This is a genomic window from Enterobacter sp. WCHEn045836, assembly GCF_003965585.1.
Lineage (GTDB): Bacteria > Pseudomonadota > Gammaproteobacteria > Enterobacterales > Enterobacteriaceae > Enterobacter > Enterobacter dissolvens.
The window spans coordinates 460,452-516,959 of sequence record NZ_RXPT01000001.1 but is presented as its reverse complement, the minus strand read 5'-3'; the positions used below and the strand labels follow the sequence as shown (position 1 = coordinate 516,959).

At 55.6% G+C, this 56,508-nt stretch carries 56 protein-coding genes (2 of these 56 running past the window's edge); 39 read left to right on the top strand and 17 right to left on the bottom strand.

The genetic code is table 11. The features are described 5' to 3' along the window. From pssA to trxC, 4 genes are all read right to left on the bottom strand, one after another. Window positions 1-1,268 carry the 5' portion of a CDP-diacylglycerol--serine O-phosphatidyltransferase gene (gene pssA, locus EKN38_RS02370; protein ID WP_043951680.1) on the bottom strand. Its footprint begins 88 nt before the window's first position, so only the first 1,268 of its 1,356 coding nucleotides appear in the window; the start codon lies at window positions 1,266-1,268; the stop codon falls past the left edge of the window. 110 nt (window positions 1,269-1,378) lie between these two features. Beyond that, window positions 1,379-4,042: a bifunctional acetate--CoA ligase family protein/GNAT family N-acetyltransferase gene (locus EKN38_RS02365; protein WP_014832933.1), complete on the bottom strand. Its 2,664-nt coding sequence runs from the start codon at window positions 4,040-4,042 to the stop codon at window positions 1,379-1,381. Window positions 4,043-4,077: 35 nt separating this feature from the next. Continuing rightward, window positions 4,078-4,776: a tRNA-uridine aminocarboxypropyltransferase gene (gene tapT, locus EKN38_RS02360; RefSeq protein ID WP_014832932.1), complete on the bottom strand. Its 699-nt coding sequence runs from the start codon at window positions 4,774-4,776 to the stop codon at window positions 4,078-4,080. Window positions 4,777-4,846: 70 nt separating this feature from the next. Further along, window positions 4,847-5,266, bottom strand: coding sequence for a thioredoxin TrxC (gene trxC / locus EKN38_RS02355; protein WP_013098330.1), 420 nt, complete (start codon window positions 5,264-5,266; stop codon window positions 4,847-4,849). A 204-nt stretch (window positions 5,267-5,470) separates the two neighbouring features. On the opposite strand from trxC, the gene EKN38_RS02350 reads away from it, so the two are divergent. Continuing rightward, window positions 5,471-6,556, top strand: coding sequence for a tRNA/rRNA methyltransferase (locus EKN38_RS02350; RefSeq protein WP_014832931.1), 1,086 nt, complete (start codon window positions 5,471-5,473; stop codon window positions 6,554-6,556). 38 nt (window positions 6,557-6,594) lie between these two features. Here the strand turns inward: EKN38_RS02350 and ung are convergent, their stop codons facing one another. Next, window positions 6,595-7,284 (bottom strand): uracil-DNA glycosylase, encoded by a 690-nt coding sequence (gene ung / locus EKN38_RS02345; protein ID WP_014832930.1) that lies wholly within the window; start codon window positions 7,282-7,284, stop codon window positions 6,595-6,597. 314 nt (window positions 7,285-7,598) lie between these two features. Here ung and grcA point away from each other — a divergent pair, with 314 nt between their 5' ends. After that, complete coding sequence (gene grcA / locus EKN38_RS02340) at window positions 7,599-7,982, top strand: autonomous glycyl radical cofactor GrcA (protein ID WP_013098327.1); 384 nt, start codon at window positions 7,599-7,601, stop codon at window positions 7,980-7,982. A gap of 53 nt (window positions 7,983-8,035) precedes the next feature. On the opposite strand, the gene srmB is transcribed toward grcA, so the two are convergent. Continuing rightward, window positions 8,036-9,364, bottom strand: coding sequence for an ATP-dependent RNA helicase SrmB (srmB, locus tag EKN38_RS02335; RefSeq protein ID WP_014832929.1), 1,329 nt, complete (start codon window positions 9,362-9,364; stop codon window positions 8,036-8,038). Between the two features lie 132 nt (window positions 9,365-9,496). Here srmB and trmN point away from each other — a divergent pair, with 132 nt between their 5' ends. Then, on the top strand, window positions 9,497-10,234 hold the full coding sequence (gene trmN / locus EKN38_RS02330; protein WP_014832928.1) for a tRNA(1)(Val) (adenine(37)-N(6))-methyltransferase TrmN: 738 nt from the start codon (window positions 9,497-9,499) through the stop codon (window positions 10,232-10,234). Here the strand turns inward: trmN and nadB are convergent. Next, on the bottom strand, window positions 10,219-11,838 hold the full coding sequence (gene nadB / locus EKN38_RS02325) for an L-aspartate oxidase (RefSeq protein ID WP_014832927.1): 1,620 nt from the start codon (window positions 11,836-11,838) through the stop codon (window positions 10,219-10,221). The two genes, trmN and nadB, sit on opposite strands and share 16 nt — an antisense overlap. A gap of 349 nt (window positions 11,839-12,187) precedes the next feature. Between nadB and rseD the strand changes: the two genes are divergently transcribed. From rseD to acpS, 12 genes are all read left to right on the top strand, one after another. Then, a complete protein-coding gene (gene rseD / locus EKN38_RS02315) occupies window positions 12,188-12,268 on the top strand; it encodes a rpoE leader peptide RseD (RefSeq protein ID WP_225738807.1) in 81 nt (26 codons plus the stop codon). Then, a complete protein-coding gene (rpoE, locus tag EKN38_RS02310) occupies window positions 12,265-12,840 on the top strand; it encodes an RNA polymerase sigma factor RpoE (protein ID WP_006176728.1) in 576 nt (191 codons plus the stop codon). Before rseD ends, rpoE begins: the two co-directional genes overlap by 4 nt. Before the next feature lie 31 nt (window positions 12,841-12,871). Continuing rightward, a complete protein-coding gene (rseA, locus tag EKN38_RS02305) occupies window positions 12,872-13,522 on the top strand; it encodes an anti-sigma-E factor RseA (RefSeq protein ID WP_014832926.1) in 651 nt (216 codons plus the stop codon). Next, entirely contained in the window at window positions 13,522-14,475 is a 954-nt protein-coding gene (gene rseB / locus EKN38_RS02300) for a sigma-E factor regulatory protein RseB (RefSeq protein ID WP_014832925.1), read from the top strand. Before rseA ends, rseB begins: the two co-directional genes overlap by 1 nt. Next, window positions 14,472-14,948, top strand: coding sequence for a SoxR-reducing system protein RseC (gene rseC, locus EKN38_RS02295; RefSeq protein WP_014832924.1), 477 nt, complete (start codon window positions 14,472-14,474; stop codon window positions 14,946-14,948). The genes rseB and rseC overlap by 4 nt, the downstream gene beginning before the upstream one ends. Window positions 14,949-15,133: 185 nt before the next feature. Then, a complete protein-coding gene (gene lepA / locus EKN38_RS02290; protein ID WP_013098320.1) occupies window positions 15,134-16,933 on the top strand; it encodes a translation elongation factor 4 in 1,800 nt (599 codons plus the stop codon). Window positions 16,934-16,948: 15 nt separating this feature from the next. Next, on the top strand, window positions 16,949-17,923 hold the full coding sequence (lepB, locus tag EKN38_RS02285) for a signal peptidase I (protein ID WP_014832923.1): 975 nt from the start codon (window positions 16,949-16,951) through the stop codon (window positions 17,921-17,923). 222 nt (window positions 17,924-18,145) lie between these two features. After that, window positions 18,146-18,826 carry a ribonuclease III gene (gene rnc / locus EKN38_RS02280; RefSeq protein WP_003860711.1) on the top strand — a complete coding sequence of 227 codons (681 nt, stop codon included), beginning with the start codon at window positions 18,146-18,148 and terminating at the stop codon, window positions 18,824-18,826. Next, window positions 18,823-19,728 carry a GTPase Era gene (era, locus tag EKN38_RS02275; protein WP_008502181.1) on the top strand — a complete coding sequence of 302 codons (906 nt, stop codon included), beginning with the start codon at window positions 18,823-18,825 and terminating at the stop codon, window positions 19,726-19,728. Before rnc ends, era begins: the two co-directional genes overlap by 4 nt. A 17-nt stretch (window positions 19,729-19,745) precedes the next feature. Then, on the top strand, window positions 19,746-20,453 hold the full coding sequence (recO, locus tag EKN38_RS02270) for a DNA repair protein RecO (protein WP_014832922.1): 708 nt from the start codon (window positions 19,746-19,748) through the stop codon (window positions 20,451-20,453). A 75-nt stretch (window positions 20,454-20,528) separates the two neighbouring features. After that, window positions 20,529-21,260, top strand: a complete 732-nt coding sequence (gene pdxJ, locus EKN38_RS02265; RefSeq protein ID WP_014832921.1) for a pyridoxine 5'-phosphate synthase — start codon at window positions 20,529-20,531, stop codon at window positions 21,258-21,260. Further along, window positions 21,260-21,640: a holo-ACP synthase gene (acpS, locus tag EKN38_RS02260; RefSeq protein WP_013098314.1), complete on the top strand. Its 381-nt coding sequence runs from the start codon at window positions 21,260-21,262 to the stop codon at window positions 21,638-21,640. Before pdxJ ends, acpS begins: the two co-directional genes overlap by 1 nt. On the opposite strand, the gene EKN38_RS02255 is transcribed toward acpS, so the two are convergent. After that, entirely contained in the window at window positions 21,637-21,897 is a 261-nt protein-coding gene (locus tag EKN38_RS02255) for a YfhL family 4Fe-4S dicluster ferredoxin (protein ID WP_008502177.1), read from the bottom strand. The two genes, acpS and EKN38_RS02255, sit on opposite strands and share 4 nt — an antisense overlap. 56 nt (window positions 21,898-21,953) lie before the next feature. After that, window positions 21,954-22,802, bottom strand: coding sequence for a MurR/RpiR family transcriptional regulator (locus EKN38_RS02250; protein ID WP_013098313.1), 849 nt, complete (start codon window positions 22,800-22,802; stop codon window positions 21,954-21,956). A 118-nt stretch (window positions 22,803-22,920) separates the two neighbouring features. On the opposite strand from EKN38_RS02250, the gene murQ reads away from it, so the two are divergent. Genes murQ through tadA form a run of 4 tightly spaced genes read left to right on the top strand, consistent with a single transcriptional unit; the run spans window position 22,921 to window position 26,392 of the window. Further along, the gene (gene murQ / locus EKN38_RS02245; RefSeq protein ID WP_014832920.1) at window positions 22,921-23,814 is read left to right on the top strand and encodes an N-acetylmuramic acid 6-phosphate etherase; all 894 of its coding nucleotides are present in this window, start codon (window positions 22,921-22,923) and stop codon (window positions 23,812-23,814) included. 13 nt (window positions 23,815-23,827) lie between these two features. Further along, window positions 23,828-25,189 carry a PTS transporter subunit EIIC gene (locus EKN38_RS02240; protein WP_014832919.1) on the top strand — a complete coding sequence of 454 codons (1,362 nt, stop codon included), beginning with the start codon at window positions 23,828-23,830 and terminating at the stop codon, window positions 25,187-25,189. A gap of 3 nt (window positions 25,190-25,192) precedes the next feature. Next, the gene (gene yfhb / locus EKN38_RS02235; RefSeq protein ID WP_014832918.1) at window positions 25,193-25,828 is read left to right on the top strand and encodes a phosphatidylglycerophosphatase C; all 636 of its coding nucleotides are present in this window, start codon (window positions 25,193-25,195) and stop codon (window positions 25,826-25,828) included. A 24-nt stretch (window positions 25,829-25,852) separates the two neighbouring features. Beyond that, entirely contained in the window at window positions 25,853-26,392 is a 540-nt protein-coding gene (tadA, locus tag EKN38_RS02230; RefSeq protein ID WP_014832917.1) for a tRNA adenosine(34) deaminase TadA, read from the top strand. Here the strand turns inward: tadA and mltF are convergent. Next, window positions 26,280-27,830: a membrane-bound lytic murein transglycosylase MltF gene (gene mltF, locus EKN38_RS02225; protein WP_014832916.1), complete on the bottom strand. Its 1,551-nt coding sequence runs from the start codon at window positions 27,828-27,830 to the stop codon at window positions 26,280-26,282. The genes tadA and mltF overlap by 113 nt on opposite strands. 267 nt (window positions 27,831-28,097) lie before the next feature. Between mltF and purL the strand changes: the two genes are divergently transcribed. The 5 genes from purL (at window position 28,098) to glnB (ending at window position 36,420) form a co-directional block, all read left to right on the top strand. Next, complete coding sequence (gene purL / locus EKN38_RS02215) at window positions 28,098-31,985, top strand: phosphoribosylformylglycinamidine synthase (protein ID WP_043951679.1); 3,888 nt, start codon at window positions 28,098-28,100, stop codon at window positions 31,983-31,985. Window positions 31,986-32,510: 525 nt separating this feature from the next. Beyond that, window positions 32,511-33,938, top strand: coding sequence for a two component system sensor histidine kinase QseE/GlrK (qseE, locus tag EKN38_RS02210; RefSeq protein WP_014832914.1), 1,428 nt, complete (start codon window positions 32,511-32,513; stop codon window positions 33,936-33,938). Between the two features lies 1 nt (window position 33,939). Continuing rightward, a complete protein-coding gene (gene qseG / locus EKN38_RS02205) occupies window positions 33,940-34,677 on the top strand; it encodes a two-component system QseEF-associated lipoprotein QseG (protein ID WP_043951678.1) in 738 nt (245 codons plus the stop codon). After that, window positions 34,664-36,001 (top strand): two-component system response regulator GlrR, encoded by a 1,338-nt coding sequence (gene glrR, locus EKN38_RS02200; protein WP_013098304.1) that lies wholly within the window; start codon window positions 34,664-34,666, stop codon window positions 35,999-36,001. The genes qseG and glrR overlap by 14 nt, the downstream gene beginning before the upstream one ends. Window positions 36,002-36,081: 80 nt before the next feature. Beyond that, the gene (glnB, locus tag EKN38_RS02195) at window positions 36,082-36,420 is read left to right on the top strand and encodes a nitrogen regulatory protein P-II (RefSeq protein WP_003860685.1); all 339 of its coding nucleotides are present in this window, start codon (window positions 36,082-36,084) and stop codon (window positions 36,418-36,420) included. Window positions 36,421-36,501: 81 nt separating this feature from the next. On the opposite strand, the gene hmpA is transcribed toward glnB, so the two are convergent. Then, window positions 36,502-37,692 (bottom strand): NO-inducible flavohemoprotein, encoded by a 1,191-nt coding sequence (gene hmpA, locus EKN38_RS02190; protein ID WP_014832912.1) that lies wholly within the window; start codon window positions 37,690-37,692, stop codon window positions 36,502-36,504. Window positions 37,693-37,995: 303 nt separating this feature from the next. Between hmpA and glyA the strand changes: the two genes are divergently transcribed. Beyond that, window positions 37,996-39,249, top strand: coding sequence for a serine hydroxymethyltransferase (gene glyA / locus EKN38_RS02185; RefSeq protein WP_008502165.1), 1,254 nt, complete (start codon window positions 37,996-37,998; stop codon window positions 39,247-39,249). Window positions 39,250-39,303: 54 nt separating this feature from the next. Here glyA and EKN38_RS02180 read toward each other — a convergent pair whose 3' ends face one another. After that, a complete protein-coding gene (locus EKN38_RS02180; protein WP_014832911.1) occupies window positions 39,304-39,726 on the bottom strand; it encodes a DoxX family protein in 423 nt (140 codons plus the stop codon). A gap of 172 nt (window positions 39,727-39,898) precedes the next feature. Here EKN38_RS02180 and EKN38_RS02175 point away from each other — a divergent pair, with 172 nt between their 5' ends. Next, window positions 39,899-41,038 (top strand): 3-phenylpropionate MFS transporter, encoded by a 1,140-nt coding sequence (locus EKN38_RS02175; protein WP_014832910.1) that lies wholly within the window; start codon window positions 39,899-39,901, stop codon window positions 41,036-41,038. Here EKN38_RS02175 and csiE read toward each other — a convergent pair whose 3' ends face one another. Further along, a complete protein-coding gene (gene csiE / locus EKN38_RS02170; protein ID WP_014832909.1) occupies window positions 41,039-42,316 on the bottom strand; it encodes a stationary phase inducible protein CsiE in 1,278 nt (425 codons plus the stop codon). It lies immediately after the preceding gene. A 125-nt stretch (window positions 42,317-42,441) separates the two neighbouring features. On the opposite strand from csiE, the gene EKN38_RS02165 reads away from it, so the two are divergent. Together EKN38_RS02165 and EKN38_RS02160 are read left to right on the top strand one after the other, a co-directional pair. Continuing rightward, entirely contained in the window at window positions 42,442-43,080 is a 639-nt protein-coding gene (locus EKN38_RS02165; protein ID WP_014832908.1) for a DUF1007 family protein, read from the top strand. Further along, entirely contained in the window at window positions 43,071-44,051 is a 981-nt protein-coding gene (locus tag EKN38_RS02160) for a nickel/cobalt transporter (protein ID WP_014832907.1), read from the top strand. Before EKN38_RS02165 ends, EKN38_RS02160 begins: the two co-directional genes overlap by 10 nt. A gap of 61 nt (window positions 44,052-44,112) precedes the next feature. Here the strand turns inward: EKN38_RS02160 and suhB are convergent, their stop codons facing one another. Next, a complete protein-coding gene (suhB, locus tag EKN38_RS02155) occupies window positions 44,113-44,916 on the bottom strand; it encodes an inositol-1-monophosphatase (RefSeq protein WP_013098296.1) in 804 nt (267 codons plus the stop codon). Window positions 44,917-45,048: 132 nt separating this feature from the next. On the opposite strand from suhB, the gene trmJ reads away from it, so the two are divergent. From trmJ to sseB, 11 genes are all read left to right on the top strand, one after another. After that, window positions 45,049-45,774: a tRNA (cytosine(32)/uridine(32)-2'-O)-methyltransferase TrmJ gene (gene trmJ / locus EKN38_RS02150; RefSeq protein ID WP_014832906.1), complete on the top strand. Its 726-nt coding sequence runs from the start codon at window positions 45,049-45,051 to the stop codon at window positions 45,772-45,774. A gap of 215 nt (window positions 45,775-45,989) precedes the next feature. After that, entirely contained in the window at window positions 45,990-46,481 is a 492-nt protein-coding gene (iscR, locus tag EKN38_RS02145; RefSeq protein ID WP_013098294.1) for a Fe-S cluster assembly transcriptional regulator IscR, read from the top strand. A gap of 117 nt (window positions 46,482-46,598) precedes the next feature. Then, the gene (gene iscS, locus EKN38_RS02140) at window positions 46,599-47,813 is read left to right on the top strand and encodes a cysteine desulfurase (RefSeq protein ID WP_003860663.1); all 1,215 of its coding nucleotides are present in this window, start codon (window positions 46,599-46,601) and stop codon (window positions 47,811-47,813) included. 24 nt (window positions 47,814-47,837) lie between these two features. Next, window positions 47,838-48,224, top strand: a complete 387-nt coding sequence (iscU, locus tag EKN38_RS02135; RefSeq protein ID WP_003860661.1) for a Fe-S cluster assembly scaffold IscU — start codon at window positions 47,838-47,840, stop codon at window positions 48,222-48,224. Between the two features lie 13 nt (window positions 48,225-48,237). Beyond that, on the top strand, window positions 48,238-48,561 hold the full coding sequence (gene iscA, locus EKN38_RS02130; RefSeq protein WP_003860659.1) for an iron-sulfur cluster assembly protein IscA: 324 nt from the start codon (window positions 48,238-48,240) through the stop codon (window positions 48,559-48,561). Window positions 48,562-48,759: 198 nt separating this feature from the next. Then, the gene (gene hscB / locus EKN38_RS02125) at window positions 48,760-49,275 is read left to right on the top strand and encodes a co-chaperone HscB (RefSeq protein ID WP_014832905.1); all 516 of its coding nucleotides are present in this window, start codon (window positions 48,760-48,762) and stop codon (window positions 49,273-49,275) included. 14 nt (window positions 49,276-49,289) lie between these two features. Then, entirely contained in the window at window positions 49,290-51,140 is a 1,851-nt protein-coding gene (gene hscA / locus EKN38_RS02120; RefSeq protein WP_014832904.1) for a Fe-S protein assembly chaperone HscA, read from the top strand. A 1-nt stretch (window position 51,141) separates the two neighbouring features. Further along, window positions 51,142-51,477, top strand: a complete 336-nt coding sequence (gene fdx, locus EKN38_RS02115) for an ISC system 2Fe-2S type ferredoxin (RefSeq protein ID WP_003860652.1) — start codon at window positions 51,142-51,144, stop codon at window positions 51,475-51,477. A 1-nt stretch (window position 51,478) separates the two neighbouring features. After that, a complete protein-coding gene (gene iscX, locus EKN38_RS02110) occupies window positions 51,479-51,679 on the top strand; it encodes a Fe-S cluster assembly protein IscX (RefSeq protein WP_003860650.1) in 201 nt (66 codons plus the stop codon). A gap of 53 nt (window positions 51,680-51,732) precedes the next feature. Continuing rightward, complete coding sequence (gene pepB, locus EKN38_RS02105) at window positions 51,733-53,019, top strand: aminopeptidase PepB (RefSeq protein WP_014832903.1); 1,287 nt, start codon at window positions 51,733-51,735, stop codon at window positions 53,017-53,019. Window positions 53,020-53,129: 110 nt separating this feature from the next. Continuing rightward, the gene (sseB, locus tag EKN38_RS02100) at window positions 53,130-53,906 is read left to right on the top strand and encodes an enhanced serine sensitivity protein SseB (protein WP_014832902.1); all 777 of its coding nucleotides are present in this window, start codon (window positions 53,130-53,132) and stop codon (window positions 53,904-53,906) included. A 17-nt stretch (window positions 53,907-53,923) separates the two neighbouring features. Here sseB and EKN38_RS02095 read toward each other — a convergent pair whose 3' ends face one another. The 3 genes from EKN38_RS02095 to EKN38_RS02085 form a co-directional block, all read right to left on the bottom strand. Further along, a complete protein-coding gene (locus tag EKN38_RS02095) occupies window positions 53,924-54,694 on the bottom strand; it encodes a MurR/RpiR family transcriptional regulator (protein WP_013098289.1) in 771 nt (256 codons plus the stop codon). Next, on the bottom strand, window positions 54,694-55,539 hold the full coding sequence (sseA, locus tag EKN38_RS02090; RefSeq protein WP_014832901.1) for a 3-mercaptopyruvate sulfurtransferase: 846 nt from the start codon (window positions 55,537-55,539) through the stop codon (window positions 54,694-54,696). The genes EKN38_RS02095 and sseA overlap by 1 nt, the downstream gene beginning before the upstream one ends. A gap of 90 nt (window positions 55,540-55,629) precedes the next feature. Next, window positions 55,630-56,508 carry the 3' portion of a 6-phospho-alpha-glucosidase gene (locus EKN38_RS02085; RefSeq protein ID WP_014832900.1) on the bottom strand. The gene runs 489 nt beyond the window's last position, so 879 of the gene's 1,368 nt are visible here — the last part of the coding sequence; its start codon lies off the right edge, out of view — the gene reads right to left on this strand; the stop codon is at window positions 55,630-55,632.

Genomic DNA, 56,508 nt, shown 5'->3' with positions numbered 1-56,508 from the left:
CTCTGTAGCTCACGGTAATGACGAACCACCGTCGTATGTGTACGAATAAGTTCCAACTCACGTTCACGCTGCGCGGCCAGTTCATGCTGTGGATCGTGGATCAGAATCGCGTTTTCCAGATCCAGACGCCAGGCACGAGGGTTCAGGTTGTTGCCGGTCAGCAGCATCCATTCATCATCAACCCACATCCCTTTGAGATGGTAGCTGTTATCTTCATCTTTCCAGAGACGCACCACCAGTTGGTCGGTATTCACGTAATACTGCAAGCGACTCAGGAAACGACGCAGGTTAATCTCATAAAGGTAGGGCAGGGCGCCGATGATTTTGAAGGGTTGATCTTCAGGAATGAAAAAGTCATTAGCCGTTTTATCACCGACAATAATTTCCACTTTTTTACCGTCGCGCAGCAGCTGAATGATATTGCGCACCAGCACGGCGGGAAGGTTAAAGTACGGCGTACAGATAGTGAGTTTCTGCTCCGCACATGGCATCAGGTGGAAAATCGTTTTGTTCAACAGGCTGGATTTGCCTAACCCCACCAGAGGCGTAACGGACAGCTCTTCGTTGTTTGCATCCCCCTGGAAATGATACACCGCATCGCGCAGCTCCTGGCGGAATGCGCGAACGTCATTTTTGATTTCCGGGCTTTTCGGACGATGGGGATCGTCAAGGCGATTCACACCGCGGCCATGTACCAGATGCTTATCGACCCAGTTAAACATAATGTCAGCCATCTGCGGATTACGGATCAGATGGTAGCGGTCGTAGCGATACTTATCGAGCTGATGGAGGTAAACATCATTCAGACTCGCGCCACTGTAAAGGACGCTGTCATCAATGATGAATCCTTTGAAATGCAGTACGCCAAGCGCTTCACGGGTATTCACCGGCACCCCGTAAACGGGGACATCAACGCCAGGGTTTTCCTGCGCTGTGCGGCAATACCAGTCTGCGTTTGTATTTGAGGCGGCAGCGCCAATACGGCCACGCTGAGCGCGGTGCCAGTCAACCAGCACGCGAACATCCAGTTCAGGACGCTGACGTTTGGCTTCGTAGAGCGCATTCAGGATCGCGCGCCCACCTTCATCTTGTTCAAGATAGAGTGCCACAATGCAAATGCGTCGCGTGGCGCTGGCAATCTTTTCCAGAAGCGTCTCCCGAAAATGAGCGGGAGCGTAAAAGAACTCTACATCATCAACTGACTGAGAAATCTTCGGTAGTTGAGCAAGGTGTTGTTGATGTTTATTACGCTTAAATTTTGACAACATCACAGTGCGTTTCTTCTCTGTTCATTGAAGGGTTGTCTGTACCATGCAAACAACATAAGCGGACAATGATACCACCAGTCCCGTCCAAAGTGGGTAACATTTCCAGTAGCTTACTCGGGTTTATCCGGCGATTTCAGACTGAGGGAGAGGGCAACAATACCCTCGTCCAGCTGAATATCAACGTCAAAACCGAGTTTTCGCGCCAGGGTCACCATACCGCGATTGTTTGGCATAGTAATGCCATTCAGGCGTAACAATCCGTGATCGCGCGTATAACTGATGAGTTTTTCCAGTAGCCGCCGCCCAAGGCCCAGGCCTTTTAGATCAGAGCGCACCAGCACAGCAAACTCCGCATCGACGTTATCCGGATCTGATATAGCACGCGTCACGCCAAGGATCTCATCACCGTTGTCGGAACGACGAACGGCGACAAAGGCCATTTCTCGATCGTAGTCGATCTGGGTCATATTGGCTAAATCATCATGGGTAAATTCGTTGATTTCGCTGAAGTAGCGATAGTAAAGATCCTCTTTCGTGACCTGAGAGATAAACGTCCGCAGCTGCGGTTCATCTTCCGGCAAAATCGGGCGAAACAGCGAACGCTCACCGTTTTTCATCTCCACCCACTCTTCCAGCTGCAGAGGATAAGGACGGATCGCCAGACGGCTCTCTCTGTCGCCGTCGAATGGTGCGATATCCAGCGTGACGTCCAGCGCCGTAAATTCATTGCCGGAGGCGAGCAGAGGATGAATGTCCAGCCGCTGGATCTCCGCGCAATCGACTATCAGGTTAGAGACCTGCACCAGGAACTGGCTTAACCCCGCAATATCGAGCGGACGCAGGGCGCTCCGGCCACGGATTTTTTTGCTTTTGATGGCCTGAATAATCAGATAGCGAGCAAGGTTCATGTTCAACGGCGGTAAGGCCACCACGGCTTGCTCTTCAGGGCGCCATTCAACGCCACCTTCGCCCAGCATGATGAGCGGGCCAAAAACCGGATCGTGTTCCACAACCACCCGTAATTCTTGCGCACCCGCGCGGTTTGCCATGCTTTGCACCAGCAGTCCGTGGATCCTTGCCTGTGGCCAGGCCATTTTTACGCGGTCGAAAATAGCATCTGCCGCTTGCTGAACTTCTGCTGCGGTTCGAAGGTACAGCATCACCCCCTGCACATCGGATTTGTGTGGAATATCCGGTGAGCGAAGCTTAAGCGCGACCGGATAGCCAATCTGTTCGGCAATATGCACCGCTTCAGCACTGTCGCTGGCGATCCAGGTCGGCAGGGTCTGCATCCCATAACTACCAAGAATGGGTTGCACTTCATGAGTATCAAGCGATGTTGCACCTTCATCGATAGCCTGTTGCAACAACCGGTGAACGTCGACGGAATTCGCCGTCAGATTACCGGGTAATGCTGGCGTTTCCCGCAACTGCTTCTGGTTACGGCGGTACTCCACCATATGCATAAAGGCGGTAATGGTACCTTCCGGTGTACGGTATGTTGGCAGCCCGGCTTCGCTGAACAGGCGTCGGGCCTCCTGCGAAGAGAACTCACCGCACCAGTTGGTGAGCAGAGTGACGTATTTACCACGTGGATGGTTACGCACCGCCTCAATGAGCGCTCTCGCGCTTTCACTGCCGGGAGCGACCGCGCTGGGGGAGTGGATAATCATCAGCGCGTCAAAATCCTGACTATCCAGCAAAATGGAGATGGCTTTGATATAGCGATCGCTACTGGCATCATCGCGTAAATCGAGGGGATTGCCGGGAGCTACGCTTGCGGGCAGGGTCTCTCTCAGGCGCTGAAGCGTCGCTTCACCGAGCGTGGCCAGCTTGCCATTACGTAACCACAGTTCGTCCAGCGCCAGGGCCGCTGGGGCTGCGCCATTACTGACAATCATCAACTTCTCCCCGCGTAACGGACGCATATGACTCAACGTCTCGACGGCGGAAAAAAGCTCGTGCGTATCCTGTACCCGCAGCAGACCTGCACGCTGGATCGCGGCATCCCAGGCGGGATCCATCCCGGAGTGGGAATGCAGCAGGCGCTGTGCTGCAGGGCTTCGTCCGCTCTTAATGACCAGGATGGGTTTATTACGTGACGCGCTGCGCGAGGCCGATACAAAACGACGGGCATCACTGAGGTGTTCAAGATACAGCAGGATCGCGCTGGTTTTACTGTCGCGCGCCAGAAAATCCAGCAGTTCATCCACGTCGATATCCAGGCTGTCACCCAGGGCGATAAAGTAGGAGAACCCCATCTCACGCTGCTGCGCCCAGTCGAGGATCGTGTTGGATACCGCAGCCGACTGCGAAATAAACGCAAGTTTGCCTTTACGGATCGGCACTGGAGAAAAGCTGGCATTCAGTCCTTGCCAGGGAGCGAGCAGCCCCAGACTGTTCGGCCCAAGAATACGCATCTGATAGCGGCTGGCGCACGCCAGAAGCTCGGGTTGCTGTTCAGGAGGAGAGGAGAGGATAATGCAGGTCTTACACCCTTTTTTGCCGAGCGATTCCAGCAATTCCGGGTTACGTTTCGCATTCGTACAAAGTACGGCCAGATCGGGTACGAAAGGCAGGCTCTGCACATCAGGCCACGCAAGCACCCCCTGAACGGCCTTATAAGTCGGTGTAACGGGCATGACGGGGCCGTTAAATCCCCCGGCCAGCAGGTTGCGCATCATCAGGTAGCCTGCGCGATCCGGTTTCATTGATGCGCCGATAACGGCTATGGATTTAGGACGTAGTAGCGCTTCTAACCCTCGCTGGCTCATGCAGGCCTCCTGTGAATGCAAGCGACCTGATGATTTTAAACGTTTTCTGTCCCGGTTGCTGTGACACTGCCCTTATGAACGGTTTTTCCCGCCAGATAGCGTTCGCGAAAACGGGAGAAATGGCTGCCCAACGCCCCAGCCGCCTCGGTATCACCCGCCAGATCCAGCAGGGCAATCGCCACTTCGGCGGTGCAGTATTGTCCGTCGGCATGGGCTTCACGTAAGCGGTAGGCCGATACGCGAGAGAGGTCGACAGAAATGACCGGCAGCGCATCAAGGTAAGGGCTTTTGCGGAACATTTTCCGCGCTTCCGTCCAGGTGCCGTCCAGCATAATAAACAGCGGCGGTTTTCCGGATGGCGGGGCTGACAATACCTGACGGTCGACGCCTGCATAAGAAGCGGGGAAAACGACCATTGGCTGATAGTCCGGGCTTGCCACTAAGTCGAGCAGGGCCTGAGGCGGCTCAGTGCGCGACCACTGAAACGCGGCGGTGTCAGGCAGAATATCGGCGATCAGACGGCCCGTATTGCTGGGTTTCATCGGTTCGGTATCAAACATGACCAGGCAAAAACGGCTTTCCGCCGTGGCCGGTACCAGCGTGTCGCACAGGCACACTTTTAACGGCAGCAGGCAGCGCTGGCAGCGACGGATGCGGTTGCCACGAGCGAGAAAAGGGCGAGTCGCGCGGGCAAGGCGTTCGGCGCGTAATTGAAGTACAGCGTTATCAGTCATGGGCGAAAGGGCAGGAAAAACCCCATTTTCGCAGAGGCGGGAACGGGGCACAAGATGTGCCCTGTGAATGTTACAGCGACTCGTTCAGCCAGCTCTCGAACGGCGCTTTGGGTACCGCGCCGTTGAGCATGTCGATGACTTCACCATTTTTGAAAATCATGATGGTTGGAATGCTACGAATACGAAAACGGGCGCTGAGCTCGCGTTCGGCCTCCGTATTCACCTTCACAAAACGCATTTTCCCGCTGCGCTCTTCGGCGACATCTTCGAAGATTGGCGCGAAGTTACGGCACGGGCCACACCATGGTGCCCAGAAATCGACAACCACCGGGAGATCGTCCTTGAGGAGTTTGTCCAGCGTAGCACCTGTAGCGTTAATCACATCGCCATCAAACAACTCATGGCCACAACGCCCGCATTTCGCACCATCCTCGATCCGATCGTCCGGAATGCGGTTAAGAGCCTGACAGTTGGCACATACGGTATTCATAACTAACCTCTGATAGAACCATGGGACAGCGGCAGTATGCCGATAATGTTTCTAATATGTTACATATTATCAATGAGCCTGTTTGAAACGACAATGCGTTTTATTCAATGAGAACAATAGTCACAGGCTTTTGTACGAAATTATGGCTATGCGCTTGCACATCGGGTAATCTGCGCGCTTCGCGCAGCGCTGGTGGAGAAAAGCATGAACGACGAAATGAAAAATAAAAGCGGCAAGGTCAAAGTGATGTATGTCCGCAGTGATGATGACTCTGATAAACGCACCCAAAATCCGCGTACCGGAAAAGGTGGCGGGCGTCCGGCGTCTTCTCGTGCAGACGGTGGCCGTCGCCCCGCCCGCGATGACAGAAATAACCGCGGTGATGACCGCAAACGTGATGACCGCAAGCGTGACGATCGCAAACGCGATGATTTTGTGCGCGAAGGTTCGTCACCATGGCGTACCGTGTCCCGCGCGCCTGGCGATGAGACGCCGGAAAAAGCCGATCACGGCGGGATCAGCGGTAAAAGCTTTATCGATCCGGAAGTGCTGCGCCGTCAGCGTGCGGAAGAGACACGCGTGTATGGCGAGAACGCCTGCCAGGCCCTGTTCCAGAGCCGCCCTGAGTGTATCGTTCGTGCCTGGTTTATCCAGAGCGTCACCCCGCGCTTTAAAGAAGCGCTGCGCTGGATGGCCGCGAACCGCAAAGCCTACCATGTGGTTGATGATGCCGAGTTGACGAAAGCGTCCGGGACTGAACACCACGGCGGTGTCTGCTTCCTGATCAAAAAACGTAACGGTACTACCGTTCAGCAGTGGGTCAGCCAGGCGGAAGCCGATGACTGTGTGCTGGCGCTGGAAGATGTGGGCAACCCGCATAACCTGGGTGCCATGATGCGCAGCTGCGCGCACTTCGGCGTGAAAGGGGTATTGCTGCAGGATGCTGCGCTGCTGGAATCCGGTGCCGCGATCCGTACTGCGGAAGGCGGTGCCGAACACGTTCAGCCGATCACCGGCGACAGCGTCCTTGATGCCATTGAACAGTTCCGTAAAGCGGGCTATTCCATTGTGACGACCTCCAGCCATGCCGGTACTCCGCTGTTTAAAGCGACACTGCCGCGTAAGATGGTGCTGGTGTTAGGTCAGGAACGCGATGGTCTGTCAGACGCGGCACTCTCGAGTGCGGATCTGAGCGTCTCTATTGACGGGACAGGCAATGTGGAAAGTCTGAACGTTTCCGTCGCGACCGGCGTGCTGCTGGCGGAATGGTGGCGTCAGAACAAAGCATAAGCTTTTTATGTGCCGGGCCAGCCCGGCACATTCATATCCTACTTGCTTTCTGCCGGTAACACGGGCATCCAGTCAATCGGCGTTTCGCCACGTTTTTCCAGCCACTCATTCGCCAGAACAAAGTGATTACAGCCAAAGAAACCGCGGTGTGCAGACAGCGGTGACGGGTGCGGCGCTTTCAGCACGTGATGACGCTGACGATCGATGATCGCCCCTTTCTTTTGCGCATGCGATCCCCACAGTAAAAACACCACTCCTTCGCGATGTTCATTGATCAGACTGATCACTTTATCGGTGAAGGTCTCCCATCCAAGGCTGGCATGAGAGTGGGCTTGCCCTGCGCGGACGGTCAGGACGGTATTCAGTAACAGCACGCCTTGATGCGCCCAGCTTTCCAGATAGCCGTGGTTTGGTCGGGTAAACCCTGGCACGGTTCCCTCAAGCTCTTTATACATATTGAGCAGAGAAGGGGGGATAGCTACGCCCGGACGGACGGAAAATGCCAGTCCATGTGCCTGCCCTGGGCCGTGATAGGGATCCTGACCGAGAATGACCACTTTCACATCACTCAGTTCGGTGTAGCGGAATGCGTTGAACACATCTTTCTGGGGCGGGTAAATCGTCTGTCCGGACTGACGTTCAGCCGCAACGGTGCTGAGGGTATTGATAAAATAAGGCTGTTGCTTTTCTTCTGCCAGCACGTCATGCCAGGTTAAAGGTGTCGTCATCTCGCTCTCCTGCGAATCTCAATCTGGGACTAGCTTAACCGTTAAATTCCCGGGTGCAAAATTACAGGTTGAAAATACACGTAAGTCACTCAATTTATGTTGAATATATGCAGGCTGAGTTGAATTGGTAAGGCTGTGAAATTGATCTGAAACAATAAATTCAGACCACACTCTTTGTGTGGTTAGGGTTTTTGTTGATTTAAATCAATAAATCGCCTTGGTGTGAATGATATATATACACACAAGAAACAATGGTTTTACCAATTGGCCGCAAGAGGCCGACACCCGTTAATGTAGCCTAAGGGAGGCAACACATGATTACAGGTATCCAGATTACTAAAGCTGCAAATGACGATCTGCTCAACTCTTTCTGGCTGCTGGACAGCGAGAAAAATGAAGCACGCTGTGTGGTAGCAAAAGCAGGTTTTGCGGAAGATGAAATTGTACCGGTTAACAAACTGGGCGAAATTGAATACCGTGAAATCCCGATGGAAGTGAAACCAGAAGTGCGTGTGGAAGGTGGTCAGCACCTGAACGTAAACGTACTGCGTCGTGAAACGCTGGAAGATGCGGTTAAGCACCCAGAAAAATACCCACAGCTGACTATCCGCGTGTCTGGCTATGCGGTGCGTTTCAACTCTCTGACCCCGGAACAGCAGCGCGACGTTATCGCGCGTACCTTTACTGAAAGCCTGTAAGGTTTTTAGCCACGGGGGTGGAACAAAAAGCCGGGACATTTCCCGGCTTTTTTTTACTCTTCAGTTTTCGTTTCTGACGCTGCAGCGCTTGGCTTGCGACGTTTACCAATGTTTTTGGTATCGCGGTGACGCTGCTTCACGCGCGGCTTCTCTTTTTCTTTCTCTTTTCTCTCCGCCCGTTTCGCGAGCGCTTTCTTGGACGGTTTGCCCGTCATTTTTTCACTCGGTGCACGCGTGGTCGGACGCAGTCCATCAATGACGCGCGCTTTCAGCGGCTCGTCGACATAGCGGCCAATTTTCTGCAACAGCAGGTAGTCATGTGCTTCGACCAGAGAAATGGCAATACCCTTGCGGCCTGCACGACCGGTACGGCCAATGCGGTGCAGATAGGTATCTCCGCTGCGAGGCATATCGAAGTTGATCACATGGCTCACGTCCGGGATGTCGATCCCGCGCGCGGCAACGTCTGTTGCGACCAGCACGTTAACGCGGCCATCGGTCAGACGCTTAATGCCTTCGGTACGTTTCACCTGCGCCATCTCACCTTCGAGATAGCAATTGTTGATCCCGGCATTACGCAGCATTTCAGCCAGCTCATGCACACGCTCACGCTTACGCACAAACACGATGGTGCGGGTGGCGTCTTCCTGCTTAAGCAGGTGTTTCAGCAACTCAACCTTGTGCTCAAGATTATCTGCGCGGTAATACCACTGGTGGATCTTCTTGCGCTCACGGGTAGATGGCGTTGCTGACACTTCCACCGGATCTTCCAGCAGACGCTCTGCAAAGTCTTTGATCGCATCCCCTTCGAGGGTGGCTGAGAACAGCATTGTCTGGTTACGCCAGCGCGTTTCACCGGCGATATGTTCGATATCCTGCGCGAAGCCCATGTCCAGCATACGGTCGGCTTCGTCCAGAATCAGGGTTTCTACCGCGCGGCAGTCAAAGTTCTCTTCTTTAATGTACTGCAGCAAACGGCCCGTCGTTGCAACGACGATGTCCTGGTTTTCGCTGAACACTTCGGCGTGGTTCATATACGCAACGCCGCCGGTGATCGTAGCGATATCCAGATGGGTATTCGCTGCCAGCTCGCGTGCGTGATCGGCAACCTGCATTGCCAGTTCACGGGTAGGCGTCAGGATCAAAATACGCGGCGGGCCTGATTTTTTACGTGGAAAATCGAGCAGATGCTGCAACACAGGCAGCAAGTAGGCTGCTGTCTTCCCCGTGCCGGTTGGCGCAGAACCGAGCACATCGCGGCCCTCAAGCGCAGGCGGAATGGCCGCTGCCTGAATGGCGGTCGGGCGTGTAAAGCCTTTGCTCTCAAGTGCATTGAGCAGGCTTTCATCGAGTTCAAGTTCGGAAAAAGTCGTTACAGTCATGTTCTACCTCTGTGTGGGGCGCTGATTATAGACGTTACGGCTGTAATCTTCATCTGTTTGTATGGATATCGCTTTTCGGCCACTTCGCTTTCCCCTATGCTACTCCAGTTTCACTTAGAAGGTTGCCCTGACATGTCTCAACTCAAAGCGCAGTTGCGCCGCGATGGTTTTACGTTTAAACAGTTTTTTGTTGCTCACGATCGCTGTGCAATGAAAGTCGGTACAGACGGTATTCTACTGGGAGCGTGGGCGCCTGTCGCAGGGGTAAAGCGTATTCTGGATATTGGTACCGGCAGTGGGCTGCTGGCACTGATGCTGGCGCAGCGCACGGAAGAGCCTGTCACGATTGATGCGGTTGAACTGGATACGCAGGCCGCAGGGCAGGCGAGTGAAAATGCCCGCGAATCCCCATGGGCAAGCCGGATAAAGGTTGAATGCGCAGACGTGCTGGCCTGGGCGCCAGAGCAAACGGCGCGTTACGACTTGATCGTCAGTAATCCTCCCTACTACGCACCCGGTGTGGAGTGTGGTACGCCTGAGCGAGAACAGGCTCGCTATACCGGTTCGCTCGATCATAAAGCACTGCTGACCAGCGCGGCGGAGTTGATCTCAGAGGAAGGCTTCTTCTGCGTGGTGCTTCCCGAAAGTACCGGCAATACCTTTATTGATATTGCCCGCGAGATAGGCTGGAACTTACGACTTCGTACCGATATCTCGGATACGGAAGGGCGTTTGCCGCACAGGGTACTGCTGGCGCTCTCGCCAAAAGAGGGGGAATGCTTTAACGACAGGATGGTTATCCGTGGGCCAGACCAGCGTTACTCCGACGATTACACTGCCCTGACCCAGGCGTTTTATCTGTTTATGTGACGCTGCGGGGAGAGTATCGACGGGCCGGATTCCGGCAACGGATCAGGATAGTCCAGAGTATAGTGTAAGCCCCGGCTCTCTTTACGCATCATCGCGCAGCGAACGATCAACTCGGCAACCTGCACCAGATTCCGCAGCTCCAGCAGATTGTTGGAGACGCGGAAGTTGGCATAATACTCATCAATTTCCTGCTGCAGCATTGTGATACGGCGTAGAGCACGCTCAAGACGTTTCGTTGTGCGTACAATGCCAACGTAGTCCCACATAAATAGCCGAAGCTCATGCCAGTTATGCTGGATAACAACCAGCTCATCCGGGTTTTCCACGCGGCTCTCGTCCCAGGCCGGTAAGTGCTCAGCCTGGCGGGCATACGGCATGCGTTTAGTGATATCCACCGCTGCAGACCAGCCATAAACCAGACACTCCAGCAATGAGTTGGACGCCATGCGGTTCGCGCCATGCAGACCGGTATAGCTCACCTCGCCAATGGCATACAAACCATCCACATCCGTACGGCCATGATCGTCAACCATGACGCCACCGCAGGTATAGTGAGCGGCTGGCACAATCGGTACCGGCTCACGCGTCAAATCAATCCCCAGGCTGAGCAGCTTTTCATAAATCATCGGGAAATGCTGACGAATAAACTCAGCCGGTTTGTGGCTGATATCCAGATACATGCAATCTACGCCAAGGCGTTTCATCTCGTGGTCGATAGCGCGGGCGACAATATCACGTGGCGCGAGCTCGCCTCTCGGGTCAAAGTCCGGCATAAAACGTGAGCCGTCCGGGCGCTTCAGATACGCGCCTTCACCGCGCAGGGCTTCTGTCAGCAGGAAGTTGCGCGCCTGAGGATGGAAAAGGGCGGTCGGGTGAAACTGGTTGAACTCAAGGTTGGCGACACGGCAGCCGGCGCGCCAGGCCATGGCGATACCATCACCGGAGGCGATGTCCGGGTTGGTGGTGTACTGATACACTTTGGAGGCGCCACCTGTGGCCAGTACCACGGCTTTTGCCTGGCAGGTTTCCACTTTCTCTTTATTACGATTCCAGACCCAGGCCCCCACCACGCGGCGTGTGCCAGGCAGGCCAATCTTGTCGGAAATAATCAGGTCAACGGCATTACTGCGTTCAAGCACCCGTATATTAGGATGGCTGAGCGCTTTACTGACCAGCGTCGTTTCCACCGCTTTCCCGGTGGCATCTGCAGCGTGCAGGATCCGGCGATGACTGTGTCCGCCTTCCCGGGTCAGGTGATAGCTCTCTTCACCGTTTGGCTGAACCTGAGTATCAAACAGTACGCCCTGGTCAATAAGCCACTGAACGCAGTGACGTGCATTGCTGGCGACGAATTCCGCAGCATGTTCATCCACAATCCCCGCCCCGGCAACCAACGTGTCTTCAACATGTGACGCAATGCTGTCCGTTTCATCAAACACGGCGGCGATCCCGCCCTGGGCATAAAATGTGGAACCTTCGCTCATCGGCCCTTTACTCAGAACAATTACGTTCTGGTGCTCAGCCAGACGCAGCGCCAGCGAGAGACCCGCAGCGCCGCTGCCGATGATCAGTACATCACAATGAAGTTCAGGTGTTGTATTCATAATTCTTGTTTAATTTACTAAACAGTGTATGGGCAGAATAGCACCTGAATGCGAGATATCGCACGTTTTTTTTAATCCTCGTTGCAATGACTAAACGCAGCGGTTCAGATTTCTGGCGTGTAAAAGAAGGAAAATATTTTGCGAAGCAGATCGTTAGCTTCAGATTTTGTGGTGAAATAAAGCCTGGGTTGAGATACTCTTCTGACCGGAAATGAGATGTTTGAAGTCAGAAAGTGGGTGTGTATCGTGAACAGACTTATAATGAGAGAAAATAAACAGTCTGTGACGCGATGAACAAAAACAAAGGCGTTACGGAACTTATTGAAGAATAGACACTCAAACTCGGTGCTTGCTCAAAAGTGCGGGATTTGTAGAGTGGCGTTTCGATAGCGCGTGGAATTTAGGTTTGGGGAGACATTACCTCGGATGAGCGAGCAGTTAACGGACCAGGTCCTGGTTGAACGGGTCCAGAAGGGAGATCAGAAAGCCTTTAACCTACTGGTGGTGCGCTACCAGCATAAGGTGGCGAGTTTGGTTTCCCGCTATGTACCGTCAGGTGATGTGCCTGATGTAGTACAAGAGTCTTTTATTAAGGCCTATCGTGCGCTGGACTCGTTCCGGGGAGATAGTGCTTTTTATACCTGGCTGTACCGTATTGCGGTCAATACGGCAAAGAATTATCTGGTCGCTCAGGGCCGTCGTCCGCCTTCAAGTGATGTGGACGCAATCGACGCTGAAAACTTCGAAAGTGGCGGCGCGCTGAAAGAAATTTCGAACCCTGAGAACTTAATGTTGTCAGAAGAACTGAGACAAATTGTTTTTCGTACGATCGAGTCGCTCCCGGAAGATTTACGCATGGCAATTACGTTACGGGAGCTTGATGGTCTGAGCTATGAAGAGATAGCCGCTATCATGGATTGTCCGGTCGGCACGGTACGTTCTCGAATTTTCCGTGCGCGAGAAGCTATTGATAATAAAGTTCAACCGCTTATCAGGCGTTGACGATAGCGGGATACTGGAAAAGGTATTAGGCATGCAGAAAGAAAAACTTTCCGCTTTAATGGATGGTGAAACGCTGGATAGTGAGCTGCTCAACGAGCTGTCTCATTCTCCCGAAATGCAAGAGACCTGGGAGAGCTACCATCTCATCCGTGACACCCTTCGCGGTGACACCGGCGAGGTTCTCCATTTCGATATCTCAGCCCGCGTGATGGCGGCCATCGAGAATGAGCCTGTTCATCAGACCACTCCGCTGATTCCTGAAGCTCAACCCGCGCCTCACCAGTGGCAGAAAATGCCGTTCTGGCAGAAGGTGCGCCCGTGGGCCAGTCAACTTACCCAAATGGGTGTGGCCGCATGCGTATCGCTTGCAGTTATCGTTGGCGTCCAGCACTATAATACTCAGTCTGAAACTAATCAGCAGCCAGAAGCGCCAGTGTTCAACACACTGCCGATGATGGGCAAAGCCAGCCCGGTAAGTTTGGGTGTACCGGCTGATGCCTCCGCCAGCGGCGGTCAGCAACAGCAGGTTCAGGAGCAGCGCCGTCGCATTAATGCGATGTTGCAGGATTATGAGTTGCAGCGTCGTCTGCACTCTGAACAGCTTCAGTTTGAGCAGGCACAAACCCAGCAGGCTGCTGTGCAGGTGCCAGGAAACCAAACTTTAGGAACGCAATCGCAGTAATGAAGCAACTTTGGTTCGCCATGTCTTTGATGGCGGGTAGCCTGTTCTTCTCTGCCAACGCCTCGGCTGATGTTTCATCCGGGGCGTTGTTGCAGCAAATGAATCTGGCCAGCCAGTCACTCAACTACGAGTTGGCATTTATCAGCATCAATAAGCAGGGTGTCGAGTCGTTACGCTATCGCCATGCCCGTCTTGATAATCAGCCGCTCGCGCAACTTTTACAAATGGATGGCCCGCGTCGGGAAGTCGTCCAGCGTGGTAACGAAATTAGCTATTTCGAGCCAGGCCTGGAACCTTTCACGCTCAATGGCGACTATATTGTTGATTCCCTGCCATCGCTGATCTACACCGACTTCAAGCGTCTGGCCCCTTACTACGATTTTATTTCGGTAGGGCGGACGCGCATCGCCGACAGACTGTGTGAAGTGATCCGCGTTGTCGCCCGCGACGGGACGCGTTACAGCTACATTGTCTGGGTTGATGCTGAAACCAAGCTCCCTATGCGCGTAGACCTGCTTGACCGCGACGGTGAGACGCTGGAACAGTTCCGCGTGATCTCCTTTAGCGTCAACAATCAGGTGGGTAATAGCATGCAGAATCTGGCGAAAGCCAGCCTGCCGCCATTGCTTTCCGTTCCGGCCGGAGATTCCGTGAATTTCAACTGGGTCCCTTCCTGGATCCCGCAAGGCTTTACTGAAGTCTCAAGTAGCCGCCGTCAACTGCCTACCATTGAAACACCGGTTGAATCTCGCCTCTACTCAGATGGGTTGTTCAGCTTCTCGGTGAACATCAATCGCGCGACGGCAAACAGTTCAGAACAAATGCTGCGTACCGGACGTCGGACTGTCAGCACCACGGTACGTGACAACGCAGAGATCACCATTGTCGGTGAATTACCGCCGCAAACGGCGAAGCGAATTTCCGACAGCATTAAATTCAGGGCTGCGCAATGATTAAAGAGTGGGCTACGGTTGTATCATGGCAGGAGGGGATTGCGCTGGTAAGCTGTGATGTGAAAGCCTCATGTAATAGTTGTGCATCCAGAGCCGGTTGCGGCAGTCGTGTGCTGAATAAGCTTGGGCCGCAAACGTCGCACACCCTTACCGTGCCGAGCGAACAACCGCTGGTGGCTGGACAGAAAGTGGAGCTGGGCATTGCCGAAGGCAGCCTGCTGGGTTCCGCAATGCTGGTTTACCTCTCCCCGCTGGTGGGGCTCTTTGTGATGGGCGGCGTATTTCAGACACTGTTTGGTACCGATGTGGCCGCCATGTGCGGAGCCGCATTGGGTGGTGTGGGAGGTTTTTGGCTTGCCAAAGGCTTCTCCCCCAGGCTTGCAGCCCGCGAAGCGTGGCAGCCTGTTATTCTCAGCGTAGGGCTGGCACCAGACCAACTTCGTGTTGAGACGCTCTCCTCTGAGGCCCGGTGATCCATCGGGCTTTATCATTATTTACATCTTAAAAAAGAAAACGCCATTTCTTCACGCTATACCTGGCGCTAAGTGCATTTCCAGGTAACGGGGATGTAGTGTAGAATGCTGCGTTTTCGCACTGAAAAACGTCAGGCTAAGAACAGCGGCCTCCAGGAATTCGTAAGGCATAATTATTTAACTATATGAAGAACATACGTAACTTTTCGATCATTGCTCACATTGACCACGGTAAGTCGACGCTGTCTGACCGTATTATCCAGATTTGCGGTGGCCTGTCTGATCGTGAAATGGAAGCCCAGGTTCTGGACTCCATGGACCTGGAACGCGAACGTGGTATCACCATTAAAGCGCAGAGCGTCACGCTCGATTATAAGGCGGCTGATGGTGAAACCTATCAACTGAACTTTATCGACACCCCAGGCCACGTTGACTTCTCCTATGAAGTTTCACGCTCGCTGGCAGCCTGTGAAGGCGCACTGCTGGTGGTGGATGCGGGGCAGGGCGTAGAAGCCCAGACCCTGGCAAACTGCTACACCGCGATGGAAATGGATCTCGAGGTGGTGCCGGTTCTGAACAAAATCGACCTGCCTGCCGCTGACCCTGAGCGCGTGGCGGAAGAGATTGAAGATATCGTCGGGATTGACGCGACCGATGCCGTGCGTTGCTCGGCCAAAACCGGTGTGGGCGTTACCGATGTGCTGGAACGTCTGGTGCGTGATATTCCGCCACCAGAAGGTGATCCGGATGCTCCACTGCAGGCGCTGATTATCGACTCATGGTTCGATAACTACCTGGGCGTGGTCTCGCTGGTGCGTATTAAAAACGGCACCATGCGTAAAGGCGACAAAATTAAAGTGATGAGTACCGGCCAGGTCTACAACGCAGACCGTCTCGGGATCTTCACACCAAAACAGGTTGACCGTACCGAGCTGAAATGCGGCGAGGTGGGCTGGCTGGTTTGTGCCATTAAAGACATTCTCGGTGCGCCAGTGGGCGATACCCTGACCGGTGCGCGTAACCCGGCAGAGAAAGCGCTGCCTGGCTTCAAAAAGGTGAAACCCCAGGTGTATGCGGGTCTGTTCCCGGTCAGCTCTGACGATTACGAGAACTTCCGCGATGCGCTCGGCAAGCTGAGCCTGAACGATGCCTCCCTGTTCTATGAGCCAGAAAGCTCAACGGCGCTCGGCTTCGGCTTCCGTTGCGGCTTCCTTGGTCTGCTGCACATGGAGATCATTCAGGAACGTCTGGAGCGTGAATACGATCTGGATCTGATCACCACCGCGCCGACCGTAGTCTACGAAGTGCAGACCACCAACAAAGAGATCGTCTACGTCGACAGCCCGTCCAAGCTGCCGCCGCTGAACAACATCGATGAGTTGCGTGAGCCTATCGCAGAGTGTCATATGCTGCTGCCGCAGGAATATCTGGGTAACGTCATCACGCTGTGCGTTGAGAAGCGTGGTGTTCAGACCAACATGGTTTACCACGGTAACCAGGTCGCGCTGACCTACGAAATCCCGATGGCGGAAGTGGTTCTCGACTTCTTCGACCGTCTGAAGTCTACCTCTCGTGGCTATGCGTCACTGGATTACAACTTCAAACGCTTCCAGGCTTCAAACATGGTGCGTGTGGACGTGCTGATCAACGGCGAACGTGTTGATGCGCTGGCGCTGATCACCCACAACGACAATGCGCCATACCGTGGCCGTGAACTGGTTGAGAAGATGAAAGATCTGATCCCACGTCAGCAGTTTGATATCGCGATTCAGGCGGCCATCGGTAACCACATTATCGCCCGCTCTACCGTGAAACAGCTGCGTAAAAACGTTCTGGCGAAATGCTATGGCGGTGACGTCAGCCGTAAGAAAAAGCTGCTGCAGAAGCAGAAAGAAGGTAAGAAGCGTATGAAGCAGGTCGGTAACGTCGAGCTGCCGCAGGAAGCATTCCTTGCCATCCTTCATGTTGGTAAAGACGGCAAATAACCCTAAGGAGTTGGCATGGCGAACATGTTTGCCCTGATCCTGGTCATCGCTACCCTGGTGACAGGTCTGTTGTGGTGTCTGGATAAGTTTATTTTCGCCCCAAAACGCCGTGAACGTCAGGCTGCCGCGCAGGCAGCCACAGGTGATGGGCTTGATGCGAAAACCCTTAAGAAAGTTGGCCCGAAACCGGGCTGGCTGGAGACCGGGGCATCGGTATTCCCGGTGCTGGCGATTGTGCTGGTGGTGCGTTCGTTTATTTACGAGCCGTTCCAAATCCCGTCAGGCTCCATGATGCCAACGCTGCTGATTGGTGATTTTATTCTGGTCGAGAAGTTTGCCTATGGCATCAAAGATCCGATCTACCAGAAAACGCTGATCGAAACGGGCCATCCGAAACGTGGCGACATTGTGGTGTTTAAATACCCGGACGATCCACGCCTTGACTACATCAAGCGCGCGGTGGGTCTGCCGGGTGATAAAGTCACCTACGATCCGGTTGCCAAAGAAGTGACCGTTCAGCCTGGCTGCAGCTCCGGTACCGCGTGTGAAAACGCGCTGCCAATCACCTACTCAAACGTTGAGCCGAGTGATTTTGTGCAGACCTTTGCCCGTCGTAACGGCGGTGAAGCGACCAACGGTTTCTTCCAGGTGCCGAAAGATGAAACCAAAGAGAACGGTATTCGTCTGGTCGAACGTAAAGAGACGCTGGGTGATGTGACGCACCGGATCCTGACCGTACCCATTGCCCAGGATCAGGTGGGGATGTATTACAAACAGCCGGGTCAGCAACTGGCCAGTTGGATCGTCCCGCCGGGACACTACTTCATGATGGGTGATAACCGCGATAATTCCGCGGACAGCCGTTACTGGGGCTTTGTGCCGGAAGCGAATCTGGTAGGTAAAGCAACCGCAATCTGGATGAGTTTTGAGAAGCAGGAAGGCGAATGGCCGACCGGGGTTCGCCTGAATCGTATTGGCGGGATCCATTAATTCTCAATAATTGAACACGTAGTCGCTTTAATTAGCGGCTACGTGAATTATTTCAGCGATAAATCTCTTCGAACTAACGACATCCCCTGTCGTTGTGTATAGAATATTCCCCCGAAGTTTAAGGTTAGCCCTGCAAGGGTGCCACGGCACACGAAACCGCGTTGGTTTTCTCAGGTCGGTTTCGTGTGCTGCATTTTTGACGCATTCATTTATTGGTATCGCATGAACCCCATCGTAATTAATCGGCTTCAACGGAAGCTGGGCTACACTTTTCATCATCAGGAGCTGTTGCAACAGGCATTAACCCATCGCAGTGCCAGCAGCAAACATAATGAGCGCCTCGAATTTTTAGGTGACTCTATTTTGAGTTTCGTGATTGCCAATGCGCTTTATCATCGTTTCCCGCGAGTGGATGAAGGTGATATGAGCCGCATGCGCGCCACGCTGGTACGGGGTAACACCCTTGCGGAAATCGCACGCGAATTTGAACTGGGCGAATGTCTGCGTCTTGGACCGGGTGAACTGAAAAGCGGCGGCTTCCGTCGTGAATCTATTCTTGCCGATACGGTTGAAGCATTAATCGGTGGCGTGTTCCTGGACAGCGATATCCAGACCGTAGAAAAGCTGATCCTGAACTGGTATCAGACCCGTCTGGACGAAATCAGTCCGGGCGATAAACAAAAAGATCCAAAAACGCGCTTGCAGGAATATTTGCAGGGCCGCCATCTCCCGCTGCCATCCTATCTGGTGGTGCAGGTGCGTGGTGAAGCGCACGATCAGGAATTTACCATCCATTGCCAGGTCAGTGGCCTGAGTGAACCGGTGGTGGGCACAGGTTCAAGCCGTCGCAAGGCTGAACAGGCTGCCGCCGAACAGGCGTTGAAAATGCTGGAGCTGGAATGAGCGAAGAAAAAACCTATTGCGGATTTATTGCCATCGTCGGACGTCCGAACGTGGGGAAATCCACCCTGCTGAATAATCTGCTTGGGCAGAAGATTTCGATCACCTCGCGTAAGGCGCAGACCACGCGTCACCGCATTGTCGGGATCCATACTGAAGGCGCGTATCAGGCGATCTACGTCGATACCCCAGGCCTGCACATGGAAGAGAAGCGTGCCATCAACCGCCTGATGAACAAAGCGGCGAGCAGCTCGATTGGTGATGTGGAACTGGTTATTTTCGTTGTTGAAGGCACCCGCTGGACGCCGGACGACGAAATGGTCCTGAACAAGCTGCGTGACGGTAAAACGCCGGTGATCCTCGCAGTCAACAAAGTGGACAACGTGCAGGAAAAAGCCGATCTGCTGCCGCATCTGCAGTGGCTGGGTAGCCAGATGAACTTCCTCGACATCGTTCCGCTGTCTGCAGAGACCGGCCTGAACGTGGATACCATCGCTGGCATCGTGCGTAAGCATCTGCCGGAAGCGATTCATCACTTCCCGGAAGAGTACATCACCGATCGTTCTCAGCGCTTTATGGCCTCTGAAATCATCCGCGAAAAGCTGATGCGTTTCCTTGGTGCAGAACTGCCGTATTCCGTGACGGTAGAGATTGAGCGTTTCCAGAGTAACGAGCGTGGCGGTTACGACATCAACGGCCTGATCCTTGTTGAGCGTGAAGGGCAGAAGAAGATGGTGATTGGCAACAAAGGTGCCAAGATCAAAACCATCGGTATCGAAGCCCGTAAAGACATGCAGGAGATGTTTGAAGCACCGGTTCACCTGGAGCTGTGGGTGAAAGTGAAATCTGGCTGGGCCGATGATGAGCGTGCTCTGCGCAGCCTCGGTTACGGCGAAGATCAGTAAACCAAGACGACGCGCAAATGGAAGGCTGGCAGCGCGCTTTTGTTCTGCATAGTCGTCCCTGGAGCGAAACCAGCCTGATGCTGGACGTCTTCACGGAAGAGTCGGGTCGCGTGCGCCTTGTTGCAAAAGGCGCACGTTCCAAACGTTCTAATCTCAAAGGCGCCTTACAGCCCTTTACGCCGCTGCTGGTCCGTTTTGGCGGGCGAGGGGAAGTCAAAACCCTGCGCAGCGCTGAAGCCGTCTCTCTGGCGCTTCCCCTTTCTGGCATCACGCTTTACAGCGGTCTGTACGTCAATGAACTCATCTCACGTGTTCTGGAACATGAGACTCGCTTCTCTGAACTTTTCTTCGACTATCTGCACTGTATCCAGGCTCTTGCGGGCGCCGCCGGTTCGCCCGAACCTGCCCTGCGCCGTTTCGAGCTGGCGCTGCTGGGTCATTTGGGATATGGCGTTGATTTCCTGCATTGTGCAGGCAGTGGGGAAGAGGTGGATGAGACGATGACCTACCGTTACCGTGAAGAAAAAGGCTTTATCGCCAGCGTCGTGATCGATAACAACACCTTCACCGGACGCCAGCTCCGGGCGCTATATGAGCGAGAATTTCCGGATCAGGATACCCTTCGTGCTGCAAAACGCTTTACCCGGATTGCCCTCAAGCCGTATCTTGGCGGCAAGCCCTTAAAGAGCCGCGAATTATTCAGGCAGTTTATGCCGAAACGTTAACGTTTTACCCCTCACCCCAGCCCTCTCCCGGAGGGAGAGGGGGAAGGGAAATGAACCAAAATACCGAGGATTGTCATGGCTGAATTACTGTTAGGCGTCAACATCGATCACATCGCCACGCTGCGTAATGCACGCGGTACGGCTTATCCCGATCCGGTTCAGGCGGCGTTTATCGCTGAGCAGGCTGGCGCCGATGGCATTACCGTTCATCTGCGCGAAGACCGCCGCCACATCACCGACCGTGACGTGCGTATTCTGCGTCAGACGCTGGATACCCGGATGAACCTGGAGATGGCGGTCACCGAAGAGATGCTGACGATTGCCTGTGACACCAAACCGCATTTCTGCTGCCTGGTACCGGAAAAACGTCAGGAAGTGACCACCGAAGGCGGTCTGGACGTGGCGGGGCAGCGTGACAAAATGCGCGATGCCTGCAAACGTCTGGCGGACGCGGGTATCCTGGTTTCTCTGTTCATCGACGCTGATGCGGAGCAGATCAAAGCGGCGGCTGAAGTGGGCGCACCGTATATTGAAATTCACACCGGCTGCTACGCCGATGCCAAAAACGACGCCGAGCAGGCTAAAGAGCTGGAGCGTATCGCGAAAGCGGCCACTTACGCCGCGAGCCTGGGTCTGAAGGTAAACGCAGGGCATGGACTGACCTACCACAACGTTAAAGCCATCGCCGCCCTGCCTGAAATGCATGAGCTGAATATCGGCCACGCCATTATTGGCCGTGCGGTGATGAGTGGCCTGAAAGAGGCGGTTTCAGAAATGAAACGCCTGATGCTGGAAGCGCGTCAGTAATGGCTATTCTGGGCTTAGGTACCGACATCGTCGAGATAGCCCGCATTGAAGCGGTGATCGCCCGTAGTGGCGATCGCCTGGCAAGGCGCGTGCTGAGCGATAACGAATGGGCCATCTGGGAAGCGCATCAGCAGCCGGTACGTTTCCTGGCCAAGCGCTTTGCCGTTAAAGAGGCAGCGGCCAAAGCCTTTGGCACCGGTATTCGTAACGGTCTGGCGTTTAACCAGTTTGAAGTGTTTAACGATGAGCTGGGTAAGCCGCGCCTGCGTTTATGGGGCGAGGCGTTGAAGCTGGCAGAGAAACTCGGCGTGGCGCACATGCACGTGACAATCGCGGATGAACGGCACTATGCCAGCGCAACGGTGATTATCGAAAGTTAAAGTTTGTCCGCGTGATGCATCAGGACAAACTTATCCCACAGCTGCTCTTCGCTTTCGACGTGTGCCGGATCCTTCAGGATGGTATTGGGGATCGGGCACACCTTCTGGCAGGTCGGCGTCTCATAGTGGCCGATGCACTCGGTGCAGCGGTCGCTGTTAATCTCATAAATGCTGTCGCCCATCGAAATCGCCTGGTTTGGGCATTCCGGTTCGCACATATCGCAATTGATGCATTTTTTGGTGATTAACAGCGCCATCAGGAAATTCTCAGAAACAACACAAACAGGGCGGGCATTATACGCTCATTCGTTGCTCAAACCAGTTTTTTTACCAGCTCTTCGCTGTGACGAATGCGCTCAGGCGCATGCTCCAGATCCTGTTGTACCAGCGCCATAAACAGCAGATCCGTCAGCATCATCTGCGCACTCGTTGATGAGATAGCGGCACTGCGCGTGGCCTGTTCCTCGGCGATCGTATATAAACAGCGCGTTGCCCGCTGCTGCAGTGCATTGGGGGTAAAACCGGTGATGGCCAGTATTTTCCCGCCTACACGCAGCGCCTCATCGGTGGCCATGTTGATTTCGCGACGTTCGCCAGTATAGGAGATCGCCAGCAGCAGATCGTCAGGATCCATAGCCTGCACTGTGGCCAGCAGGGCATGCATATCCTGCTCGACGATGGCGTTATACCCGATCTTTGTCAGCTTCCAGCCAAAATTGCGCGCCACCAGTCCGGACGCGCCGATGCCGGTCAAAATGATCCGACGTGCCGCACGCAGCATTGCCACGCTTTCCAGTAATTTTTCTTCGGTGTTCACATCGAGGGTGGCGTGCATGGCCGCGACATTCTCTTTGATCAACTTCTCACCCACGAGACGCATGGGATCATCGCCACGGATCTGATTATGCACCGGCATGGATTGCGGATTGGGGTTACTCACCAGGGCTTCGCTAATCGCCAGCTTCAGTGCCGGGAAGCCCTTAAAGCCAATCTTCTGGGCAAATTTCACCACGCTGGACTGACTCACACCCGCTTCGCTTGCCAGCTGCTGCGAACTCAGATGGCGGGCGTGGTCGGGCTGAGAAAGCAAAAAATCCGCCAGCTTTTTGTCGCTTTGAGCAAAGCCGGCATAACGCTGGCGAATGCGAATTAAACAGTTCATACGTTCTCCTGGCGAAAATGTGATTGTCTGCGCAAATACGAATTTTGCTCGCCTGAATGAATTTTATATTCCATTATAGTGCGATTATTATGAATTAAAAATTCCAGAGGTAAAAAAGATGAATCTTGGCTCACTTGTATCAGAAACGCGTAACCCGCAAACCATGGATCTGGATGCACTCTCCACCCTGGAGCTGGTTAACCGTTTTAATCAACAGGATACGCTGGTCGCCCTGGCAGTGAAAGAGACATTACCAGAGGTGGCGAAGGCCGTCGATGCCGCGGCGCAGGCGCTCAAGGCGGGTGGCCGCATTATCTATATGGGCGCCGGAACCAGCGGACGTCTCGGCGTGCTGGATGCGTCTGAATGTCCACCCACGTTCGGCGTTCCGCACGGGCTGGTGGTCGGTCTCATTGCCGGTGGGCCTGGTGCGCTGCTGAAGGCGGTGGAAGGGGCGGAAGACAACAAACAGCTCGGCGAAGATGACCTGAAAGGGATTAACCTCAACGCAAAGGATCTGGTCGTCGGACTGGCCGCTTCCGGGCGCACACCTTATGTCATTGGCGGTCTGGAGTATGCCAACCAGACGGGTTGTACAACCGTGGCTATCTCCTGTAATCCTGGCTCACCCATTGCGCAGGTGGCCCACATCGCGATTTCTCCGGTCGTCGGGCCTGAAGCGCTTACCGGCTCCACGCGCCTCAAATCCGGGACTGCACAAAAACTGGTCCTCAATATGATCTCCACCGGCGCGATGGTGAAGTTCGGCAAGGTGTATCAGAACCTGATGGTGGATATGCAGGCCACCAACGTCAAGCTGGTGGACAGGGCCTGTCGTATGGTGATGGAAGCGACAGGCGCAGGCCGCGAAGAGGCGGAAGCTGTACTCACGCAAACCGATCACGATGTGAAACCGGCCATTCTGATGATCCTGAGCGGGCTGGATGCCGCCGCCGCACGAGCTAAACTCGCTGCGCATGATGGGTTCTTACGGGCGGCATTAGAAAACTAACACAGAGGCGTGTATGGAAAAAACAGCAGCGCTCGCCAGCCATATTTTGCAGGGGATCGGCGGAGAGAAGAACATTCAGCGTCTGGAAAACTGCATGACGCGCGTGCGCGTCGAGGTGCATGACGACGACCAGCTTGATATCGCGCATCTTAAGCAACTTCCTGGCGTCAGCGGATACGTTAAGCAGGGGCAACAGCATCAGCTGATTGTCGGGCCGGGAAAAGCGGCGCAGGTCGTTGATGCCATGCGCGCATTGATGGGCGGAGGGGCGGCCGTGCCGGTTGACGATGCCGGGCGCACCAAAGCGCAGGCGAAGGCCAAATACAAAGCCCCCATGAGCGATGCGCTGCGACTGCTGGCAAATGTCTTTATCCCTCTTATTCCGGCATTTATTGCCTCCGGCTTGATCACCGGGATCATCAATATCCTCAAGCGCCCGGATATAGTCGGCGATTTTGCCACTCACTATCCGAACCTGCTCGGGATTCTGGGGATCTTTGGTAGCGCTGTCTTCGCCATCATGAACATTCTGGTTGGGGTTAACACCGCCAAAGTGTTTGGCGGCTCCATGGCGATGGGCGGGGTGATGGCCGGTATTCTCTCCAGCCCGCAGCTGGCGCAGATTACCCTGTTCGGCGAGGCCCTCCAGCCCGGTCGCGGCGGGGTGATTGCGGTGCTGCTGGTGGTCATTCTGATGTGCTGGATTGAGAAAAAGCTGCGCGCCGTTCTCCCCGGTTCAATTGAGCTGATCCTCAATCCACTGCTGACCACGCTTATCACCGGCTGTGTGGCGATTGTGGCCCTGCAGCCGCTGGGCGGCTGGATCTCAGAGGTGATTGCCCACGGCGCTTCTCTGGCTATCGATCGCGGCGGGCTGGTCGTGGGGGCTGTGCTGTCAGGGACCTTCCTGCCGCTGGTGCTGACCGGCCTGCATCAGGGGCTGGTACCGATCCACGTCGAGCTGGTGCAGGCGCATGGTTATAACGCGCTGCTGCCCATCCTGTCGATGGCGGGGGTAGGTCAGGTCGGTGCGGCGATTGCCGTGCTGATGAAAACCCGCAACGCGCGGTTGAAAAAAGTGATTAAAGGGGCGCTACCGGTTGGATTACTGGGCATTGGCGAGCCGCTGATTTTTGGTGTCACGCTGCCGCTCGGTAAGCCTTTCCTTGCGGCCTGTCTGGGCGGCGCGGTAGGCGGGGCGCTTATCAGCTACTGGAAAGTCGCCACCGTTATTACCTTTGGTCTCTCCGGTTTACCGCTGGCGCTTACCATCGTGACCGGAAAAGTCATGCTCTATCTGTTAGGCTATCTGGTAGCGGTGATCGCCGGGTTCCTGTTTACCTGGCTGGCGGGATTCAACGACCCAGAGGAGTAAGGTTTGGCTAATCACGAGCGTCGTGTTGTCTTTTTCGATCTGGATGGAACGCTGCATCAGCAGGATATGTTTGGTACGTTTATGCGCTACCTGCTGCGGCGTCAGCCCCTGAACGCACTGCTCGTCTTACCTTTGTTACCCGTGATTGGCCTTGCGCTGCTGGTGAAAGGCCGGGCTGCGCGCTGGCCAATGAGTCTGCTGCTCTGGGGCTGCACCTTTGGCCACAGTGAAGCCCGGCTCAAACAGCTTGAGCAGGATTTTGCGCACTGGTTTCGCGGTCATGTGACGGCGTTTCCGGTTGTGCAGGCGCGGCTGACCAGCTACCTCGATGCGAACGACGCCGATATCTGGTTGATTACCGGCTCGCCGCAGTCGCTGGTAGAGCAGGTCTATTTCGATACGCCGTGGTTGCCGAGGGTGAATCTGATCGCCACGCAGATCTCCCGTGGTTACGGCGGGTGGGTATTGAGCATGCGCTGTCTGGGGCACGAAAAGGTGGCCCAGTTGGAGATGCGCATTGGCACGCCGCTGCGTCTGTACAGCGGTTACAGCGACAGTAAGCAGGACAACCCGCTGCTCTATTTTTGCCAGCACCGCTGGCGCGTGACACCTGCGGGTGAACTTCAGCAACTCGAATAGTTTTATCCATAGTGGGTGTGTATAATGCCGCCCGCTTTTCGACTGGAGTATCAACCGTTGTCCAACCCTGAATTCACACATGAATACTGGATGCGCCATGCGCTAACGCTTGCCCGGCGCGCCTGGGACGAGGGGGAAGTGCCCGTGGGAGCCGTGCTTGTCCATAACAATCAGGTGATTGGCGAAGGGTGGAACCGCCCGATTGGCCGCCACGATCCTACCGCTCACGCAGAAATCATGGCACTTCGTCAGGGGGGGCTGGTACTGCAAAACTACCGTCTGCTCGACACCACGCTGTACGTCACGCTTGAACCGTGCGTCATGTGTTCCGGCGCGATGGTGCACAGCCGTATCGGTACGCTGGTCTTTGGTGCGCGGGATGAAAAAACCGGCGCTGCGGGCTCGCTGATGGATGTGCTCGGACACCCGGGAATGAACCATCAGGTGAAGACTATCGGTGGGGTACTTGCACCAGAGTGTTCGGGGCTATTAAGTGATTTCTTTCGAATGCGCCGTCAGCAGAAAAAGCAACAAAAGGCAGAATTGAAGTCCTCGGGCGATTAATTTCGTCCGGTGCCACAACGGGATAGCTCTGCGCCAGCTGCCTGGCCTCCGTCGCCTCTTTTTCCTTCTCCAGCAGATAACCCACCAGGCTAATCTGATACTTACGAATATTTTCCACGTAAGCATAAGCCTCATGCCCACGCGCATAACCGTAGGTCAGCTTGTTGTACCACGGCTTCTGGCTCAGAAGCGGCAGACGCTGTTTTACGTCAGACCAGCTGTCGGGGTTGCCTTTTGTTTTTGCCGTCAGGGCACGGGCGTCCAGCATGTGGGCATAGCCCATGTTGTAGGCGGCCAGCGCGAACCAGATGCGCTCCTCTTCCGGCACCGTCTCAGGCACTTTGTCCATCATATCCTGCAGGTAGCGCGCGCCGCCGCTGATGCTCTGTTCCGCATCGGTACGGTCGGTCAGCCCGAGGCTCTGCGCGGTATTTTTGGTCAGCATCATCAGGCCGCGCACGCCGGTCGGCGAGGTGGCCTGGGTATCCCAGTGTGATTCCTGATAAGAAATCGCCGCCAGCAACCGCCAGTCGATCTCCTGGGCATATTTTTCGAATAACGGCTGCAGGTCCGGCAGTACGCTATCTACGGCGCGCAGGAAGCTACGGGTGTCGACGTAGTCAAAGTCGTCACCATGGCCGAGGTACTTCTCCTCAAGGCGTGCCAGCGTACCGTCTTCATTGATGGTGTTATAAAAATCGAGCATGGCCGCAGAGAGGGTCTGATCGTCATCCAGATGGGTAAACCAGGTTACGGGCTGTTCGTCCGTCACGTCCAGCGCCACGGCGATTTCAGGATGCACCCGCTGGAACAGGCTGATCGCCACGGAGTCGGCGATGGTGTAAGGCAGTTTCTGATCTTTGACCTGGTCCAGCAGCTCCGTCGTGCCGAGTTTAGGATCGACGGTCCAGCTCAGGTCAGGGTATTTCTTCTCCTTCAGCTCACGCAGATCGTCAATCACCACATGGCCAGGGGCAATCGTCAGTTGTTGAGCGTTGATCGAGGCCAGCGTACGCGGGCGCAGGCTACCGACGCGATAGACCAGCTGCTGTGAAACGGAGTAATAGGTCGGGCCCGGCTGGTAATTCTTGCTGCGCTCGCTGTTGTACACCAGCCCGGCGGCGAGGATATCGGCATCGTTGTTATCCAGGTCATCAAACAGCTGGCTGATGTTCTGGCGCACGGTGATTTTGAGCTTCACGCCAAGGTAATCGGCAAACTGCTGAGCCAGTTCATAGTCGAGACCGATGGTTTTGCCGTTGATGTCACTGTAAATCAGCGGAGAGCTGAGGGTACTGACGCGCAGCTCCCCCCGCTCCTGAATGGCGGCGATACGGTTTTCGGCTTTGCCGAACCAGGGGATGGAAGGCCAGAGGGCCACTGCCAACAGCAACGTTACAATGCCGATGAGCAGATAATTAATCTTTAATTTTTTCAATTAGTTAATTCTCTGCGACGCCGGTTGCCTTAGTATGCTGTAGCCATGTTAAAAATAAGGTTTGCCATTGATTGAGCGGCATTTTGCGTAAAGTTACGCCACTTGGCAACAAATTAGAGAGAGAGGTCACATCTATTGTTAAACGACGCCGTCGATTTTATTTCGACGCAAACGGTTTCGTCGACGCTCAGGATTCTCTATAATGACGCCCGTTTTCCCCCCTTGCGCACACTGTAAGCGCCCCGGCGCTTCGAAGACGAGAGACTTATGATGGAAATTCTGCGTGGTTCGCCTGCACTGTCTGCCTTCCGTATTAACAAACTGCTGGCACGTTTTCAGGCAGCCGACCTTCCGGTAAGCAATATTTACGCTGAGTATGTCCATTTTGCTGACCTGAATGCCCCCCTGAATGCAGAGGAGCGCGTACAGCTGGAACGCCTGCTCAAGTATGGCCCAAGCCTGAGCAGCCATACCCCAACCGGTAAACTGATCCTTGCGACGCCTCGTCCAGGCACCATCTCCCCCTGGTCTTCCAAAGCGACTGACATCGCACACAACTGTGGTCTGAACCAGATTAACCGTCTGGAACGCGGCGTGGCGTACTATGTTGAAGCCTCCACCCTGAGCGACGCGCAGTGGCAGGCGGTGGCCGCAGAGCTGCATGACCGCATGATGGAGAGCGTGTTTGCTTCTCTGGATGATGCGCAGAAACTTTTCTCCCACCATCAGCCTGCGCCAGTACAGAGCGTGGATTTGCTGGGGCAAGGCCGTCAGGCGCTGATTGACGCCAACCTGCGTCTCGGCCTGGCACTGGCAGAAGACGAGATTGACTACCTGCAGGATGCGTTCGTTAAGCTGAACCGTAATCCGAACGATATCGAACTGTATATGTTCGCGCAGGCTAACTCCGAGCACTGCCGCCACAAGATTTTCAACGCCGACTGGATTATTGACGGCGAACAGCAGCCGAAGTCGCTGTTCAAAATGATCAAAAACACCATGGAGAAAACCCCTGACCACGTGCTGTCTGCTTATAAAGACAACGCTGCGGTGATGGAAGGTTCCGAGGTGGGCCGCTTCTTCGCCGATCGCGAAGCAGGGCGCTATGATTTCCATCAGGAGCCGGCGCATATCCTGATGAAGGTGGAAACTCACAACCACCCGACGGCGATCTCTCCGTGGCCGGGTGCGGCGACCGGTTCCGGCGGCGAAATCCGTGACGAAGGGGCGACGGGCCGTGGTGCTAAACCAAAAGCGGGTCTGGTCGGTTTTTCCGTCTCCAACCTGCGTATCCCGGGCTTTGAACAGCCGTGGGAAGAAGATTTCGGCAAGCCAGAGCGTATTGTGACCGCGCTGGATATCATGACCGAAGGCCCACTGGGCGGCGCGGCATTCAACAACGAATTTGGTCGTCCGGCACTGAACGGTTACTTCCGTACTTATGAAGAGAAAGTGGACAGCCACAACGGCGAAGAGCTGCGCGGCTACCACAAGCCGATCATGCTGGCGGGCGGGATCGGTAACATTCGTGCCGATCACGTGCAGAAAGGTGAGATCGTCGTCGGTGCGAAGCTGATCGTCCTCGGTGGGCCGGCGATGAACATCGGTCTGGGCGGCGGTGCGGCCTCTTCAATGACGTCCGGTCAGTCTGACGCGGATCTCGACTTTGCCTCCGTTCAGCGTGACAACCCTGAAATGGAGCGTCGTTGCCAGGAAGTGATCGACCGCTGCTGGCAACTGGGTGATGCTAACCCGATCCTCTTTATTCACGACGTTGGTGCGGGTGGCCTGTCCAACGCCATGCCGGAGCTGGTGAGCGACGGGGGTCGCGGCGGGCGTTTCAACCTGCGCGACATTCTGAGCGATGAGCCGGGCATGAGCCCGCTGGAGATCTGGTGTAACGAATCCCAGGAACGTTATGTGCTGGCCGTCGCAGCCGATCAGCTGCCGCTGTTTGACGAGCTGTGCCGTCGCGAGCGCGCTCCGTATGCCGTCATCGGTGAAGCGACTGAAGAGAAACACCTGACCCTGAGCGATACCCATTTCGACAACCAGCCAATCGACCTGCCGCTGGACGTGCTGCTCGGCAAAACGCCGAAGATGACCCGCGACGTACAGACCCGCAAAGCGGCGGGCAACGCGCTGGATCGTCAGGGCATTACCGTAGCAGAGGCGGTGAATCGCGTGCTGCACCTGCCTGCGGTGGCAGAGAAAACCTTCCTGGTCACCATCGGCGACCGTACCGTGACCGGCATGGTCTCGCGCGATCAGATGGTAGGTCCGTGGCAGATCCCGGTGGCGAACTGCGCCGTGACCACCGCGAGCCTCGACAGCTACTACGGTGAGGCGATGGCGCTGGGCGAACGTACCCCGGTAGCGCTGCTGGACTTCGCGGCCTCTGCTCGTCTGGCCGTCGGTGAAGCGCTGACCAACATCGCCGCGACGCAGATTGGCGATATCAAACGTATCAAACTGTCCGCGAACTGGATGGCCGCTGCCGGTCACCCGGGCGAAGACGCGGGCCTGTATGAAGCCGTTAAAGCGGTGGGTGAAGAGCTCTGTCCTGCACTCGGCCTGACCATTCCGGTGGGTAAAGACTCCATGTCGATGAAAACCCGCTGGCAGGAAGGCAATGAGCAGCGCGAAATGACTTCGCCGCTGTCGCTGATCATCTCCGCGTTTGCCCGTGTGGAAGACGTGCGCCATACCGTGACTCCACAACTGTCGACCGAAGATAACGCCCTGCTGCTGATTGACCTGGGTAAAGGTCACAACGCGCTGGGTGCCACCGCGCTGGCACAGGTTTACCGTCAGCTGGGTGATAAACCGGCTGACGTGCGTGATGTGGCACAGTTAAAAGGCTTCTACGACGCCATTCAGGCGCTGGTGGCGCAGCGTAAACTGCTGGCCTACCACGACCGTTCCGACGGCGGCCTGCTGGTGACCCTGGCAGAGATGGCCTTCACCGGACACTGCGGTGTTGAAGCGAATATCGCGACGCTTGGCGAAGATCGTCTGGCGGCACTGTTTAACGAAGAGCTGGGCGCGGTGATTCAGGTGCGTGCGGCCGATCGTGACGCGGTTGAAGCCCTGCTGGCTCAACATGGCCTGGCAGACTGCGTACACTACCTGGGTAAAGCCGTTCAGGGGGACCGTTTCGTGATTGAAGCAGATGGCCATGCGGTGTTCTGCGAAAGCCGCACCACGCTGCGTATGTGGTGGGCAGAAACCACCTGGCAGATGCAACGCCTGCGTGATAACCCGGAATGTGCCGATCAGGAACACAATGCCAAGGCCAACGACAACGATCCTGGCCTGAACGTGAAGCTCTCCTTCGACATCAACGAAGACATCGCTGCGCCGTACATTGCGACCGGCGCGCGTCCGAAAGTCGCCGTGCTGCGTGAGCAGGGCGTTAACTCCCACGTTGAGATGGCTGCAGCCTTCCACCGTGCAGGCTTTGATGCCATCGACGTTCACATGAGTGACCTGCTGGCAGGTCGCACCGGTCTGGAAGATTTCCAGGCGCTGGTGGCGTGCGGCGGTTTCTCCTACGGTGACGTACTGGGCGCGGGTGAAGGCTGGGCGAAGTCCATTCTCTTCAACAGCCGCGTGCGCGATGAGTTCGAAAGCTTCTTCCATCGTCCGCAAACCCTGGCGCTCGGCGTGTGTAACGGCTGCCAGATGATGTCCAACCTGCGCGAGCTGATCCCGGGTAGCGAAGCCTGGCCTCGCTTTGTGCGTAACCAGTCCGACCGCTTTGAAGCGCGTTTCAGCCTGGTGGAAGTGACTCAGAGCCCGTCTCTGCTGCTGCAGGGAATGGTAGGGTCGCAGATGCCAATCGCCGTTTCTCACGGTGAAGGTCAGGTTGAAGTGCGTGATGCTGCCCATCTGGCTCAGCTTGAGAGCAAGGGCCTGGTGGCGCTGCGCTTTGTCGATAACTTCGGCAAGGTGACGGAAACCTACCCGGCTAACCCGAACGGTTCTGCCAACGGTATTACGGCGGTGACCAGCGAAAGCGGCCGTGCGACCATCATGATGCCACACCCGGAGCGCGTGTTCCGTACCGTGAGCAACTCCTGGCACCCGGAAAACTGGGGCGAGGACAGCCCGTGGATGCGTATCTTCCGCAACGCGCGTAAACAGTTGGGTTAATCGGTATTACCCTTCAAGGCCCGGTAAGCGAAAGCTAACCGGGCTTTTTTTGTGTCGTAATTTCGCGACAGACCCGTAATGCGACTGTCTCTAAAAGGAGACATTTAACTTATTGATTTATATAAGGCATGTCGGGTTCCCGTTAAGGTGTTGCTGATTAGCGACACTTAGCCTGGAAATCATTCAGCGAGCAATTAACGGTGCAAACCTATAAATTATATAAATATCAATATGATAATATATTGATTTGCATTTTGGCACAGCTATTGCATAATATTAACCAGTGGCTCATTCACCTTCTTATGTCAGCCCCTTCGGGACGTGCTACATAAACTTCGAATGACGCACAAAAAGGTGCCTGCCGTCCAACTACTGATCATAGCGTTGCTTTATCAGGACAGGGCGAAACGTCGAGTTAGGCACCGCCTCATTCCATGACAAAGCCGGGTTTTTACCCGGCTTTGTTGTATCTGAAGGGCAGACTCAGTTACGCTCTCCTCAAACCCATTCAAAGAGAGTAATGCGTTGAAACGCTGGCCCGTTTTCCCCCGCTCCCTGCGTCAACTCGTGATGATGGCCTTTTTGCTGATCCTGCTGCCTTTACTGATCCTGGCCTGGCAGGCGTGGCAGAGCCTGAACGCGCTCAGTGCCCAGGCAGCACTGACTAACCGCACGACGCTCATTGACGCCAGACGCAGTGAAGCGATGACCAACGCCGCGCTGGAGATGGAGCGTAGCTATCGTCAGTATTGCGTGCTGGACGATCGCACGCTGGAAAAGGTCTACCAGAATCAGCGTAAACGCTATAGCGAGATGCTGGATGCGCATGCCGGCGTGCTGCCGGACGATAAACTCTACCAGGCATTACGTCAGGATTTGAACGACCTGGCCCAGCTACAGTGTAAGAACAGTGGCCCGGATGCGGCCGCGGCCGCTCGTCTTGAAGCCTTCGCGAATGCCAACACCGAGATGGTGCAGTCTACCCGTGCGGTGATTTTCTCTCGCGGTCAGCAGTTGCAGCAGGAGATTGCCGAACGCGGTCAGTTCTTTGGCTGGCAGGCGCTGGTGCTGTTTCTGGTGAGCCTCGCGCTGGTGCTGCTCTTTACCCGGATGATCATCGGCCCGGTGAAGGGTATCCAGCGAATGATCAATCGTCTGGGGGAGGGGAAATCACTGGGTGATACGGTCGCCTTTAAGGGCCCGCGCGAGTTACGTTCCGTGGGGCAGCGAATTATCTGGCTTTCGGAACGCCTGTCGTGGCTGGAATCCCAGCGTCATCAGTTTTTACGTCATATTTCCCATGAGCTTAAAACGCCGCTGGCCAGTATGCGCGAAGGTACGGAATTGCTGGCGGACGAAGTGGCGGGGCCGCTGACGGTGGAGCAGAAAGAGATTGTCGAGATCCTCGACGCCAGCAGCCGCAATCTGCAGAAATTAATTGAGCAGCTGCTCGATTACAACCGCAAGCTGGCGGATGGGGCGGTCGTTCTGGAGAATGTGGAGATTGAGCCGCTGGTGGATATGGTGATCTCTGCCCATAGCTTGCCAGCAAGAGCTAAAATGATGCATACCGGGGTGGCGCTGAGTGAGCCAACCTGCCTGGCTGAACCGATGTTATTAATGAGCGTTCTGGATAATCTTTATTCCAATGCGGTGCACTATGGTACTGAATCCGGTAACATTTATATCCGAAGCTATACGAATGGTTCACGGGTGTTTATTGATGTCGCCAACACCGGCACCCCGATCCCCGATGACGAAAGAGAGATGATATTTGAACCCTTCTTCCAGGGAAGTCATCAGCGAAAAGGTGCGGTTAAAGGAAGCGGTCTGGGCTTGAGTATCGCCCGGGACTGCATACGACGCATGCAGGGGGAGCTAAACATTGTCACGGACGAACGTTCCGATGTTTGCTTCCGTATCGAACTGCCCCAGAGCCGGAAAAACCAATAAAATGAAGCTATGTCTGGTGAGTATGTCACACGTCTTTTTCCGCGCCATATGCGCGGTGTTTTCCCGTAAAACGTTGCGCCTGAGCCTGCCCTGTTTATTGCTGGCGGGGTGTGTTTCCCATGTGCCGAAAAGCGCCATTAGCGATAAGCAGGCAGATAAATGGCCTGAGAGTCAGCTGGCAGATTTCCTCTCAACCCGCTGCGATGATATCTGGAACCTGTCGGGGCATGACGTCGAAACCAATCCTCTGTTCTGGCTACGCGGAATAGACTGCGCGCAGCGCCTGGCCCCGGTTGAAGCCCGCTCAAAAGCGGCGATGCTGGACGACGATACCTGGCAGGACGCCTTCAAGCGCGGGATATTGCTTGGGGATGCCAAAATTACCCCTGTCGAACGACGCACAAACGTCACGCGGCTCGACACCTTCGTGGCATATCTTCCCGCTCAGGTCCGCCCGGTATATCAGCTCTGGCGTAATGGGCAGACATTGCAACTTCAGCTGTCTGAAGAGCGTACCCGTTACAGCAAGCTGCAACAGTCAACCGACAGCGAGCTTGATACCCTGCGTCAACAGCAACAACATTTGCGTACGCAACTGGATACCACGACGCGTAAGCTGGAGAACCTGACCGATATCGAAAGACAGCTTTCGTCGCGTAAATATCAGCCAGGGAGTTCATCCGCAGTACCGGACAGCGATACGCCGAAACAAGAGGATGTGAAGCATGACGAGCCGTAAACCTGCCCATCTCTTACTGGTGGATGACGATCCCGGGTTGCTGAAGCTGTTGGGAATGCGTCTGGTCAGTGAAGGCTACAGCGTCGTGACGGCTGAAAGCGGGCTGGAGGGGCTGAAAATTCTCGCCCGTGAAAAAATTGATCTGGTAATAAGCGACCTGCGGATGGATGAAATGGATGGACTGCAGCTGTTCGCGGAGATCCAGAAGCAGCAGCCGGGTATGCCGGTGATTATCCTCACGGCGCACGGCTCGATCCCGGATGCCGTGGCGGCGACACAGCAGGGGGTATTCAGCTTCCTGACCAAACCGGTGGACAAAGACGCGCTGTATAAGGCTATCGACAGTGCGCTGGAACATGCTGCCCCGTCGAGCGATGAGGCGTGGCGGGAGCCGATTGTCACGCGTAGCCCTATTATGCTGCGTCTGCTGGAACAGGCCCGGATGGTGGCGCAGTCGGACGTCAGCGTGCTGATTAACGGGCAGAGCGGCACCGGGAAAGAGATCCTGGCGCAGGCCATCCATAATGCCAGTCCTCGCAGCAAGAACGCCTTTATCGCCATTAACTGCGGCGCACTGCCGGAACAGCTGCTCGAATCTGAACTGTTCGGCCACGCCCGCGGTGCGTTCACCGGCGCAGTCAGCAGCCGGGAAGGGTTATTCCAGGCGGCGGAAGGCGGCACGCTTTTCCTGGATGAGATTGGCGACATGCCTGCGCCGCTGCAGGTCAAATTGCTGCGCGTGCTGCAGGAGCGAAAAGTGCGCCCGTTGGGCAGCAACCGCGATATCGACATTAACGTGCGTATCATTTCCGCCACGCACCGTGATTTACCGAAGGTGATGGCGCGCAATGAGTTTCGTGAAGATCTCTACTATCGTCTGAACGTCGTGAACCTGAAAATCCCGGCGCTGGCCGAGCGTGCGGAAGATATTCCTTTGCTGGCGAATCACCTGTTGCGCCAGTCTGCGGATCGCCACAAACCGTTTGTTCGGGCGTTTTCCACCGATGCGATGAAGCGGCTGATGGCCGCAAGCTGGCCGGGAAACGTGCGTCAGTTGGTCAACGTGATCGAGCAGTGCGTGGCGCTGACGTCGTCACCTGTCATCAGTGACGCGCTGGTGGAGCAGGCGCTGGAAGGCGAGAACACGGCACTGCCGACGTTTGCCGAAGCGCGTAACCAGTTCGAGCTAAACTATCTGCGTAAGCTGCTGCAGATCACCAAAGGCAACGTGACCCATGCAGCACGCATGGCCGGACGCAACCGCACCGAGTTCTATAAGCTGCTGTCACGGCATGAACTGGAAGCCAACGATTTTAAAGAGTAGTACCGCAAACTTCGAATGAATATGATACTGTGAGCAATCGATTACGAAGCAGCTTACAGGCAAGAGTTTAAGGACCCACCATGAAAAAGATTGATGCGATTATTAAACCTTTCAAACTGGATGATGTACGTGAAGCGCTGGCGGAAGTGGGCATCACCGGGATGACCGTGACTGAAGTGAAAGGTTTTGGTCGTCAGAAGGGCCACACCGAGCTTTACCGTGGTGCAGAGTACATGGTGGACTTTCTGCCGAAAGTGAAAATTGAAATCGTGGTGAGCGACGATATTGTCGATACCTGTGTGGATACCATTATCCGTACGGCGCAAACGGGTAAAATCGGTGACGGTAAAATCTTCGTCTTTGACGTGGCGCGCGTCATCCGTATCCGTACCGGCGAAGAAGACGACGCCGCGATTTAACATTGTCTGCGGTTTTGCAGGCCGGGTCAGGCGCAGCCGCCATCTGGCAAAAAAAGCCCCTCGAACGAGGGGCTTTTTGTATTACAGCACTTTATGCGGTCCAAAACATTCGTAATGGATGTTGTCTTTATTGACGCCCAGTTCAACCAGCTGCTTCGCGGCATACTGCATAAACGCCACCGGACCGCAGACGTAGAACTGCATCTCCGGCGCGCTGAACGCACCTTCATGCTGGCGTAAATCCATCAACCCTTCGCTGTCAAAGCGGGCCGCTGTACGATCGGCATCCGTTGGCAGAAGATACCAGGTGTGTGCGGTGAAACGCGGCAGGGTAGCACCCAGGGTTTTCACTTCGTCAGCAAAGGCATGCACATCCCCGTTTTCCGCAGCGTGGAACCAGTTAACCTGCGCGCTGTGGCTGGATTTCGCCAGCGTGTCCAGCATCGCCAGCATTGGCGTTTGACCCACACCGGCGGAGATGAGCGTGACCGGCGTATTGGCCTCAACAGCCATAAAGAAATCGCCCGCCGGCGCGGCCAGTTGAACCACGTCGCCCACGCTGGCTTCGTTATGCAGCCAGCTGGAAACCTGACCGCCGTCCTCGCGTTTCACCGCAATACGATAGCCCTTACCGTTTGGCTTGCGGGTGAGGGAGTACTGGCGGATCTCCTGATGCGGAAAACCTTCAGGCTTCAGCCAGACGCCGAGATACTGCCCCGGCTGATAATCGGCAACGGGTTGACCATCCACCGGCTCGAACTCAAAACTGGTAATCAGCGCGCTACGCGGCGTTTTCTCAACAATGCGGAAGGCGCGGGTCCCTTCCCAGCCACCGTTCTTGCTGGCGTTTTCGCTGTAGATCTGCGCTTCACGGTTGATAAAGACGTTTGCCAGCACGCCGTAAGCTTTGCCCCATGCGTCCAGCACCTCCTGGCCCGGGCTGAACATCTCGTCCAGCGTCGCCAGCAGGTGACCGCCCACAATGTTGTACTGCTCGGGTTTGATCTGGAAGCTGGTATGCTTCTGCGCGATTTTCTCCACCGCAGGCAGCAGGGCTGGCAGATTTTCAATGTTGCTGGCGTAGGCCGCGATGGCATTAAAAAGCGCTTCCCGCTGATCGCCGTTACGCTGGTTACTCATGTTGAAAATCTCTTTCAACTCCGGGTTGTGCGCGAACATGCGGTCGTAGAAATGCGCGGTGAGCTTAGGGCCGGTCTCCACCAGCAGGGGAATGGTGGCTTTAACGGTAGCGATGGTTTGAGCGTCGAGCATGAGCGCGTCCTTCTGATGTGAACTTAATGATGTATTTTAAATGCATCTTATAAAAATACCCCTGCGATGTAAATGGTTCTTTGCAAGATGAAATATATGCATCACAAACCTGAAAAGAAATCCGTTGAAAATGACGAGGGCTTTATTCCTCAAACCCTTGCGTGGCGTGAAGGAAAACGTTTGCGTAAAATCGTTTGTCAAGACCTGTTATCACAGAACTATTCAGTTATACTGTTGCCCGTCGTCCAACAGGACTGCCTTTTCAGGCCAAAATTTACTTGTTAGCTGAGTCAGGAGATGCGGATGTTAAAGCGTGAAATGAACATTGCCGATTATGATGCCGAACTGTGGCAGGCTATGGAGCAGGAAAAAGTACGTCAGGAAGAGCACATCGAACTGATCGCCTCCGAGAACTACACCAGCCCGCGCGTCATGCAGGCGCAGGGTTCTCAGCTGACCAACAAATATGCTGAAGGGTATCCGGGCAAGCGCTACTACGGCGGCTGTGAGTACGTGGATATCGTTGAGCAACTGGCGATTGACCGTGCGAAAGAACTCTTTGGTGCTGACTACGCTAACGTCCAGCCGCACTCCGGCTCTCAGGCAAACTTCGCGGTCTACACCGCGCTGCTGCAGCCGGGCGATACCGTTCTGGGTATGAACTTGGCGCAGGGCGGTCACCTGACTCACGGCTCCCCGGTAAACTTCTCTGGCAAACTGTACAACATCATTCCTTACGGTATTGATGAGTCAGGCAAAATTGACTACGAAGACATGGCTAAGCAGGCTAAAGAGCACAAGCCGAAGATGATCATCGGTGGTTTCTCTGCTTACTCCGGTATTGTTGACTGGGCAAAAATGCGTGAAATCGCAGACAGCATCGGTGCTTACCTGTTCGTGGATATGGCGCACGTTGCCGGTCTTATCGCTGCGGGCGTTTACCCGAACCCGGTTCCGCATGCGCACGTTGTGACCACCACTACCCACAAAACCCTGGCGGGTCCACGCGGTGGCCTGATCCTGGCGAAAGGCGGTGATGAAGAGCTGTACAAAAAACTGAACTCCGCTGTGTTCCCAAGCGCACAGGGCGGCCCGCTGATGCACGTTATCGCGGCAAAAGCCGTCGCGCTGAAAGAAGCGATGGAGCCAGAGTTCAAGGTGTACCAGCAGCAGGTTGCCAAAAACGCCAAAGCGATGGTGGAAGTGTTCCTGAACCGTGGTTACAAAGTGGTATCCGGCGGCACTGAAAACCACCTGTTCCTGCTGGATCTGGTTGATAAGAACCTGACCGGTAAAGAAGCTGACGCCGCCCTGGGCCGCGCCAACATCACCGTGAACAAAAACAGCGTACCAAACGATCCGAAGAGCCCGTTCGTGACCTCCGGTATCCGTATCGGTTCTCCGGCTGTCACTCGCCGCGGTTTCAAAGAAGCGGAAGTGAAAGAGCTGGCTGGCTGGATGTGTGACGTTCTGGACAACATCAATGACGAAGCGGTTATCGAGCGCGTTAAAGGTAAAGTTCTGGATATCTGCGCACGCTTCCCGGTATACGCATAATTCTTCTGCTTTGCAGAAATAAAAAAGGCCGCGCTTGCGGCCTTTTTTTATGGCTTAACGTCGGTCGAGGGATATTGCTCCCGGTCCCACAATCGCCAGCAGAATAAATGCACCAGCAATACTGACGTTCTTGTAGAAATTAATCATATTTGGCACAACCGCGTCACCGGTCATATCCCAGTAATGGTGACCAATAATCGCCGTGCCCAGCGTGTAGAAAACAAACAGTATGGCGAGAGGGCGGGTGAAAAAGCCCAGCACGATCAGGATCGCGGCAGGGACTTCCATCACCACCGCAATAATGGCCGCCAGCATGGGCATTGGTGTGCCAAGGGATGTCATATATTGCACGGTGCCGCTAAACCCCGTCAGTTTTGGATAGCCAAAGATAATAAAGAGCACGACAAGTGCGATGCGGGCAATCAACAACAACAGGTGGCGTGACTGACCGAAATCGAAATAGCGAAGTGAGTTCATGGCAGAAAACCTCTGCAAGTGGAGTAATTTAAACGTAATACACATTTTCATTCCCTGCCATAAGCCAGACGACTGCATGCAATGTTAATTTTTCGTTAATTTATAGCAGGCTATCTACTTGCTTAATTTTTATATTCTCGCCAGACTATGGCCTCCATTTCGGGAGGGATTCATGGTCTTGCATTCCACGCGCTGGCTGGCGCTCAGCTATTTCACCTATTTCTTTAGCTACGGTATTTTTCTGCCTTTCTGGAGCGTCTGGCTCAAGGGGATTGGCCTTACTCCGGAGACCATTGGTGTCCTGCTGGGAGCGGGGCTGGTGGCGCGTTTCCTCGGCAGCCTGCTGATTGCACCGCGCGTCAGCGATCCCTCCTTACTGATCAAGGCGGTGCGTATACTTGCCCTGTTAACGCTGGTCTTTGTGGCCTGCTTCTGGGTCAGCCATCAGTTTGCCTGGCTGATGGTGGTGATGGTTGGCTTTAACCTGTTCTTCTCTCCGCTGGTTCCCCTGACGGACGCCCTGGCAAACACCTGGCAAAAACAGATCACCATGGACTACGGCCGCGTGCGCCTGTGGGGCTCCATTGCGTTTGTGATTGGCTCTGCGCTGGTGGGTAAACTGGTCAGCCTTTATGATTACCGCGCAATCCTGGCTCTGCTGAGTATCGGGATCGCCTCCATGCTGCTGGGCATGCTGCTGCGACCATCGGTGATGCCGCAAGGCGAAAGCCGTCATCAGGAAAGTGCAGGCTGTCCCGCCTGGCGAAGCCTGGTGGCGCAAAGCTGGCGTTTTCTCGCCTGTGTCTGCCTGCTCCAGGGGGCGCACGCGGCCTATTATGGCTTTAGTGCCATCTACTGGCAGGGCGCGGGATATTCAGCTTCCGCCGTCGGCTATTTGTGGTCACTTGGCGTGGTAGCAGAGGTGATTATCTTTGCGCTCAGCAAGAAACTGTTCCGCCGCTTCGGCGCGCGGGATCTGCTGCTGCTCTCCGCCGTGTGTGGCGTGGCGCGGTGGGGCATTATGGGCTGGACGACCGAACTGCCCTGGCTGATTGTGGCGCAAATTCTGCACTGCGGCACCTTTACCGTGTGCCATCTGGCGGCCATGCGCTATATCGCTGCGCGTGAAGGCGGGGATGTGATCCGCTTGCAGGCGGTCTATTCCGCGGTGGCGATGGGCGGCAGCATTGCCGTAATGACGGTCTTTGCGGGCTTCCTGTACCAGCATCTGGGGCACGGCGTCTTCTGGGTAATGGCACTGGTCGCGCTGCCGGCGATGTTCATTCGCCCGAAAGTGACCGCGCGCGCCTGACTATGATTCCAGCATGGCGCGAATATGTTCTTGCTGCTGCGCATTCAGCGATTCAACGGCGTGGATCAGCGGTGGCGAGAACAGGGGCAGGGCGGTAGGATAAGGGGTAATGACCAGCGCCGCTTCGCGCGGGGCTCCCTCTTTCTGAAAAGCCTGCAGCGTCAGATAGCGAACATTGAGCGGCAGCAGTGTTAACTCGCGCAGCTGCTGTTCAATCACCTCCTCACAGGATTTATCCTCTCCGGTTAGCAACACCACCTGTTTTTCATGCAGATCGGACTCCTGCATCAGCCAGGCACCAAAAATCACCGCCACCAGACTCATCTCTTCATCGGAAAAACGCAGACCAAACTCCGCTTCCAGCTCAAACAGCGCCTCTTTGGTGGTACGCAACAGGCGGGGATAAAGGCGGTGAATCTCTTCAGGCAGACTATTGTCGATGCCGATTTCAAACAGCGAACGATCCAGCGCCTGCGCCAGATGAATATACAGCTGATCGGTCAGCCCTTGTTCATCACTGAAGTTCATCCCCGTCTGTGCCCGAAAACGGGCAATCATGCGCACAATGGCCCGGCGGAGACGTTGATCCTGCTGATGTCTATCGAGCACCGGATCGGGCGTACGCAGCATCATAAACAGCAGCGCGAGGAACAGTTGTTCGTCGCTGTGGGTCCCCTGCGGCACGCGGCGCTTCCAGTGACGCACGATTTCCTGCGCCGTGAAGTATTCCCCTCGCGACTGCGTCCAGTTGCGCTGAACAGGGGAAAACTGCGGCGTATTGCCGAGATGATGCTGGATCAGACAGTACTGCAAAAAGAGCTGTAAAAACTGCACGTCACGGCAGTCAAAGGGGCGCTGTAGCTTTCGCGAACAGAAGCTGATCAACGCCCGCAGATTGGTATCGTCATAAAGAGGACGCGCAATGCCCTGCTGTTTAAGCGCGGTTTTAAGCGCCGGGGTAAACTGATGCGAAACAAACTGCGGGCACAGGCGGAGCGCCCTGCGCAACCAGTGCAGCAAACATAAACGCTGATTCAGGACCGAACCTTCAATCCGGTAGCTGCCGTCATGGTGCGTGACGATGTCCAGCCGGTGATAGCGCTGGATTTCATCGCGCGTCTCGGCTATATCTTGCCGTGCCATGGCGTCGTCCACGCCGTTGGCTGCGATTATGCTCTGTGCGGTGACGGCAGCATCGGGCAGGTAAAGCATCAAAAGCACCTGGCAGCGGCGCTGCGAACTGGAAAGCACAGATGGAATTTCAAGCGTTGTCATCATCTGTTGGGTATCCAGTGTGAATGTCTGGTAAGAATAGCTAAAGGATCGACGCTGAAAAGCGTACCGGCAGGCCTTTCACTCAGGATTGCTGGCGAACATCACAGAATTTTTGACGTGAGGAATTGATGCAAACAGTTAAACACAGCGCGATGGCGTTATTTTTGGCGGTTATTACTTTCACCGCCGGCGCGCATCCTCACAGTTTTATCAGTCTCAAAACCGAGCTGGTGACTGACGGAACCCAGTTGAGCGGCCTGAAAATGCGCTGGACGATGGATGAAATCACCTCGGCCGATTTGCTGTATGACGCGGGAAATGCAAAGCCAGGCGATGAGATCTGGAAAAAGCTGGCGGCGGAGGTCATGGCCAACGTGCTGGGGCAGCACTACTTCACCGAGTTCTGGCATAACGGGCAAAAAGTGAAGTTTATGAATCGCCCGACGGAGTACGGCATGTCGCGTGAGGGCCATCAGGCGGTGCTGACGTTTGTTCTTCCGCTGGCGCATCCTCAGCCGCTGGCAGGGCAGACCTACACCTTTTCCACTTTCGACCCCACCTATTATGTCGATATGAGTTATGCGAAGGAGAGTGACGTGACGCTACCGACCACCCTGCAAAAAACCTGCAAACTCGCTGTTCATACGCCAAAACCCAGCGAAGAGACGCTCAACTTTGCCGTCTCTCTGGATAAAGAGGATGCCCCTCCTGAAGATATGGAACTGGGTAAACAGTTTGCACAGCAGGTGACATTACAATGTCAGTGATCGCGTCTTCCGCCCGAAAACCACGTCTCTGGCTTCATCTCTGGCCGCTGGCGCTCTTTTTATTGCTGGCCGTGTGCGGCGCGCTGTGGTTATGGCAGGCCTGGCCGCAGGTGATGATGAAAAGCATCCTCTGGCAGCGTGAAGTCAATCAACAGATGAGCGGGCTGCTGAAGGCGGTGGCGGAGAACCCGACAAAAGCGGGCGGTTCCCTGCTGGCGTTTAGCTTTATCTATGGTGTTCTGCACGCGCTGGGGCCGGGGCACGGCAAAATCGTCATCACCACCTGGCTTGCTACCCATCCGTCGAAGTTGAGATCGAGCATTGGCCTGACGCTGGCCTCCTCGCTGCTGCAGGGCGGCGTGGCGATTGCGCTCGTCGTGATAGTCCTTTCACTCTTACAGCTGCCTGCCCGTCAGCTACACATGAGCAGCTTCTGGCTTGAAAAAGGGAGCTATGCGCTGGTGGGCGTGCTGGGGCTGATCCTCTGCTGGCGGGCGCTCAAAAAGCTGCGCGTGCTGCTGCAAAAGCCGAAATTCAAGACCTTTACGCCGCACCACGTTCATGATGAAAACTGCGGATGCGGGCATCTGCATCTGCCCACGCAGGAACAATTACAGAACGGCGACGACTGGCGCGCGCGGCTGATGATTGTTCTCTCGATGGGTATGCGCCCGTGCTCGGGGGCGATCATGGTGTTGCTGTTCAGTAAGGTAATCGGCGTGTTTGGCTGGGGAATGCTGTCCGCGCTGGCGATGGCGGCAGGAACGTCTCTCACCATTTCGTCTTTAGCGCTGCTGGTACACAGCTTCCGTCAGCTGGCGGTAAAACTCAGCGGCAATAAAACGCCGGTGCTGTGGCGACAGGTAGGGTGGACTACGCTCGCGCTGGCGGGCGGGGTGATTCTGCTGGTGGCGGCGGTGACGATGTGGATGAGCGCGGTGCCGGTGGGAAGGGGATTGCGGCCGTTTTAGTAGGGTGTGGTCTGAAGCCCTCACCCTGACCCTCTCCCACAGGGAGAGGGAATTACCGGGATTAACGCTTCAGCGCATCGCTCAGTTCATCACGCATGTTTGCCAGCATGGCTTTAACAACGCGTGGGTTACCTGCAACGATGTTGCCGGTAGACATATAGTTGTGACCGCCGGTGAAATCGCATACCAGTGCGCCTGCTTCACGCGCGATCAGCTCGCCCGCAGCAAAGTCCCACGGCTTCAGCGCCAGTTCGAAGTAACCGTCAACGCGACCGGTCGCCACGTAGGCCAGATCCAGCGCGGCAGAACCGGTGCGGCGGAAGTCCGCGCATTCGGTGAACAGTTTGCCGAGGATATTCATATACGTGGTCGCGTGCTGTTTCGCCTTGAACGGGAAACCGGTCGCCAGAATGGTGCCGTCCAGATCGCGAGCGTTGCTGCAGCGCAGACGGTAACCGTTCAGCTGCGCGCCCTGACCGCGAGTAGCGGTGAACAGTTCGTTACGCATTGGATCATAAACAACGGCGACTTCAGTACGGCCTTTAATGCGTACTGCGATAGACACAGAGAAGTGTGGCAGGCGTTTGACGAAGTTGGTGGTGCCATCCAGTGGATCGATAACCCATTGAACATCCTGATCGGTACCTTCATGTTCACCGCTTTCTTCGGTGATGATGGTGTGCTGTGGGTAAGATTTGCGGATCGTTTCGATAATAATCGCTTCTGCGGCTTTATCGACGTTAGTCACGAAATCATTGCTGCCTTTCTGGCTGGTTTCTACGGAGTCTGGCGTTTCGTAGTGTTTGGCAATTACATTACCCGCCTTGCGCGCTGCGCGCACGGCGATGGTCAGCATCGGATGCATCGGTCTCTCTCACTGGATGTTAAAGAACAGGAAAATCGGCGCAGAGTATAGCAGCGGGATCGGAATATGTCTCTCGTTTATGATAATATGCCCGAATATTCTTTAGACACTGAATTCAGACATCCAAAAACTATGCTGCAAAACATTCGAATCGTGCTGGTCGAAACATCGCATACCGGCAATATGGGCTCCGTTGCCCGCGCTATGAAAACCATGGGCTTAACGAATCTGTGGCTGGTTAACCCGCTGGTGAAACCGGACTCTCAGGCCATCGCCCTGGCCGCCGGTGCCAGTGACGTAATTGGTAACGCGCAAATTGTTGATACCCTGGACGAAGCGCTGGCGGGTTGCAGCCTGGTCGTCGGTACCAGCGCGCGTTCGCGTACGCTGCCGTGGCCAATGCTGGATCCGCGCGAATGCGGTCTGAAAAGCGTGTCGGAAGCGGAACAGGCGCCGGTGGCGCTGGTGTTTGGGCGTGAGCGCGTCGGGCTGACTAACGATGAGCTGCAGAAATGCCATTACCACGTCGCGATTGCGGCGAATCCGGAATACAGCTCCCTGAACCTGGCGATGGCGGTACAGGTCATTGCCTACGAAGTGCGGATGGCCTGGCTGGCGACGCAGGAGCAGCAGGTAGAACCGAAAGAAGAGACCGCCTATCCCCTGGTTGACGATCTGGAGCGCTTCTATGGTCACCTGGAGCAGACCCTGCTCTCTACCGGCTTTATCCGTGAAGGGCATCCGGGCCAGGTGATGAATAAGCTGCGTCGTCTGTTCACCCGTGCGCGCCCGGAAAGCCAGGAGCTGAACATCCTGCGTGGGATTCTGGCGTCGATTGAGCAGAAGAATAAAGAGTAGTGTTGATTTCCCTCTTTCCCCGTGGGAGAGGGCTGGGGTGAGGGCATCAGGCCGCACCTATATTATGAAGGCACGGAACGTTAAATACCTGACTAAAACAGTCAAGTAAATAGTTGACCAATTTAGTCAGGAATGTCAGACTTGGCCCTGCTATGCAATACCCCATTTTACTATAAAAAACCCCGGGCAGGGGCGAGTTTGAGGTTAAGTAAGACATGAGACTGACATCTAAAGGGCGTTATGCCGTAACCGCGATGCTGGACGTTGCGCTCAACTCCGAAGCGGGCCCGGTTCCGTTGGCTGATATTTCTGAACGACAAGGGATCTCCCTCTCTTATCTGGAACAGCTGTTCTCCAGACTGCGTAAAAATGGACTGGTTTCCAGCGTTCGTGGCCCAGGCGGCGGTTATCTGCTGGGTAAAGACGCGGGCAGTATTGCGGTTGGCGAAGTCATTAGTGCGGTTGACGAATCCGTTGACGCGACCCGTTGCCAGGGTAAAGGTGGCTGCCAGGGCGGCGATAAGTGCCTGACCCACGCGCTGTGGCGCGATCTGAGCGACCGCCTGACCGGCTTCCTGAACAACATCACCCTCGGTGAACTGGTGAATAACCAGGAAGTTCTGGATGTATCGGGCCGTCAGCACAGCCAGGAATCTCAACGCAGCACCCGCGCGCAGGACGCTATCGACGTTAAATTACGCGCGTAATAAAAAGATAAGTATTTCAGAATCAGGCCGGGGCGAAGTTGCCCCGTGTACTCGGTCGTACATCCAGCCGGTTGCCTGATTCCTTGCATTGAAGCGATGTACGGAGTTTATAGAGCAATGAAATTACCGATTTATCTCGACTACTCCGCAACCACGCCGGTGGACCCGCGTGTTGCCGAGAAAATGATGCAGTGTCTGACCCTGGACGGAAACTTTGGTAACCCAGCTTCCCGTTCACACCGTTTTGGCTGGCATGCTGAAGAGGCGGTGGATATCGCCCGTAATCAGATTGCTGACCTGGTGGGTGCCGACCCGCGTGAGATTGTGTTCACCTCCGGTGCGACCGAATCCGACAACCTGGCGATCAAAGGTGCAGCCAACTTTTATCAGAAAAAAGGCAAGCACATCATCACCAGCAAAACCGAACATAAAGCCGTGCTGGACACCTGCCGTCAGCTCGAGCGTGAAGGCTTTGAAGTCACTTACCTGGCGCCACAGAGCAACGGGATCATCGACCTGAAAGAGCTCGAAGCGGCCATGCGTGATGACACCATTCTGGTTTCCATCATGCACGTTAACAACGAAATCGGCGTGGTGCAGGATATCGCCACCATCGGCGAAATGTGCCGTGCGCGCGGCATCATCTATCACGTGGATGCGACCCAGAGCGTGGGCAAACTGCCTATCGACCTGAGCCAGCTGAAAGTCGACCTGATGTCCTTCTCCGGCCACAAAATCTATGGCCCGAAAGGCATCGGCGCGCTGTACGTTCGTCGTAAACCACGTATCCGCATTGAAGCGCAGATGCACGGTGGCGGACACGAGCGCGGCATGCGTTCCGGTACGCTGCCTGTTCACCAGATCGTGGGCATGGGCGAAGCTTACCGCATTGCGAAAGAAGAGATGGAAACCGAGATGGCGCGCCTGCGCACGCTCCGTAACCGTCTGTGGGACGGCGTGAAAGATATGGAAGAAGTGTATCTGAACGGCGATCTCGAGCAGGGCGCACCCAACATCCTCAACGTGAGCTTCAACTATGTTGAAGGCGAATCGCTGATCATGGCGCTGAAAGACCTGGCGGTCTCTTCCGGTTCTGCCTGTACCTCTGCAAGCCTGGAGCCATCCTACGTGCTGCGCGCGCTGGGTATGACTGACGAGCTGGCACACAGCTCTATCCGTTTCTCTTTAGGTCGTTTCACTACCGAAGAAGAGATTGACTACACCATCAAGCTGGTTCGCAACTCCATCGGCCGTCTGCGCGACCTTTCTCCACTGTGGGAAATGTTCAAGCAGGGCGTGGATCTGAACAGCATTGAATGGTCACATCACTAATCGGTACATAAGGAGAATTCAATCATGGCATACAGCGAAAAAGTTATCGATCATTACGAGAACCCGCGCAACGTTGGCTCTTTTGACAACAGCGACGAGAGCGTAGGTAGCGGTATGGTTGGCGCGCCAGCCTGTGGCGACGTGATGAAGTTGCAGATTAAAGTCAACAATGAAGGTATCATTGAAGACGCGCGCTTCAAGACCTACGGCTGCGGTTCTGCTATTGCGTCCAGCTCCCTGGTCACCGAGTGGGTGAAGGGCAAGTCTCTGGACGAAGCACAGGCAATCAAGAACACGGATATTGCTGAAGAACTCGAACTGCCACCGGTGAAAATTCACTGTTCTATTCTGGCAGAAGACGCGATCAAAGCCGCCATTGCGGATTACAAAAGCAAACGTGAAGCAAAATAATTGAGGTTTGAGTATGTCGATTACCCTTAGCGACAGCGCTGCCGCGCGAGTAAGCTCTTTTCTGGCGAACCGTGGTAAAGGCTTTGGCCTGCGACTGGGCGTACGTACCTCCGGCTGTTCTGGTATGGCTTACGTACTGGAGTTTGTTGACGAACCAGCGTCTGATGACACTGTGTTTGAAGACAAGGGCGTGAAGGTGGTGGTCGATGGCAAAAGCCTGCAATTCCTCAACGGCACTCAGCTGGACTTTGTAAAAGAAGGCCTGAACGAAGGGTTCAAATTCACGAACCCGAACGTCAAAGACGAGTGTGGTTGCGGCGAAAGCTTCCACGTTTAATCGCGTTCCGCTGTTATACCGATTAATTCGTGTTGCAGAAAGGCGGCAAGCGAGGGAATCCCCAGGAGCTTACTTAAGTAAGTGACTGGGGTGAACGAGCGCAGACAACGCATCTGCAGCGCGAAGTAAGAAGGTATAACCCCACCGTGGCTCTGCTGCGCGTGGGGTTTCTTCTAACAGGCTACCCCTGAGATTGTTATGGATTACTTCACTCTCTTCGGTTTACCCGCTCAATACCCGATTGATCTCCAGGCGCTGACGATCCGTTTTCAGGACCTGCAGCGTCAGTATCATCCGGACAAATTCGCCAGCGGTACTCAGGCAGAACAACTGGCTGCGGTGTCGCAATCCGCGACCATTAACCAGGCCTGGCAGACGCTGCGCCATCCGCTGGCGCGTGCAGAATATCTGCTTTCGCTCCACGGCTTTGATCTGGCGAGCGAACAGCACACCGTACGCGACACGGCGTTTCTGATGGAACAGCTTACGCTTCGCGAAGAGCTGGATGAGATTGAACAGGCCAAAGACGAAGCGCGTCTGGAAAGTTTCATCACGCGCGTGAAGGGCATGTTTGATACCCGCCATCAGCAGATGGTGGCGCAACTGAACAACGAGACCTGGGACGTGGCGGCAGACACTGTTCGCAAACTCCGTTTTCTCGATAAACTGCGAAGCAGTGCTGAACAACTCGAAGAAAAGCTGCTCGATTTTTAATTTCGGAAGCAATTATGGCCTTATTACAAATTAGTGAGCCTGGCTTAAGTGCCGCACCGCACCAGCGCCGTCTGGCGGTGGGTATTGACCTGGGCACCACCAATTCCCTCGTGGCGACCGTGCGTAGCGGCCAGGCGGAGACGCTGGCTGACGAGCAGGGCCGCCATCTGCTGCCTTCCGTGGTCCACTACCAGCAGCAGGGCCACGCGGTGGGCTTTGATGCCCGCGCTAACGCCGCGCGCGATCCGGCGAATACCATCAGCTCCGTTAAGCGGATGATGGGCCGCTCGCTGGCCGATATTCAGACCCGCTACCCGCATCTGCCGTATCAGCTGCAGGCCAGTGAAAACGGCCTGCCGATGATTGCGACCGCGGCCGGTCTGCTGAACCCGATTCGTGTTTCCTCCGACATCCTCAAAGCGCTGGCGGCGCGTGCGACCGCCACGCTCGGTGGCGATCTGGACGGCGTAGTCATTACCGTTCCGGCCTATTTTGACGACGCACAGCGTCAGGGCACCAAAGACGCCGCGCGTCTGGCGGGCCTGCACGTGCTGCGACTGCTGAACGAACCGACGGCGGCAGCGATTGCCTACGGCCTCGACTCCGGTCAGGAAGGGGTCATTGCAGTTTACGATCTCGGCGGCGGTACCTTTGATATCTCGATCCTGCGCTTAAGCCGCGGGGTGTTTGAAGTGCTGGCGACCGGCGGGGATTCCGCGCTGGGCGGCGATGACTTCGACCATCTGCTGGCGGATTACATCCGCGAGCAGGCGGGCATCAGCGATCGCAGCGATGCGCGCGTACAGCGTGAACTACTGGATGCGGCTATCGACGCCAAAATCGCCCTGAGCGATACGCAGACTGTTACCGTAAACGTTGCGGGCTGGCAGGGTGACATCACCCGCGACCAGTTCAGCGATCTGATTGCCCCGCTGGTGAAACGCACCCTGCTGGCCTGCCGTCGCGCATTGAAAGATGCAGGCGTTGAGGCGAACGAGGTGCTGGAAGTGGTCATGGTGGGCGGTTCGACCCGCGTGCCGCTGGTGCGCGAGCGCGTGGGCGAATTCTTTGGCCGCACGCCGCTGACCTCCATTGACCCGGACAAAGTGGTTGCCGTGGGTGCCGCAATCCAGGCCGATATTCTGGTCGGCAACAAGCCGGACAGTGAAATGCTGCTGCTGGACGTTATCCCGCTGTCGCTGGGTTTAGAGACCATGGGCGGCCTGGTGGAGAAAGTGATCCCGCGTAATACCACCATCCCGGTGGCGCGCGCGCAGGAGTTTACCACCTTCAAAGACGGCCAGACCGCGATGTCCATCCACGTGATGCAGGGCGAACGCGAGCTGGTGCAGGACTGCCGTTCTCTGGCGCGCTTTGCGCTGCGGGGCATTCCGGCGCTGCCTGCGGGCGGGGCGCATATTCGCGTCACCTTCCAGGTGGATGCGGACGGCCTGCTGAGCGTGACGGCGATGGAGAAATCGACCGGTGTCGAATCGTCCATTCAGGTGAAGCCGTCCTACGGCCTGACCGATGGCGAAATCGCCTCCATGATTCAGGACTCAATGAGCTACGCCGAGCAGGATGTGAAGGCGCGTATGCTGGCTGAACAAAAAGTGGAAGCCGCACGCGTGCTGGAAAGCCTGAACGGCGCGCTCGCTGCCGATGCCGCGCTGTTAAGCGCCGCTGAGCGTCAGGTGATTGACGAGGCTGCTGCGCACTTAAGCGTGGTCGCCCAGGGCAATGATGCTGACGCAATAGAAGAAGCCATTAAAAACGTTGATAAACAAACCCAGGACTTTGCTGCTCGCCGCATGGACAAATCTGTCCGCGTCGCGCTGAAAGGCCAGTCCGTGGACGAGGTTTAATATGCCAAAGATTGTTATTTTGCCTCATGCGGACCTCTGTCCGGATGGCGCTGTTCTGGAAGCGAAGACCGGTGAAACCATTCTCGATGTTGCCCTGCGTGCAGGTATCGAAGTGGAACACGCCTGTGAAAAATCCTGTGCCTGCACAACGTGCCACTGCATCGTGCGTGAAGGTTTCGACTCGCTTGCCGAAAGCACTGAAGACGAAGACGATATGCTGGATAAAGCATGGGGTCTGGAGCCCGACAGCCGCTTAAGCTGTCAGGCGGCGGTGACCGACGAAGATCTGGTCGTGGAATTCCCACGTTACACTATCAACCACGCACGCGAGCATTGATATGGGACTGAAGTGGACAGACAGCCGTGAAATCGGCGAAGCGCTCTACGACGCTAATCCGGATCTCGATCCAAAAACCGTACGCTTCACCGATATGCATCAGTGGATCTGCGATTTAGAGGATTTTGACGATGATCCCAACGCATCCAATGAAAAAATTCTGGAGGCGATTCTGTTAGTCTGGTTAGATGAAGCAGAGTAAATCACGTAACGGGCTGCCTTCAGGCGGCCCGTTTGCTAATAAGGATAAATAAAATGACCGAAGCGATGAAGATTACGCTCACTACGCAACCCGCCGATGCGCGTTGGGGCGAGAAAGCCACTTACAGTATCAACAACGACGGTATTACCCTGCACCTGACGGGCAACGACGATCTGGGTCTGATCCAGCGCGCCGCGCGCAAAATTGATGGGCTCGGCATTAAGCATGTCTCTCTGGCAGGCGAGGGCTGGGACACCGACCGCAGCTGGGCGTTCTGGGCTGGTTATAAAGGGCCGAAAGGCACCCGCAAAATTGAGTGGGCCAACCTTGATGAAGCCGGTCAAAAAGAGCTGGAAAGCCGCCTGACCATTATCGACTGGGTACGTGACACCATTAACGCACCTGCGGAAGAGCTGGGGCCGGAACTGCTGGCACAGCGCGCCGTTGACCTGTTGTGCGGCGTGGCTGGCGACAACATGTCTTATCGCATCACCAAAGGTGAAGACCTGCGCGAGCAGAACTACATGGGCATTCACACCGTGGGTCGTGGCTCTGAGCGTCCTCCGGTGCTGCTGGCGCTGGACTACAACCCAACCGGCGAGAAAGACGCGCCTGTGTTTGCCTGCCTTGTCGGGAAAGGTATCACCTTCGACACCGGTGGCTACAGCCTGAAGCAGAGCGCGTTCATGGACTCCATGAAATCCGACATGGGCGGGGCGGCAACCATCACCGGTGCGCTGGCGTTTGCAATTACCCGTGGCCTGAAAAAACGCGTGAAGCTGTACCTGTGCTGCGCCGACAACATGGTAAGCGGTAACGCCTTCAAGCTGGGCGACATCATTCGCTACCGCAACGGCAAAAATGTTGAAGTGATGAATACCGATGCAGAAGGCCGTCTGGTGCTGGCCGATGGTCTGATCGACGCTTCTGCGCAGAAGCCAGAGTTGATTATCGATATGGCTACCCTGACCGGTGCGGCAAAAACGGCGCTGGGTAACGACTACCATGCGCTGTTCAGCTTTGACGACAAGCTGGCGGCCCGCCTGCTGGCAAGCGCTGCGGCAGAAAACGAACCGTTCTGGCGTCTGCCGCTGGCGGAGTTCCACCGCAGCCAGCTGCCGTCTAACTTTGCCGAACTGAACAACACCGCGAGCGCGGCGTACCCGGCGGGTGCCAGCACCGCAGCAGGCTTCCTGTCCCACTTCGTTGAAAATTATCACGAAGGCTGGCTGCATATCGACTGCTCCGCAACCTACCGTAAAGCGGCGGTTGAGCAGTGGTCTGCGGGCGCGACCGGCCTGGGCGTGCGTACCGTGGCGAACCTGCTGACGGCTGAGTAATGCTTTTTGCCCTCACCCTAACCCTCTCCCACGGGGAGAGGGTTGGTTTGCTCCCTCTCCCTTGAGGGAGAGGGCCGGGGTGAGGGGGAAATTCGACATCTGGAATTGTTATGTCAGAAACCAAAAACGAATTAGAAACCCTGCTGGAACAGGCGGCGACCGAGCCCGCCCACCGTCCGGCATTTTTCCGCACGCTGCTGGAATCCACCGTCTGGGTGCCAGGAACCGCGGCGGAAGGTGAGCAGGTTGTTGAAGATAGCGCGCTGGATCTGCTGCACTGGGAGAAAGACGACGGTACCTCGGTGATCCCGTTCTTTACCTCGCTGGAAGCGCTGCAGACCGCCGTTGAAGATGAACAGGCGTTCGTGGTGATGCCGGTGCGCACGCTGTTTGAAATGACGCTGGGCCAGACCCTGTTCCTTAACGCGAAACTGCCGACCGGGAAAGAGTTCACGCCGCGTGAAATCAGCCATCTGATTGGTGAAGAGGGTAACCCGCTCAGTATCCAGGAAGTGCTGGAAGGGGGCGAAACGCTGCTGCTCTCTGAAGTGGCCGAACCGCCAGCGCAGATGATCGATTCCCTGACCACGTTGTTCAAAACCCTGAAGCCGGTAAGACGCGCGTTCCTCTGTTCGATTAAAGAGCAAGCGGATGAACAGCCGGTACTGTTGATTGGTATTGAAGCTGACAGCGATATCGACGAGATCATCCAGGCGGCGGGCAGCGTGGCCACCGATACGTTGCCGGGCGATGAGCCAATTGATATCTGCCAGGTGAAGAATGGTGAGAAGGGCATCAGCCACTTTATTACCGAGCACATCACACCGTTCTATGAGCGTCGCTGGGGCGGCTTCCTGCGCGATCTCAAAACCAACCGCATCATCTGATTACAGCGGGGTGACTGTCACCCCGTTGCTTCCAGCAGCAGTAAATCCATCAGCAGTACCAGATTCGATTCAAACGACGTCACCCCTGCGGCTTCCGCGGCGTAATGCACCGCCTCGTCATAGAGAGCGAAGTGCACGTCTGCCATACCCGCCAGCGTATTGGCCGAGGCGCGGGTAAACGCGACAATCGTCATCCCGACGTTTTTGGCGATCCGCGCTTTATCCAGCACCTGCTCTGTTTCGCCGCTGCGCGAGACGGCAATAAATACCTGATAACGGGCGGCGTTGCTGAGGAAAATGTTCCGGCTGTCACCTGGCCCGGAGATAAACGCCGTTTTCCCCAGCACCTGCAGTTTTTTGGTCAGGTATTCGGCAAACAGATAGGAAAACCCGGCACCGTAGAGAAAGAAGCTCTCTTTGTGACGCAGCAGGTCGGCAAACTGCAGACGCTTCTCATCGGTCACCCACTGGAATGTCTGCTGATAGTTGGCAATAAACTGGCTGAACAGCGCAGGCAACTGCGGAAGGGCGTTTCCTTGCGTCGTAATATGCGGCGTGTCGGTGAGGAGCTGTTTGCAGTGCCAGATAAACTCGCTAAACCCGCTGAACCCCAGCTTCTGACACAGCCGCATAATCGTCGCGGTAGAGACAAATGTCGCCTGCGCCAGTTCCCGTACCGTGATGTTGCCCACCAGCAGCGGATGCTCCGTGAGGTGGGCGAGTACGCGATATTCCGCGCGGGTCAGCGATTCCCCGCGCGTTAACAGCGTGGCCAGGCGGTTATCCATTATTTCGCGGGTTCAACCGGCAGATCGTCCCGCGCACCCCACTCACTCCAGGCGCCGTCGTACAGCGTGACGTCGTTTACGCCGAGCGTGGCGAGCGCCAGGATCACCACGCAGGCCGTTACGCCGGAACCGCAGCTGGCGATAATCGGACGGTGTAAATCCACGCCCTGACGATCAAAAATCGCGCGTAGCTCATCGGTGGTTTTCAGCTCGCCTTCAAACACCAGATCGCCCCACGGCACGTTCAACGCCCCCGGAATATGACCACGCTTCAGTCCTGGACGCGGTTCATCCGCTTCAGCGTTAAAACGCGGGGCTGGGCGGGCATCGACGATTTGGGCAGTGTTTTCATGGCTGACGACCAGCACGTCGGTCAGGCGTTTCACCACATTTGCGTCAAACGTCGCGTCAAAATCCCCCTCCGGCAGCGTCACGTCCCCCTGCTGCAGCGGCAGTTCGTCGCGCTTCCAGCCAGCCAGACCCCCCGCCAGAATCGAGACTTTCTCGACGCCGAAGTTTTTCAGCATCCACCACGCGCGCGGGGCAGAGAAGAGGTTACCTTCATCATAAACAACGAGGTGTTTGTCTTTGCTGATGCCCAGCTCGCGCATCGCTACGGAGAAGGCTTCCGGGCGCGGCAGCATGTGCGGCAGAGGGGAGGTGTGATCGGAGAGGGCTTCGATATCAAAAAATACCGCGCCCGGCAGGTGCCCTGCGCGGTATTCACCGGGAACGTCACGATGCTCCTGGCCCGGAGGAGCCATACGCGCGTCAATAATCTGCACTTCAGGATCGTCGCCGTGCTCAATCAGCCAGTCGGCGGCGACAAAATATGAGGTGGACATGGGTTGCCTCCATTCTTTTCCGTAAAAAAGGATTGTCGGTGTTTTTTCTGACACCGACAAGCAAACCACGTTCAACTCGCGAGCAAGCCCCTATTTTTTCACCGCTTCGCCGTTCAGCCAGGCTTTTTGCAGGGCAGGCCAGTACGCGCGGTTAGCCTCGATCATCTCATCCAGAATCGCTTTCGCGTGCTCAATGGTCGGCACGGTGCGGTTCAGGGTAAATGCCTGCAGTGCTTTCTCATAGCTCCCTTCAATAGTTGCTTCCACCAGCAGCTGTTCAGAGGCGAGTTGCTGTTGCAGCAGCGTCTGATGGAACAGCGGCACCTGGCCCACGCGGACAGGCTCTGGCCCCTCGGAGGTGATATAAGCGGGTACCTCGACGACCGCATCGTACGGCAGATTGGTAATTGCCCCGCGGTTTTCCACCATCACCAGATGACGGCTCCGCAGGTTGAAGGCCAGCGAGCAGGCGACATCGACGATAAACTCGCCGTGAACGCCAACGTGGAAGGCATCCGGCAGGATCCCGGTACGCTTATATTCTTCGGCGGCGGCAAACAGCTTTTTCTCACGCCCGTTCATCACTTCATTAGCGCGGGTGTAGTCCGGGTTCTGATGCTCAACAATCTGGTTCGGCATCAGGTAGTACTGCAGATACGGGTTCGGCAGATACTCCGGGAAGTTATCCATGATCGGCTTGATGTTGCGCCAGGTTTTCACCCACGACGGATCGGAGTGCTGTGGGTCGGTTTTGGCGGCATCTTCCGTCAGCAGACCAAACTTCGCGATATGTTTACGCAGCTCCGGCAGCTTGTCCTCGCCGTCCACCCACACACGGGTAAACCAGCCGAAGTGATTCAGCCCAAAGTAGTCCACCTCCAGCTTGTGGCGATCAACCCCCAGAATCGCCCCCATGTTACGCATAGCGGCAACCGGCATATCGCAAATATTCAACACGCGGGCGTTCGG

What these genes read in the sequence shown, in the direction of transcription:
- tapT (WP_014832932.1), bottom strand. Translation starts at nt 4,776, where the DNA reads ATGACTGATAACGCTGTACTTCAATTACGCGCCGAACGCCTTGCCCGC.
- EKN38_RS02165 (WP_014832908.1), top strand. Translation starts at nt 42,442, where the DNA reads ATGCAAACAGTTAAACACAGCGCGATGGCGTTATTTTTGGCGGTTATT.
- glnB (WP_003860685.1), top strand. Translation starts at nt 36,082, where the DNA reads ATGAAAAAGATTGATGCGATTATTAAACCTTTCAAACTGGATGATGTA.
- suhB (WP_013098296.1), bottom strand. Translation starts at nt 44,916, where the DNA reads ATGCATCCGATGCTGACCATCGCCGTGCGCGCAGCGCGCAAGGCGGGT.
- rnc (WP_003860711.1), top strand. Translation starts at nt 18,146, where the DNA reads ATGAACCCCATCGTAATTAATCGGCTTCAACGGAAGCTGGGCTACACT.
- tadA (WP_014832917.1), top strand. Translation starts at nt 25,853, where the DNA reads ATGCCGCCCGCTTTTCGACTGGAGTATCAACCGTTGTCCAACCCTGAA.
- iscR (WP_013098294.1), top strand. Translation starts at nt 45,990, where the DNA reads ATGAGACTGACATCTAAAGGGCGTTATGCCGTAACCGCGATGCTGGAC.
- pdxJ (WP_014832921.1), top strand. Translation starts at nt 20,529, where the DNA reads ATGGCTGAATTACTGTTAGGCGTCAACATCGATCACATCGCCACGCTG.
- iscA (WP_003860659.1), top strand. Translation starts at nt 48,238, where the DNA reads ATGTCGATTACCCTTAGCGACAGCGCTGCCGCGCGAGTAAGCTCTTTT.
- iscX (WP_003860650.1), top strand. Translation starts at nt 51,479, where the DNA reads ATGGGACTGAAGTGGACAGACAGCCGTGAAATCGGCGAAGCGCTCTAC.
- glyA (WP_008502165.1), top strand. Translation starts at nt 37,996, where the DNA reads ATGTTAAAGCGTGAAATGAACATTGCCGATTATGATGCCGAACTGTGG.
- EKN38_RS02180 (WP_014832911.1), bottom strand. Translation starts at nt 39,726, where the DNA reads ATGAACTCACTTCGCTATTTCGATTTCGGTCAGTCACGCCACCTGTTG.
- EKN38_RS02240 (WP_014832919.1), top strand. Translation starts at nt 23,828, where the DNA reads ATGGAAAAAACAGCAGCGCTCGCCAGCCATATTTTGCAGGGGATCGGC.
- EKN38_RS02175 (WP_014832910.1), top strand. Translation starts at nt 39,899, where the DNA reads ATGGTCTTGCATTCCACGCGCTGGCTGGCGCTCAGCTATTTCACCTAT.
- rseA (WP_014832926.1), top strand. Translation starts at nt 12,872, where the DNA reads ATGCAGAAAGAAAAACTTTCCGCTTTAATGGATGGTGAAACGCTGGAT.
- hscB (WP_014832905.1), top strand. Translation starts at nt 48,760, where the DNA reads ATGGATTACTTCACTCTCTTCGGTTTACCCGCTCAATACCCGATTGAT.
- nadB (WP_014832927.1), bottom strand. Translation starts at nt 11,838, where the DNA reads ATGAATACAACACCTGAACTTCATTGTGATGTACTGATCATCGGCAGC.
- lepA (WP_013098320.1), top strand. Translation starts at nt 15,134, where the DNA reads ATGAAGAACATACGTAACTTTTCGATCATTGCTCACATTGACCACGGT.
- trmJ (WP_014832906.1), top strand. Translation starts at nt 45,049, where the DNA reads ATGCTGCAAAACATTCGAATCGTGCTGGTCGAAACATCGCATACCGGC.
- hscA (WP_014832904.1), top strand. Translation starts at nt 49,290, where the DNA reads ATGGCCTTATTACAAATTAGTGAGCCTGGCTTAAGTGCCGCACCGCAC.
- iscS (WP_003860663.1), top strand. Translation starts at nt 46,599, where the DNA reads ATGAAATTACCGATTTATCTCGACTACTCCGCAACCACGCCGGTGGAC.
- ung (WP_014832930.1), bottom strand. Translation starts at nt 7,284, where the DNA reads ATGACGACACCTTTAACCTGGCATGACGTGCTGGCAGAAGAAAAGCAA.
- csiE (WP_014832909.1), bottom strand. Translation starts at nt 42,316, where the DNA reads ATGATGACAACGCTTGAAATTCCATCTGTGCTTTCCAGTTCGCAGCGC.
- murQ (WP_014832920.1), top strand. Translation starts at nt 22,921, where the DNA reads ATGAATCTTGGCTCACTTGTATCAGAAACGCGTAACCCGCAAACCATG.
- rpoE (WP_006176728.1), top strand. Translation starts at nt 12,265, where the DNA reads ATGAGCGAGCAGTTAACGGACCAGGTCCTGGTTGAACGGGTCCAGAAG.
- EKN38_RS02350 (WP_014832931.1), top strand. Translation starts at nt 5,471, where the DNA reads ATGAACGACGAAATGAAAAATAAAAGCGGCAAGGTCAAAGTGATGTAT.
- pepB (WP_014832903.1), top strand. Translation starts at nt 51,733, where the DNA reads ATGACCGAAGCGATGAAGATTACGCTCACTACGCAACCCGCCGATGCG.
- purL (WP_043951679.1), top strand. Translation starts at nt 28,098, where the DNA reads ATGATGGAAATTCTGCGTGGTTCGCCTGCACTGTCTGCCTTCCGTATT.
- sseA (WP_014832901.1), bottom strand. Translation starts at nt 55,539, where the DNA reads ATGTCCACCTCATATTTTGTCGCCGCCGACTGGCTGATTGAGCACGGC.
- hmpA (WP_014832912.1), bottom strand. Translation starts at nt 37,692, where the DNA reads ATGCTCGACGCTCAAACCATCGCTACCGTTAAAGCCACCATTCCCCTG.
- trmN (WP_014832928.1), top strand. Translation starts at nt 9,497, where the DNA reads ATGTCTCAACTCAAAGCGCAGTTGCGCCGCGATGGTTTTACGTTTAAA.
- fdx (WP_003860652.1), top strand. Translation starts at nt 51,142, where the DNA reads ATGCCAAAGATTGTTATTTTGCCTCATGCGGACCTCTGTCCGGATGGC.
- era (WP_008502181.1), top strand. Translation starts at nt 18,823, where the DNA reads ATGAGCGAAGAAAAAACCTATTGCGGATTTATTGCCATCGTCGGACGT.
- recO (WP_014832922.1), top strand. Translation starts at nt 19,746, where the DNA reads ATGGAAGGCTGGCAGCGCGCTTTTGTTCTGCATAGTCGTCCCTGGAGC.
- iscU (WP_003860661.1), top strand. Translation starts at nt 47,838, where the DNA reads ATGGCATACAGCGAAAAAGTTATCGATCATTACGAGAACCCGCGCAAC.
- EKN38_RS02250 (WP_013098313.1), bottom strand. Translation starts at nt 22,802, where the DNA reads ATGAACTGTTTAATTCGCATTCGCCAGCGTTATGCCGGCTTTGCTCAA.
- lepB (WP_014832923.1), top strand. Translation starts at nt 16,949, where the DNA reads ATGGCGAACATGTTTGCCCTGATCCTGGTCATCGCTACCCTGGTGACA.
- glrR (WP_013098304.1), top strand. Translation starts at nt 34,664, where the DNA reads ATGACGAGCCGTAAACCTGCCCATCTCTTACTGGTGGATGACGATCCC.
- rseC (WP_014832924.1), top strand. Translation starts at nt 14,472, where the DNA reads ATGATTAAAGAGTGGGCTACGGTTGTATCATGGCAGGAGGGGATTGCG.
- acpS (WP_013098314.1), top strand. Translation starts at nt 21,260, where the DNA reads ATGGCTATTCTGGGCTTAGGTACCGACATCGTCGAGATAGCCCGCATT.
- EKN38_RS02095 (WP_013098289.1), bottom strand. Translation starts at nt 54,694, where the DNA reads ATGGATAACCGCCTGGCCACGCTGTTAACGCGCGGGGAATCGCTGACC.
- trxC (WP_013098330.1), bottom strand. Translation starts at nt 5,266, where the DNA reads ATGAATACCGTATGTGCCAACTGTCAGGCTCTTAACCGCATTCCGGAC.
- EKN38_RS02160 (WP_014832907.1), top strand. Translation starts at nt 43,071, where the DNA reads ATGTCAGTGATCGCGTCTTCCGCCCGAAAACCACGTCTCTGGCTTCAT.
- grcA (WP_013098327.1), top strand. Translation starts at nt 7,599, where the DNA reads ATGATTACAGGTATCCAGATTACTAAAGCTGCAAATGACGATCTGCTC.
- srmB (WP_014832929.1), bottom strand. Translation starts at nt 9,364, where the DNA reads ATGACTGTAACGACTTTTTCCGAACTTGAACTCGATGAAAGCCTGCTC.
- sseB (WP_014832902.1), top strand. Translation starts at nt 53,130, where the DNA reads ATGTCAGAAACCAAAAACGAATTAGAAACCCTGCTGGAACAGGCGGCG.
- rseB (WP_014832925.1), top strand. Translation starts at nt 13,522, where the DNA reads ATGAAGCAACTTTGGTTCGCCATGTCTTTGATGGCGGGTAGCCTGTTC.
- qseG (WP_043951678.1), top strand. Translation starts at nt 33,940, where the DNA reads ATGAAGCTATGTCTGGTGAGTATGTCACACGTCTTTTTCCGCGCCATA.
- EKN38_RS02365 (WP_014832933.1), bottom strand. Translation starts at nt 4,042, where the DNA reads ATGAGCCAGCGAGGGTTAGAAGCGCTACTACGTCCTAAATCCATAGCC.
- EKN38_RS02255 (WP_008502177.1), bottom strand. Translation starts at nt 21,897, where the DNA reads ATGGCGCTGTTAATCACCAAAAAATGCATCAATTGCGATATGTGCGAA.